The organism is Kitasatospora sp. NPDC056273, assembly GCF_042268845.1.
Taxonomy (GTDB): Bacteria; Actinomycetota; Actinomycetes; order Streptomycetales; family Streptomycetaceae; genus Kitasatospora.
The window spans coordinates 1-57,671 of sequence record NZ_JBHJSJ010000027.1; the positions used below are offsets into that span (position 1 = coordinate 1).

The following is a 57,671-nucleotide window of genomic DNA, read 5'->3' on the forward strand; positions in this document are numbered from 1 at the left end:
TTTTTTTTTTAAAAACACCCTCTAAAAAATCCCTTAACAACACTCTCGGGGGGGGCCGGGGGGGGGGGTGACCGGCGCGGGGACCGGGGCGGGCACCACCGGGGCCGCCTAGGAGTTGTCGCGGGCCAGGCGGAGCAGCTCGGCCAGATCCATGTCGTCGATCAGCTCGTCGCCGACCGCCTCGGCGGTGCCGGTCGCCCCGGCGCCGTCGCCCGCGGCCGGGCCGACGCCCGGCAGCTCGGGGTCCAGCGCGGTGCGCAGCTGCTTGGCGAGGGCGGCGGGGGTCGGGTAGTCGAAGATCAGCGTGCTGCTCAGGCGCAGACCGGTGGCGTCGGTGAGCAGCTTGCGCAGCTCGACCGCGGTCAGGGAGTCGAAGCCCTGCTCCAGGAAGCCGCACTCGGGGTCGAGGCCGCTGTGCGGGGCCTCGCCGAGCACCCCGGCGACGCACTCCTCGACCAGCTCCAGCAGCAGCTCGTCGCGCTCCGGCTCGGTGAGTCCGGCGAGCCGCTCCCGCAGCCCGGCGGACCGGTCCGGCCGCTCACCGGTGCCCGGTGCGTCGGCGTCCTGCGCGTCGGCCGGCCGCGGCGCGGGGGCGTCCGCCCTGGCGGCGCGCCGCCAGGCGGCGAGCAGCGGCAGCGCGGCCCGCAGTTCGGACGGGAGGTCCCCGCCGTCGCCCTCCAGTCGCAGGACGGCGGCCAGCGAGGCCTCGTCCTGCTGTTCGACGGCCGCCCAGAAGGAGGCGTCCAGCGGGTCGGCCGTCCCGGCCCCGGCCTTCGGCTGGACGACGTCCAGCCAGTACCGCCCGCGCTGGAAGGCGTAGGTCGGCAGGTCGACCCGCCGGCCGTCCGCGTGGAACGCCGTCCAGTCCACCGGCACGCCGCGCAGGTGCAGCGCGGCCAGCGCGGACGACAGGGCGAACTCCTCGGAGCGGTCCCGGCGTTGCGCGGCGACCAGGGCCGCCCGGCCGCCGGCCGCCGTGCCGTCCAGGAACTCCTGGCCCATGGCGGTGAGCACACCGTCGGGGCCGAGCTCCAGGAAGGTGGTGACGCCCTCCGCCAGCAGCGTCTCCACGGCGTCGTGGAAGCGGACGGTGTGGCGGGCGTGGCGGATCCAGTAGTCGGGGTCGGTGAGCTGGTCGGTGGTGGCGGGTCGGCCGGTGAGGGTGGAGACGATCGGGACGGCGGGGGCGTGGTAGGTCAGCTCGGCGAGGACGTCGCGGAACGCGTCGAGCATCGGTTCCATGAGCGGGGAGTGGAAGGCGTGGCTGACGCGCAGTTCGCGGGCCTTGTCGAACTGTGCGGCGACGGCCCGGACTTCGGTGGCGTCACCGGCGATGACCAGGGAGCGGGGGCCGTTGACGGCGGCGATCGAGACCCGCTCGGTGAGCAGGGGCAGGACCTCGTCCTCGGTGGCGCGCAGGGCCACCATGGTGCCGCCGGTGGGGAGGTGCTCCATCAGACGGGCACGGGCGGTGATGAGGCGGGCGGCGTCCGGAAGGGACAGCACCCCGGCCACGTGGAAGGCCGCGACCTCGCCGATCGAGTGACCGGCCAGGAAGTGCGGCCGGACGCCCCAGGATTCGACCAGGCGGTAGAGCGCCACCTCGACGGCGAACAGCGCGGGCTGGGTCCAGCCCGTACGGTCCAGGGGTTCGCCGCCCTCGGCGATCACCTCGCGCAGCGGGCGCTCCAGGTGGCGGTCCAGCTCGGCGCAGACCTCGTCGAACGCCGCCGCGAACGCCGGGTACGCGGCGTACAACTCGCTTCCCATGCCGGTGCGTTGGGCGCCCTGGCCGGTGAAGAGGAAGGCCGTCCGGCCGGAGGCCGCCACCGCCCTCAGTACCCCGGGCGCCTGCGGCGTCCCGGCGGCCAGGGCCCGCAGCCCGGCCAGCAGGCCGTCCCGGTCCGCGGCGACCACGGCACCCCGGTGCGGGAACTGCGAGCGCGTGGTGGCCAGGGAGAGCCCGAGGTCGGCCGGGTGCAGTTCCGGCCGCTCCTCGACCAGCTCCAGCAGTCGCCCGGCCTGGCCGCGCAGCGCCTCCTCGGACCGGCCGGAGAGCACCAACGGCCGTACGGCCGGGCCCTCGTGGCTCCGCTCGGGGGCCGTCGGCGCCGGGTCGCCCTGCTCCAGGACGAGGTGGGCGTTGGTGCCGCTGATGCCGAAGGAGGAGACGCCGGCCCGGCGCGGGCGGCCGGTCTCCGGCCAGTCCCGCGTCGCGGTGGCCAGCTCGACCGCTCCGGCCGTCCAGTCCACGTGCGGCGAGGGCTCGTCGACGTGCAGGGTGCCCGGCAGGACGCCGTTGCGCATCGCGAGCACCGTCTTGATCACCCCGGCGACGCCCGCCGCGGCCTGGGTGTGGCCGAGGTTGGACTTCACCGAGCCGAGCAGCAACGGCAGTTCGCGGTCCTGGCCGTAGGTGGCCAGCAGCGCCTGGGCCTCGATCGGGTCGCCCAGCTTGGTGCCCGTGCCGTGCGCCTCCACCACGTCCACCTCGCCCGCGGCGAGACCGGCGGCGGCCAGCGCCTGGCGGATCACCCGCTCCTGCGCGGTGCCGTTCGGGGCGGTGAGCCCGTTGGAGGCGCCGTCCTGGTTGACGGCGCTGCCGCGCAGCACCGCCAGTACCGGGTGCCCGTTGCGGCGGGCGTCCGACAGCCGCTCGACCAGCAGCATGCCGATGCCCTCGGAGAACCCGGTGCCGTCGGCGCCGGCCGCGAAGGCCTTGCAACGGCCGTCCTCGGCGAGGCCGCGCTGGCGGGCGAACTCGATCAGCAGCTTCGGCGTGGACATCACGGTCACGCCGCCGGCCAGCGCCAGGTCGCACTCGCCGCGCCGCAGGGCGGCCGCCGCGAAGTGCAGCGCCACCAGCGAGGAGGAGCAGGCGGTGTCCACGGTGACGGCCGGGCCCTCCAGGCCCAGCGCGTACGCCACCCGGCCGGTGGCCACGCTGGCCGCGCTGCCGTTGCCGAGGTAGCCGTCGACCTCCTCCGGCACGTCCTGAACCCAGGTCGCGTAGTCGTGGTAGACCATGCCCGCGTACACGCCGGTCCGGCTGCCGCGCAGGCCGAGCGGGTCGATCCCGGCCCGCTCGAAGGCCTCCCAGGAGGTCTCCAGCAGCAGGCGCTGCTGCGGGTCCATCGCCAGCGCCTCACGGCGGTTGATCCCGAAGAACGCCGGGTCGAACCCGGCCACGTCGGTCAGGAAGCCGCCGGTCCGGGTGTAGGTGCGGCCCGGGGTGCCCGGCTCGGGGTGGTAGATGCCCTCCAGGTCCCAGCCGCGGTCGGCCGGGAACTCCGAGAGCACCGAACCGCCCTCGGCGAGCACGTCCCACAGCGCCTCCGGGGTGGCGATCCCCCCGGGGAAGCGGCAGCTCATCGCGACGATCGCGATCGGCTCGTCGGGGTCGGCCGTGACCGCCACCGCCGCCGGGGCCGGGGCGGAGTCGTCCGCGTCCGCGCCGAGCAGCTCCTCGACCAGGTGCGCGGCGAGCGCGCGCGGCGTCGGGTGGTTGAACACCAGGGTCGCCGGAAGGCGCAGCCCGGTCGCGGAGTTGAGCCGGTTGCGCAGCTCCACCGCGGTCAGCGAGTCGAAGCCCAGCTCCTTGAGCGCCTTCTCCTCCTCCACGGCGTCGCCCGAGTCGTGCCCGAGCACCGCGGCGACGTGGCCGCGGACCAGGTCCAGCACGGTCCGCCGGCGGTCCTCGCCGGAGAGCCCGGCCAGGCGCCCGGCCAGACCGCCCGCCGGAGCGGCGTCCGGGGCACCGGCCGTGCGGCGGCCCGGGCCACCGGAGGCCAGGCCGCGCAGCAGCGCGGGGACGCTGGCCGCCCGGCCGCGCAGGTGGGCCCGGTCCAGCTGGATCGGCACCAGCACCGCCTCGCCCGAGGCCACGGCCGCGTCGAACAGGGCCAGTCCGGTCTCGGCGCTCATCGGCACCGCGCCGCCCCGCACGATCCGCTCCAGGTCGGCGTCGACGAGGCGCCCGGCCATGCCGGACCGCTCCTGCCACAGGCCCCAGGCCATCGAGACGGCGGGCCGGCCCTGGGCGCGGCGGCGCTGCGCCAGCGCGTCCAGGAAGCAGTTGGCGGCGGCGTAGTTGGCCTGCCCGGGGTTGCCGAGCACACCGGCCGCGGCCGAGAAGAGGACGAACCCGCCGACGTCGCCCGCGAGTTCGTGCAGGTTGAGCGCGCCGGTGACCTTGGGTGCGAGCACCCGGTCGAACTGCTCGGGGGAGAGGGAGAGGACGGTTCCGTCGTCCACCACGCCCGCAGTGTGCACCACGGCGGTGAGCGGGCGCTCGGCGGGGACGGCGGCGAGCAGCTCGGCGAGCTGCCGGCGGTCGGCGACGTCGCAGGCGGCCAGGGTGACCTCGGCGCCCGCCGCGCGCAGCTCGGCGAGGAGTTCGGCGGCGCCCTCGGCCGCCGGGCCGCGCCGGCTGGTCAGCAGCAGGTGCCGGGCGCCGTGGGCGGTGACCAGGTGGCGGGCGGTCAGCTCGCCCAGGCCGCCGATCGCGCCGGTGACCAGAACGGTCCCGGAGACGTCCAGCGGGGCCTGCGCACCAGCACCCGCCTTCCCGGCGGCGGTCGGCGCCTTGGCCAGGCGCGGGGCGAGCAGGGCGCCCCGCCGGACGGCCAGCTGCGGCTCGGTGTCCACCGGCAGTGCGGCCAGCGGCAGTTCACCGCCGTCGTGGTCGACCAGGACCAGCCGGTCCGGGTTCTCCGACTGCGCGGAGCGGACCAGGCCCCACACGGCGGCCAGGACCGGATCGGGCGCACCCTCCCCGGTGGCGACCGCGCCGCGGGTCAGCACGGCCAGCCGGGCCTCGGCGAACCGCGGGTCCACCAGCCACTCCTGGACGAGTCGCAGCACCCGTACGGTCGTCGCGCCGACCGCGGCGGCCAGCTCGTCCGTCGCCTCGGACCCCTGGTACGGGGCGAGTTCCACCGCGACCACGTCGGGCACGGCCGCGCCGGCGTCCACCGCCGAGCCCAGCTCGGCCAGGGCGGCCAGGCAGTCCGTACCGTCGGCGCCGTCCGTGCTGTTGGCGCTGTCGGTGCGGTCGGTGCGGTCGGTGCCGAGGAGCGTCCAGGAGCGGGCGGCCGGGTCGCCGGCCGGCACCGGCAGCCACTCGACCCGCAGCAGCGACTCGCGCACGGCCCGGTCGGCGGTGCGCAGCCGCTCGGCGGAGACGGGCCGCAGCAGCAGCGAGCCCACCGAGGCGACGGGCGCGCCGCCGAGGTCCGCGACGGTCAGCGACAGGGTCTCCGGAGCCGTCCGGGCCAGCCGGACGCGCAGCGCGGTCGCGCCGCTCGCGTGCAGCCGGATCCCGCCCCAGGAGAAGGCGAGCCTGCCCTGCTCGGCGTCCGGCACCAGGCCCATCGCGTGCAGGGCGGCGTCCAGCAGCGCCGGGTGCAGCCCGTAGCGGGCGGCCGCGGCCTGCTCGGTGGCGGGCAGGGCGACCTCGGCGTAGACCTGGTCGCCGTGCTGCCAGGCGGCCCGCAGGCCCTGGAAGGCCGGGCCGTAGTCCACCCCGGCGTCGGCGAGCCGCTGGTAGGCGTCGGTGACGTCCAGCGGGGTCGCGCCGGCCGGCGGCCAGGCGGTGAGGTCCGCGGCGGACTCGTCGGCTGCCGCGTCGGCCGCCGCATCGGTGGCCGCGGAGAGCGTGCCCGAGGCGTGCCGGGTCCACGGCTCGTCCTCGGCGGCGTCGGCCGGGCGGGAGTCGATCCGCAGCGGACGGAGGCCGTCCTGCTCCGCGCCGACCAGGACCTGGAGCCGGACGCCACCGCGCTCGGGCAGGACCAGCGGGGCTTCCAGGGTGAGTTCCTCGAGGCGGCCGCAGCCGACCTCGTCGCCGGCCCGGACGGCCAGCTCCAGGAACGCCGTTCCGGGCAGCAGGGTCGCGCCCATCACGGTGTGGTCGGCCAGCCACGGCGTGCTGTGCCGGGAGAGCAGCCCGGTCAGCAGGTGGCCGTGGCCGTCCGCGAGCGGGACGGCCGCGCCGAGCAGGGGGTGCTCGGGGGCGGTGAGGCCCGCCGTGGTGACGGCGGCCGCTCCGGCCACGGTGTCCAGCCAGTAGCGGTTGCGCTGGAAGGGGTAGGTGGGGAGGTCGGTGCGGTGGCCGGCGGTGAGGAGCGGGGTGAAGTCGGCGGGGGCGCCGTGGACGTGGGCTTCGGCGAGGGAGGTGAGGAAGCGGCGGGTGCCGCCGTGGTCGCGGCGCAGGGTGCCGAGGGTGTGGGCGGTGGTGTGGTGGAGGGTGTCCTGGATGGCGCCGGTGAGGACGGGGTGGGGGCTGACCTCGATGAAGAGGTCGTGGCCCTGCTCGGCCAACTGGCGGGTGGCGTCGGCGAGTCGGACGGTCTGGCGGAGGTTGCGGTACCAGTAGGCGGCGTCCATCGTCGTGGTGTCGAGCCACTGGCTGTCGACGGTGGACCAGAACGGGATGTCGGCGCCGCGCGGGGTGACGGGGGCGAGCAGGTCGAGCAACTCGGTCTGCAGGGCCTCGACATGGGCCGAGTGCGAGGCGTAGTCCACGGTGACCCGGCGGGCACGGATGCCGTCCGCCGTGAAGCGCTCGACGAGTTCGTCGAGGGCGGCGGCGTCCCCGGCGACGACCGCCGAGGAGGGGCCGTTGACGGCGGCGACGGAGATCCGGTCCTGCCAGGGGGTGAGGTCGATGTCCTCGGCCGGGAGGGCGATGGAGACCATGCCGCCGTTTCCGGCGATGGCGGTGATGGCCTGGGAGCGCAGGGCGACGACCCGGGCGCCGTCCTGGAGGGTGAGGGCGCCGGCGACGGTGGCGGCGGCGATCTCGCCCTGGGAGTGGCCGATGACGGCGTCGGGCTGGACGCCGTACGCCTGCCAGAGGGCGGCGAGGGAGACCATGACGGCCCAGAGGGCGGGCTGGACGACGTCCACCCGGTCGTAGCCGGGGGCGCCCTCGGCGCCGCGCAGGACGTCGATGAGGTTCCAGTCGGTGAACTCGGCGAGGGCGTCGGCGCATTCGGTGATCCGCGCGGCGAACACCGGCTCGCTGTCGAGGAGTTCGACGGCCATCCCGGCCCACTGCGAGCCCTGGCCGGGGAACACGAACACCGTGCGTCCGGTGGTGGAGGCGGTGCCCTCGACCACGGCGGCGCTCTCGGTGCCCTCGGCGAGTGCCCGGAGGCCTTCGGTCAGCTCGGTGCGGTCCGAACCGAGCACCACCGCACGGTGGTTGAACAGCGAGCGGGTCGTCGCCAGCGAGTGGGCGAGGTCGATCGGGGCGGCCTCGGAGTCCTGGAGCAGCGCGGCCTGGGCACGCAGGGCGTCCGCCGACTTCGCGGACAGCAGCAGCGGCAGCACGCCGTGCGCCGTCGGTTCGCCCGCCGGGGCCTCCGGGGAGGGCTGTTCGAGGATGACGTGGGCGTTGGTGCCGCTGACGCCGAAGGAGGAGACGCCGGCCCGGCGCGGACGGCCGGTCTGCGGCCACTCCCGCTCCTCGGTGAGCAGCTCCACCGCGCCCGCCGACCAGTCGACGTGCGGCGTCGGCTCGTCCACGTGCAGGGTCCGGGGCAGCACGCCGTGGCGCATCGCCAGCACCATCTTGATGATGCCCGCCGCGCCCGCCGCGCTCTGGGTGTGGCCGAGGTTGGACTTCACCGAGCCGAGCTGGAGCGGCAGTTCGCGGTCCTGGCCGTAGGTGGCGAGCAGGGCGTTGGCCTCGATCGGGTCGCCGAGCCGGGTGCCGGTGCCGTGCGCCTCGACGGCGTCCACGTCGGCGGCGGTGAGGCCGGCGGTGGCCAGGGCCTGGCGGATCACCCGCTCCTGGGCGGGGCCGTTGGGGGCGGTGAGCCCGTTGGAGGCGCCGTCCTGGTTGATCGCGGTGGCCCGGACGACCGCCAGCACCGGGTGCCCGTTGCGGCGGGCGTCCGACAGCCGCTCGACCAGCAGCACGCCCACGCCCTCGGCCATGCCGAAGCCGTCGGCGGCCGCCGCGAAGGCCTTGCAGCGCCCGTCCTCGGCGAGGCCGCGCTGGCGGCTGAACGCCACCAGCCCCTCGGGGGTGGCCATCACGGCGGCACCGGCCGCGAGCGCCATCGAGCACTCGCCGGCGCGCAGCGCCTGGACGGCGAGGTGGAGCGCCACCAGCGAGGAGGAGCAGGCGGTGTCGATGGTCACGGCCGGCCCTTCCAGGCCGAGCGCGTAGGAGATCCGGCCGGAGACCACGCTGGCCGCGTTGCCGGTGACCAGGTAGCCCTCGTTGCCGGGCGGGGCGGCGGCCAGCAGGGTGCCGTAGTCCTGGCCATGGGTGCCGACGAATACGCCGACCTGCCCGCCCCGGACGGACACCGGGTCGACGCCGGCCCGCTCGAAGGCCTCCCAGGAGGTCTCCAGCAGCAGCCGCTGCTGCGGGTCCATGGCGTGCGCCTCGCGCGGGCTGATCCCGAAGAACGCCGCGTCGAACTCGGCTACGTCGTACAGGAATCCGCCCTCGCGGGTGTACGAGGTGCCGACCCGGTCGGGGTCGGGGTCGTAGAGCCCGTCGAGGTCCCAGCCGCGGTCGGTCGGCAGGGCGCCGACCGCGTCGCGCCCGGCGAGGACCAGCTCCCACAGGTCCTCCGGGGTGCGCACGCCGCCCGGGAAGCGGCAGCCCATGCCGACGATCGCGATCGGGTCGTCGTCCCGGGCCGCCGCGGTGGTGGCCGCGGCCGGTGCGGCGGTCGGGAGCCGGTCGCCGAGCACCTGCTCGCGCAGGTGGCCGGCCAGGGCCTTCGGGGTCGGGTAGTTGAAGATCAGCGTGGCGGGCAGGCGCAGGCCCGTCGAGCCGTGCAGGCGGTTGCGGAGCTCGACCGCGGTGAGGGAGTCGAAGCCCAGCTCCTTGAAGGTCCGTTCGGGGTCCACCGCCGTGCCGGCCGGGTACCCGAGCACGGTTCCGGCGGTGGCGCGGACGAGGTCCAGCAGCTCCCGGTCGCACTCGGGCCCGGTCAGCCCGGCCAGCCGCTGGGCGAGGGCCGAGCCGCCGGCCCGGTCGGTCGGCCGCCGACGGCCCGAGCGGGTGCGGACCAGGCCGCGCAGCAGCGGGTGGACGGCGTCGGACTGGGCGCGCACGGCGGCCAGGTCGAGCCGGATCGGCATCAGCGCCGGTTCACCGGCCGCGCGGGCGGCGTCCAGCAGGGCGAGGCCCTCCTCGGCGGAGAGCGCCGCGGTGCCGACGCCGGCCATCCGGCGCAGGTCGGTGCCGGTGAGCCGGCCGCCCATGCCGTTGCGCTCCGCCCACAGGCCCCAGGCCAGCGAGACGGCCGGCCGGCCCTCGGCTCGCAGGTGCCGGGCGTAGGCGTCGAGGAAGGCGTTGGCGGCGGCGTAGTTGGCCTGCCCGCCGGCGCCGAACACGGCGGCGGCGGAGGAGTAGAGCACGAAGGCGGCCAGGTCCGCGTCGCGGGTGAGCTCGGCCAGGTTGAGCGCGCCGGAGAGCTTGGGCGCGAGCACCCGGTCGAACTGCCCGTCGGTGAGCGTCTCGATCACGCCGTCGTCGACGATGCCGGCGGTGTGCACCACGGCGGTGAGCGGGTGCTCGGCGGGGATGTCGGCGAGCAGCTCGGCGAGGGCGGAGCGGTCGGCGACGTCGCAGGCGGCCAGGGTGACCTCGGCGCCCGTCGCGCGCAGCTCGGCGAGGAGTTCGGCGGCGCCCTCGGCGGCCTCGCCGCGGCGGCTGGTCAGCAGCAGGTGCCGGACGCCGTGGGCGGCGACCAGGTGGCGGGCGGCGAGCACGCCGAGGCCGCCGGTGGCCCCGGTGACCAGGGCCGTCCCGTTCGGGTCGAGCGCCGGGGCGCCCTGCTCGGCGGGCCGGACCCGGGTGAGCCGCGCGGCCCGTACCGAGCCGTCGTGCAGCAGCAGTTGCGGCTCGTCGCCGGCCAGGGCGGCGGGCAGGGCGCGGTAGGAGGCGTCCTGCGCGTCCAGGTCGACCAGGACGATGCGGTCCGGGTGCTCGGACTGCGCCGAGCGGACCAGGCCCCAGAGCGGGGCGGTCACCAGGTCCGGCAGGCCGTCGCCCGGGCCGTCCCCGGCCACCGCGCCCCGGGTCAGCACGACCAGGCGGCTCTCGGCGAAGCGCTCCTCGGCGAGCCACTGCTGGAGCAGGCCCAGCAGCGCGTGGGTGGCCGCCCGCACGGCGGGGACCAACTCCGGTGCGGCGCCCGGTGCGAGGGGCAGCAGGACGGTGTCGGGGGCGGCGCCGTCGGCGGCGGCGAGGGCGGCCAGGTCGGGGTACGCGTCCACCGTGTTGCCCGCCGCGGTGAGCCCGGCGGCCAGGCCGAGGGCGTCCTCGCCGACCAGGGCGTAGCGGCCGGTGACCGGGGCGGCCCCGGGCAGGTCCGTCCAGTCGACGCGGAACAGCGAGTCGCCGTCGGGCCCGGCGTGGACCGCGCGCAGCTGGTCGGAGGAGACTGGCCGGACGGCCAGGCCCTCCACCGAGACCACCGGCACGCCGTGCTCGTCGGAGGCCTCCAGGGCGACCGAGTCCAGGCCGGCCGGGGAGAGCCGGACCCGCAGGGCGGTCGCGCCGGCGGCGTGCAGCGAGACCCCGCTCCAGGCGAACGCCAGGTGGCCCTCGGCGGACTCCTCGCGGTGCCGGACGGCGCCGAGGTCCATGGCGTGCAGGGCGGCGTCCAGCAGCGCGGGGTGCAGCCCGTAGCGGGCCGACCGGTCGGCGACCTCCTCGCTCAGCACGACCTCGCTGAACACCTCCTCGCCGCGCCGCCAGGCCGCGCGGACACCCTGGAACGCCGGTCCGTACCCGGCGGGCAGCCGCTCGTACAGGTCCTCGACCGGCAGCGGTTCGGCGCCGGCCGGCGGCCACTGGGTGAGGTCCGCGGGGGCGGCGGGAGCGGCGGGGGAGAGGGTGCCCGCGGCGTGCCGGGTCCACGGCCGGGAGGCCGCGGCGTCCTGCGGCCGCGAGTGCAGGCCGACCGGCCGGGCGCCGGTGGCGTCGGCCTCGCCGACCACCACCTGGACCTGGACGGCGCCCTGCTCGGGCAGCACCAGCGGGGCTTCCAGGGTGAGTTCGTCGAGGCGGCCGCAGCCGACCTCGTCGCCGGCCCGGACGGCCAGGTCCACCATGGCGGTCCCGGGCAGCAGGGTGGTGCCCATGACGGTGTGGTCGGCCAGCCACGGGTGGGTGGTGCGCGAGATCAGGCCGGTCAGCAGGTGGCCGTGCCCGTCGGCGAGCGGGACGGCCGCGCCGAGCATCGGGTGGTCGGCCGCGGCCAGGCCGACGGCGGTCACGTCCGAGGTGCCGGGGGCCGCCTCCAGCCAGTAGCGGTTGCGCTGGAAGGGGTAGGTGGGGAGGTCGGTGCGGTGGCCGGTGGTGAGGAGCGGGGTGAAGTCGGCGGGGGCGCCGTGGACGTGGGCTTCGGCGAGGGAGGTGAGGAAGCGGCGGGTGCCGCCGTGGTCGCGGCGCAGGGTGCCGAGGGTGTGGGCGGTGGTGTCGTGCAGGGTGTCCTGGATGGCGCCGGTGAGGACGGGGTGGGGGCTGACCTCGACGAAGAGGTCGTGGCCCTGGTCGGCCAACTGCCGGGTGGCGTCGGCGAGTCGGACGGTCTGGCGGAGGTTGCGGTACCAGTAGGCGGCGTCCATCGTCGTGGTGTCCAGCCAGCGGCTGTCGACGGTGGACCAGAACGGGATGTCGGCGCCGCGCGGGGTGACGGGGGCGAGCAGGTCGAGCAACTCGGTCTGCAGGGCCTCGACATGGGCCGAGTGCGAGGCGTAGTCGACGTTGATCCGGCGGGCCTGGGTGCCGTCGGCGGCGCACCGCCGCAGCAGCTCGTCCAGGGCGTCGGCGTCACCGGCGACGACGGCGGAGGAGGGGCCGTTGACGGCCGCGACGGAGACGCGGTCGGCCCACGGCGCGATGGTGGCGAGCGCGTCCTCGGCGGACTGGGAGAGCGACACCATGCCGCCGGCTCCGGCGATGGCGGTGATGGCCTGGGAGCGCAGGGCCACGACCCGGGCGCCGTCCCGGAGGGTGAGGGCGCCGGCGACGGTGGCGGCGGCGATCTCGCCCTGGGAGTGGCCGATGACGGCGTCGGGCTGGATTCCGTACGCCTGCCAGAGGGCGGCGAGGGAGACCATGACGGCCCACAGGGCGGGCTGGACGACGTCCACCCGGTCGTAGCCGGGGGCGCCCTCGGCGCCGCGCAGGACGTCGATCAGCTTCCAGTCGGTGAACTCGGCCAGGGCGTCGGCGCATTCGGCGATCCGTGCGGCGAACACCGGCTCGCTGTCGAGGAGTTCGACGGCCATCCCGACCCACTGGGAGCCCTGCCCGGGGAACACGAAGACGGTCCCGCCGGTGGCGTCCGCCGTACCGGTCAGCACGGTGGCGCTCTCGGCGCCCTCGGCGAGCGCCCGGAGGCCTTCGGTCAGCTCGGTACGGTCCGAACCCAGCACCACCGCACGGTGGTTGAACAGCGAGCGGGTCGTCGCCAGCGAGTGGGCGAGGTCGATCGGGGCGGCCTCGGAGTCCTGGAGCAGCGCGGCCTGGGCGCGCAGGGCGTCCGCCGACTTCGCGGACAGCAGCAGCGGCAGCACGCCGTGCGCGGCGGGCCCGCCGGTGGGGCCTTCCTCCACGACGGGCTGTTCGATGATGACGTGGGCGTTGGTGCCGCTGACGCCGAAGGAGGAGACGCCGGCCCGGCGCGGACGGCCGGTCTCCGGCCACTCCCGGTCCTCGGTCAGCAGCTCGACCGCGCCCGCCGTCCAGTCCACGTGCGGCGTCGGCTCGTCCACGTGCAGGGTGCGCGGCAGCACCCCGTGCCGCATCGCCAGCACCATCTTGATGATGCCGCCGACCCCGGCGGCCGCCTGGGCGTGCCCGATGTTCGACTTCAACGAGCCGAGCAGCAGCGGAAGTTCACGGCCCTGGCCGTAGGTGGCGAGGAGGGCGTTGGCCTCGATCGGGTCGCCCAGCTTCGTGCCGGTGCCGTGCGCCTCCACCGCGTCGACCTCGGCCGGGGCCAGGCCCGCGGCGGCCAGCGCCTCGCGGATCACCCGCTCCTGCGCCGGGCCGCTCGGGGCGGTCAGCCCGTTGGACGCGCCGTCCTGGTTCACCGCCGTGCCGCGGACCAGGGCCAGCACCGGGTGCCCGTTGCGGCGGGCGTCCGACAGCCGCTCGACCAGCAGCACACCCGCACCCTCGGCCCAGCCGGTGCCGTCGGCGGAGGCGGCGAAGGACTTGCAGCGCCCGTCCTCGGCGAGGCCGCGCTGGCGGCTGAACTCGACGAACACCTCGGGCGTCGCCATCAGCGCCACGCCGCCCGCCAGGGCCAGGTCGCACTCCCCGCGCCGCAGGGCCGCGACCGCCAGGTGCAGGGCCACCAGGGAGGAGGAGCAGGCGGTGTCCACGGTGATCGCCGGGCCCTCGAAGCCGAAGGTGTACGACACCCGGCCGGAGGCGACGCTGCCCGCGGTGCCGGTGCCGAGGTACCCCTCCACCTCCTCGGGCACCCGGGGCAGCCGGCTGGCGTAGTCGTGGAACATCACGCCGGTGAACACGCCGGTCCGGCTGCCGCGCAGGGCCTCCGGGTCGATCCCGGCCCGTTCCATGGCCTCCCAGGAGGTCTCCAGCAGCAGCCGCTGCTGCGGGTCCATGGCGAGGGCCTCGCGCGGGCTGATGCCGAAGAAGTCGGGGTCGAAGTCGGCGCTGTCGTAGAGGAATCCGCCCTCCCGGACCGAGGAGCTGCCGACCGAGCCGGGGGCGCCGCCGAACAGGGCGTCGGTGTCCCAGTCGCGGTCCGTCGGGAACTCCGAGACGGCGTCCCGGCCCTCGGCGACCAGCTGCCACAGGGCCTCGGGAGTGATGGCTCCGCCCGGGTAGCGGCAGCTCATCGCGACGATCGCGATCGGGTCCTCGTCCGCCACCGCCGGACGGGCCGGGGCGGCCGGGGCCGGTGCCTCGTCGAGGAGCTCGGCGAGCAGGAAGCCGGCCAGCCGGGCCGGGGTGGGGTGGTCGAAGACCACGGTCGCCGGGAGGCGCAGGCCGAGCGCGGTCCGCAGCCGGTTGCGCAGCCGGACGGCCGAGGCGGAGTCCACCCCGAGGTCCTTGAAGGCCCGCTCGGGCGCGATCGTCCGCGGCAGGCCCCGGCCGAGCACGCCGGCCGCCTCGGCCCGCACCAGGCCGAGCAGCGTCTGCCGGGCCTCCGCCCGGGGCAGCGCGCGCAGCCGGGCGGCGAACACGGTGTCCGCCGCGCCGTCGGCGGCGGCCGGGTCGCGGAAGAGGACGCCGGTGGTGTCCCGGGTGGCGACCACGGGGGTGTCGGCGCCGCCCAGCGCGGAGTCCAGCAGCGCGCCCAGCTCGGCGTCGGACACGGCGCCCGGGTCGGTGGTGTCCCAGGCCAGCGACACGGCGTGCCGGCCGGTGGCGCGGCGGTGCTGGGCCAGCGCGTCCAGGAACGCGGCGCAGCCGCCGTGGTCGCCGTCGTCCGCGCCCCGCAGGGCACCGGTGGAGGAGACCAGCAGGAAGGCCGTCAGGTCGAGCCCGGCGGTGAGCTCGTGCAGGGCCACCGCGCCGTCGACGCCGGTCCGCACCCAGCGGTCGGCCTGCCCGCCGGCGGCCGGCCCGGGGGAGCCGGCCGCGTGCACCACCGCGGTGAGCGGGTGCTCGGCCGGGACGCCCGCGAGCAGCTCGGCGACGGACGCGCGGTCGGCGGCGTCGCAGGCGGCCAGGGTGACCTCCGCGCCGGACTCGCTCAACTCCACGGCCAGCGCGGCCGAGTCGGGGGTGGTGGAGGCCAGCACCAGGTGCCGGACGCCGTGCTCGGCGACCAGCCGCCGGGCGATCGCGGCCGCGGCCGTCCCGCCGGCGCCGGTGACCAGCACGGTGCCGTCGAGGCGGCGGCCGGACGCGGCGGCGGTGACCGGCACCAGGCGGGGCGCCCGCAGCACCCCGCCGCGGACGGCGAACTGCGGCTCGCCGGTGGCCAGGGCGGCCGGCAGGGCGGCCGCGGAGGCGGACTCGCCGTCCAGGTCGGCCACGGTGAAGCGGCCGGGGTGCGCGGTCTGCGCGGCGCGCAGCAGCCCCCAGAGCGGAGCCTGCGCCAGCCCCGGGACCTCCTCGCCCGGGTGCACGGCCAGCGCGCCCCGGGTCAGCACCACCAGGCGGGTCTCCCGCAGCCGGTCGTCGGCGAGCCAGCGGGTCAGCAGCTCGGCGGCCTCGCGGGCGGTCCGCCGGGCCGCGTCCGCGACCGGCTCCGCGCCGGCGGCGGGCCAGGGCAGGTAGACGACCTCGGGCGCACCGGCCGCGGTGAGCTCCGCCAGGTCGGCGTAGCGGTCGACCGCCAGGCCGTCCGGTCCGTTCAGGCCGTCCGGTCCGTTCAGCCGGGCGGCTCCGTCCGACGGGCTCGCCAGCAGCGCGGCGCGCACCGGCTCCACGGGCCCGGCGGGCAGCGGCACCCAGTCCATCCGGTACAGCGACTCCTGCCGGACGCCCCGGGCGCCGAGCAGGGTGCCGGGCTGGTCGAACAGCCGGTGCCGGGTGACCTTGCCCGAGGCGGTGCGCGGCACGGCGGCGATCGCCCGGACCTCCTGCGGCACCTTGAACCAGGACAGCTGCTCGGCGCAGGCGGCGAAGACCAGCTCGGCGTCGACGCCCTCCGGCGCGGCGACCACGAACGCGACCGGCACCTCGCCGAGTACCTCGTCCGGCCGGCCCGCCACGGCGACGTCCAGCACGCCGGGCACCGTGCGGACGACGTCCTCGATCTCGCCCGGGTGGATGTTCTCCCCGCCCCGGATGATCAGCTCCTTGCGCCGCCCGCTGATCGTCAGCTGGCCGCCGGCCGCCCGGACCGCCAGGTCGCCGGTCCGGTACCAACCGTCCCGCAGCGCCTCGGCGGTGGCCTCCGGCCGGTTGTGGTAGCCCTGCATCAGGCTCGGCCCGCGCACCCACACCTCGCCCTCCGTCCCGGGGTCGGTGTCGATCCCGGTCTCCGGGTCGACCACCCGCACCTCCAGGCCGGGGACCGGCAGGCCGCACGAGCCGGAGACCCGCTCGGCGCCCGGCGCCTCGGTCGCGATCGCGCCGCAGGTCTCGGTGGAGCCGTAGCTGTTGAGCAGCGGGACGCCGAACGCGTCCTCGAAGTCCCGGGCCAGCGAGGCCGAGGTGACCGCGCCGGTCGACAGGCAGACCCGCAGCCGCGGCATGTCCAGCCGGCCGGCGTCGGCCTCCCGCAGCAGGTGGTGGTAGAGGGCGGGCACCCCGGCGAGGAAGGTGTACGCGTCGCCGCGCAGCTCGGCCAGCACCTCGTCCGCGGAGAAGCCCGGCATGATGTGCGCGGTCGCGCCGGTCGCGGTGACACCGACCACGCAGACGATGTGCGCCAGGCTGTGGAACAGCGGCAGCGGCCAGAGCACCAGGTCGTCGCGGGAGAGTCCGAGCAGCGGCGCGTAGCAGGACGCCACCGACCACAGGCAGCTGCGCTGGGTCGACAGCACGCCCTTGGGGGCGCCGGTGGAGCCCGAGGTGTAGAGCATGAAGGCGGTCTCGTCCAGGCCGAGGTCGTCGCGCGGCGGCACGGGGGGCTCGACGGTGGCCAGAGCCTCGAACGACGGCAGGTCCCGCGCCGCCTGCGGCCCCTGCGGCCCCTGCGGCGCCTGCGCCGTCGGACCGGAGACGACCACCAGCAGCCCGGGCCGGTCGGCCCGCAGCCGCAGCACCTGGTCCAGGTGGCGGGCGTCGGTGACGACCACGGCGGCGCCGCTGTCGTCCAGGATGTGGGCCAGCTCCTCGTCGCTGGAGTGCGGGTTGACCGGGACGGCGACACCGGCGGCCCGGACGGCGGCCAGGTAGGCCTCCACCACCTCGACACCGGCGTCCAGGTGGATCGCCACCCGCCCGCCGCGGCCCAGGCCCAGGGCCGCCAGGTGGCCGGCCAGCCGTCCGGTCCGGAGCTCCAGCTCGGCGTAGCCCACGGACCGGCGGCCGTCCCGGAAGGCCGGCTTGTCGCGCAGCGACGCGGCCTGGGAGCGCAGCAGTTCGGGCAGCGGCCTGATCAGCTCGGTACGCGGCATGTCAACGGCTCCTTGGGCACGCGGAAACAGCACGGGAGGCTGGGGGCTCCCGGAGAACAGAGAGGGGTGACGCATCATTCGGTATCCCGTGGCAGTCTCGTCCAGCCGTCCGTGGGGGCCGCACCCCTACGGTTCCCCTACGGGCCCTTGTCCCGGCCGGCTCCGCCGCGGGAGAAGGGGGGTGGTGGTGAGGGGTTGTCCGGCCGTCCGGCCTGCACCAGGCTCGGAGTGGGGAGGACCCGCCGGCGGGGCGAGGACCCCGTCCAGAAGGGACCACCGGAACACCATGACGCTCACCGACGGCGCGGCCGACAGCTGGATCCGCCGCTTCCACCCGGCCCCGGACGCCCGCGTCCGCCTGGTCTGCCTGCCCCACGCGGGAGGGTCGGCGAGCTACTGGTACCCGATGTCCGCCGCCACGGCGGCCGGGATCGAGGTCCTCGCGGTCCAGTACCCGGGGCGGCAGGACCGGCGCCACGAACCCTGCGTCGAGACCGTCGAGGCGCTGGCCGAGCAGGTCACCGAGGCGCTGCTGCCCCACCGCGACCTGCCGCTCGCCCTGTTCGGCCACAGCATGGGCGCGGTCGTCGGCTTCGAGGTCGCCCGGCGCCTGGAGGACCTCGGCACCCCGCCGGTCGCCCTGTTCGCCTCCGGCCGCCGCGCACCCTCCCGGCACCGGGACGAGGACGTCCACCTCCGGGGCGTCGACGGCATCGTCGCGGAACTCCGCAAGCTGGACGGCACCGACCCGCGGGCCCTGCAGGACCCGGAGCTGCTGCGGATGATCCTCCCCGCGGTCCGCGCCGACTACAAGGCCGTCGAGACCTACCGCTACCGGCCGGGGCCGCCGCTCTCCTGCCCGGTCGACGCCCTGGTCGGCGACAGCGACGAGAAGGCGACCGTCGACGAGGCCGGGTCCTGGCGCGACCACACCACCGGCGGCTCCGCCCTGCACGTCTTCCCCGGCGGCCACTTCTACCTGGCCCACCACCAGGGCGAGATCGTCCGCATCGTCACCGACCGCCTGCTGCCGCCGGTCTCCTGAACCCGGCGGGGACGGCGAGCGCCGCGCCCGGCCCCGGCCGGGCCGCGCCGCCGACCGGCCTCCGCTCGCGGCCTGACCGCCCGGCCGCCGCACGGCCGCCGTCGAGCAGAGCCCCCGCCCACGGCCACCCCGCCGGAGGGGTGGCCGTGGAAGCTCCGGTCGCCCTTCCCCCGCGGCCCGGTCCGGCCTGCGCGCCCCCGACCGGGCCCGCCGCCGAGCGGGCGCTCTCCCCATGTGTGCCGATCGGCCGTTGCCCGGCCGCCGTCGGGTAATGCCTTTGCCTACGGCCGCCCTTCCCCGGCGGCCCTGCCCGTCACACCCCGTCACCGCCTGCCTGCCCTCGCCTGCCGCCCTGTCGCCTTCCGCCTGCCTCCCGTCGTGCGCGGGAGGCAGCGCGCGTTTCCAGGCCCCCGGGCCCGTGGCGCCCGTCCCACACCTCCCCAGCTGCGGAGAAGCGCCCGGCGGCACCATCCGGCCGAACCGTACGAAAACGGAATCCGACATGTTGTATTCCGCTTCTGTGACTCATGTGACTGACGTGACTCTTGTGATGGATGTGGGTGCAGGGAATGGCGTGAATTGGTGGGTCAGGAAAGTGTTGCGTTTCCGTGACAGCCGCGCCTATGATCAACGGAAAGCTTCGATATTGATCGAACCCCGGGGGGGTGTTTGGACGGCGGGGGCCAGTCGGGTGTTCAACTGATGTCGCGTCGCAGTTGAACACCGGTCGGCCGCGGAGGGGTGGGCGGGGATAGGGGCGGAAGGATTGGGCTCTGAATCCCGCTTCCGGGTTCCGCGAATGAAGCAATCAATTTGCCGGTGATTCCGCGGGTGGTGTCGTACCGGCGCGATGGGGACTTGGGTCGGCGTGTTCTGAAGGGGGAGTTCAGCATGGGGGAGCGCCTGCGCACCGCTCCGACTCCGGTCGGTGCGGATGGCGGCCGGGGTCCGGGAGGTCCGGTCGGAGCATCCGAAACGGCCTCCGGGGGCGGCCGGCCGGCGGAGCGGGCCGCGCGCGCCGAGGCGGCGTTGCGGATCCTCCAGGCCCATCCCTCGCTGTCCGACCGGGCGGTCGCGGAGTCGACCGGCCTTGGCGCGCGAACCGTTGCCGAGCTGCGGCGCCTGTCGGAATCCGTGGCGGAATCCGGATTCCGGATCGGCCGGGACGGCAAGTCCCGCCCGTTGAACGGCGCGGCCGGCCGGCTGCGCGTGGCGGAGCTCCTCGGGGAGAACCCGAAGGCCTCGCTGCGCCAGTTGGCCAGGACGGCCGGGGTGTCGCCCGCGACGGCGCTCGATGTGCGGCGGCGGCTGGAGCGCGGTGAGGAGCCCGTCCCGGTGAAGCGGGCCGCCATTGCGCCGGGGGTTTCCCCGAAGGGTGCCGCGCCGGCCGGGGGGAATGGCTTCGCGGGGGGTTTCGGCCGGACCGGCTGATTTCCCTTCGGCGTTAATCGATTTCTAATCCCCGCCGTAATTCCGGTCGGATCTTGTGCCTTTGTCGGACCGCCGATAAAGTCGAAGTCGGCCTGCAGTATTCCTGCGCCTTGCCTGAAATATAATCTCGCATCCACCAGAGGAGCGGCCAATCATGACGCACCGATTCTCGCTTGTCCTGAACCGAGAAGTGAACGATCAGGAGAAGGTCACCCTGAAGGAGGCGAGCCGCGCCGACATCGCGTTCGTCGACGACACCCTCCCGACGAACGCCGACGTCCCGGTCACCCGGATCGAATTCGAGGACGGGGTCACGGCCACGCTCGCCGAGGCCATCGAGGCCGGCTTCGAGGCCGTCAAGGCCGTCCCGGACCTGTCCGTCCCGGGCCTGAGCGTGCCCGCCCAGCCGGCCGCGGCCGAGGGCGGCGAGGAGGCCGTCAACGAGGCGGCCGAGGCCGTCTCCTGACGGCACGCACGTCCCCGCCCCGCGGGGACTGAGGCCGACTCCTGCGCGGAGGCCGAGCAGCAACCGCGCGGGAGCCGGGCGCCGTTCCCGCGGCAACCGCGCGGGAGCCGGACAGTGATCCCGCGGTAGGCGCGCGGGATCCGCGCCGCAGCACCGCCGGGCACCGGGGGAGGAGCGCGGCCGCCGCGAGGAGCGGTCGGCCGCGGTCTTCCGCGTGCCCGCCCGCCCGGCGGGAGCGGTGCGGTGGCAGCACCGTGAAGAACACGTACTCCAGTGGCAGGGCCGCGCTCGTCGTGCACGCGCGCGGTCAGCACGTCGACTCGCAGTTCACTACGGGGGGAGCAGGGCCGCCATGGCCGACGAACAGCAGCTTCGCGACTACCTCAAGGTCGTGACGGCCAAACTGCGCAGCACCCGGACGGAACTGGACCGGCTCAGGCACGAGCCCATCGCCGTCGTCGGCATGGGCTGCCGCTACGCCGGCGGCGTCGACAGCCCCGAGGCGCTGTGGCGGCTGGTCGCGGACGGCGCCGACGCCGTCGCCGGCTTCCCCGCCGACCGGGGCTGGGACACCGCGGGGCTCTACGACTCGCCCGACCTGCCGGGCTCCACCACCCGTGAGGGCGCCTTCCTGTACGAGGCGGCCGAGTTCGACGCCGCCTTCTTCGGGATCAGCCCGCGCGAGGCCCTCGCCATGGACCCGCAGCAGCGGCTGCTGCTGGAGACCTCCTGGGAGGCCGTCGAGCGCGCCGGCATCGATCCGGCCACCCTGCACGGCTCCCGCACCGGCGTGTTCACGGGCGTCTACTCCTCCGCCGCGGCCTACGGGAGCGACGCCGGACTGGACTTCGCGGAGGCCACCGGCCACCTGCTGACCGGCACCGCCAACAGCGTGCTCTCCGGCCGGATCTCCTTCACCCTCGGCCTGGTCGGCCCCGCCGTGACGGTGGACACCGCCTGCTCCTCCTCCCTGGTCGCCCTGCACCTGGCGGTGCAGGCGCTGCGCGCCGAGGAGTGCGACCTGGCCCTGGCGGGCGGCGCGACCCTGATGTCCTCCCCGGTGCTGTTCCGCGAGTTCTCCCGCCAGCAGGGCCTGGCCGCCGACGGCCGCTGCAAGCCCTTCTCGGCGGACGCCGACGGCACGGGCTGGGGCGAGGGCGCCGGCATGGTCGTCCTGGAGCGGCTGTCGGACGCGCGCCGCAACGGGCACCCCGTCCTGGCGGTGATCAGCGGCAGCGCGGTCAACCAGGACGGCGCCTCCAACGGGCTGACCGCGCCCAACGGCAGCTCGCAGCGCGTCGTCATCCGGGCCGCCCTGGACAACGCCCAGCTGACGGCGGCCGACGTGGACGCCGTGGAGGCGCACGGGACGGGCACCCGGCTGGGCGACCCGATCGAGGCCCAGGCCCTGCTGGAGACCTACGGGCAGGCGGCGGGCCGCGCCGACGACCGGCCGCTGTGGCTGGGCTCGGTGAAGTCCAACATCGGCCACACCCAGGCCGCGGCCGGTGTCGCCGGTGTGATCAAGATGGTGATGGCGCTGCGGCACGGCGTGCTGCCCCGCACCCTGCACTCCGAGCGGCCCTCGGAGTACGTCGACTGGACGGCCGGCCGGATGCGGCTGCTGCAGCGGCCGGTGGACTGGCCCCGGCCCGCGGACGACACCCCCCGGCGCGCGGCCGTCTCGGCGTTCGGCATCAGCGGCACCAACGCCCACCTGGTGCTGGAGGACGCGCCCGAGCCGCAGGCCCCGGCCGCGGAGCCGGTGCGGGCCGCCGCCCCGGCCGTCCTGCCCGGGTCGAGCGCCTGGGTGCTGTCCGGGCGCACCCCGCAGGCGCTGGCCGCGCAGGCCCGCAAGCTCTCCGCCCACCTCGCCACCCGCCCCGGGGCGCGGGCCGCCGAGGTGGCCTGGTCGCTCGCCACCACCCGGACCGCCTTCGAGCACCGCGCCGTGCTGCTGGACCCGGAGTCGGCCGGGGGCCTGGCCGCGCTCGCCGCCGGGGAGCCCGCCGCGGACGTCGTGACCGGGCAGACCCGCGCCGAGGGCACCGGCCGGACGGTCTTCGTCCTGCCGGGCCAGGGCAGCCAGTGGGTCGGCATGGGCCGCGAGCTGGCCGGGGCCTCGCCGGTGTTCGCGTCCCGGTTGGCCGAGTGCGCCGAGGCCCTCGCGCCGTACGTGGACTGGCAGTTGGACGATGTGCTGGCGGGCCTTCACGGCTTCGAGGCCGCCGACGTCGTGCAGCCCGCGCTGTGGGCCGTGATGGTCTCGCTGGCCGCGGTCTGGGAGGCGTCCGGCGTCGTCCCCGACGCGGTGGTGGGCCACTCCCAGGGCGAGATCGCCGCCGCCGTCGTCGCCGGGAGCCTGTCCCTGGCGGACGCCGCCAAGGTCGTCGCCCTGCGCAGCCGGACCCTGACCGCCCTCGCCGGGCGCGGCGGGATGATGGCCGTCGACGGCGCGGCCGACACCGTCCGCGGCTGGCTGGAGCCGTTCGGGGAGCGCCTGTCGGTCGCGGCCGTCAACGGCCCGTCCGCCACGGTGGTCGCCGGGGACCCGGACGCGCTGCACGAGCTGGCCGCGCTCCACCCCGACGTGCGCACCCGCGTCCTGCCGGTGGACTACGCCTCGCACAGCGCCCATGTCGAGGAGCTGCGCGAGGACGTCACCGTCGCGCTGGAGGGGATCGAGCCCCGTACGGCCCGGATCCCGATGGTCTCCGCGATGGACGGCCGCCGGCTCGTCGGGCCGGAGCTCGACCCCGCCTACTGGTACGCCAGCCTGCGCGAGACCGTCGAGTTCGCCCGCGCCGTGCGCACGCTCGGCGACGACGGCTACGACACCTTCGTCGAGGTGTCCCCGCACCCCGTGCTGGCCATGGCCGTCGGCGAGGAACTGGCGGACCGCGACCCCGTGGTCGTCGGCACGCTGCGCCGCGACGACGGCGGCGCCGCGCGGCTGCTCGCTTCCCTCGGCGAGGCGTACGCCCACGGCGCGCCCGTGGACTGGACCGCCGTCCTGCCCCGCGCCGAGCGGGCCGACCTGCCCACCTACGCCTTCCAGCGCGGCCGCTACTGGCCCCGCCGGGTCGAGGCCGCGCCGCAGGCGGCGGTCACCGCCGCCGAGGACGGCTGGCGCTACCGCACGGCCTGGGAGCCGCTCGGCCCCACCGCCCCCGCCCTGGCCGGGACCTGGCTGGTCGTCGCCCGCGAGGACGGCGACCCGGCCCGGCACGTCGAGGCCCTGACCGCGCACGGCGCCGAGGCCGTCGTACTGCGCACCGACGCGGTGCTGCGCGAGGCGCTCGCCGCCGAGCTCACGGCCGCGCTCGCCGCCCTCCCCGGGGCGTCCGGGCGGCCGGCCGGCGTGCTGTCGCTGCTCGCGCTGGACCCCCGGCCGCTGCCCGGCGCACCCGCCGTCCCGCACGGCACCGCCGCGACCCTGGCCCTGGTGCAGGCCCTCGGCGACGCCGCGGTCGACGCCCCGCTCTGGGCGCTCACCCGCGGCGCCGTCCGGGTCGCCGCCGACGACGCCCCGCCCGCCCCCGTCCAGGCCCAGGTCTGGGGGCTCGGCCGGGTCGCCGCGCTGGAGCACCCCGACCGCTGGGGCGGACTGGTCGACCTGCCCGAGCAGTGGGACGAGCGGGCCGCCGCCCGGCTGGCCGCCGTGCTCGCCGACGGCGCCGAGGACCAGGTGGCGCTGCGCCGCGCCGGGGCCTTCGCCCGGCGGCTCGTCCACGCGCCCCGCACCGCCCCCGGTCCGGCCGGGCCGGACGGCGGCTGGTCCCCGCGCGGCACGGTGCTCGTCACCGGCGCCACCGGCTCCATCGGCCCGCACCTGACCGCCTGGCTGGCCGGCCGCGGCGCCGCGCGCCTCGTGCTGCCCACCCGCTCCGGGCCGGGCCCGCGGCTCGCGGCCCACGCCGCCGCCCTCGCCGCGGCCGGCACCGCCGTCGACGTGCTCGCCTGCGACCTCGCCGACCGCTCCGCGCTCGCCGCCCTGCTCGACCGCGTCGCCGCCACCGGCCCGCGGCTGTCCACCGTGCTGCACGCGGCCAACGCCTTCCACCTCACCCGCCTCGACGACACCGACCCCGAGGGCCTGGCCGCCTCCCTGGCCGGCAAGGCGGCCGGCGCCGACCACCTCGACGAACTGGTCACCGACGCCGACGAGTTCGTCCTCTTCTCGTCGATCGCCGCCGCCTGGGGCAGCGCCGAGCACGGCGCCTACGCCGCCGCCAACGCCCACCTCGACGCGCTCGCCGAACGGCGCGCGGCACGCGGCGCCGGCGCGCTCTCGCTCGGCTGGGGCGTGTGGGACACCCGCGACTGGACCGCGCCGGACGCCTTCGGCCCGCACGGGCCCGCCACCATCACCGGCGACGTGCTGCGCCGCCAGGGCACCCGGTTCCTGGACCCGGACCGCGCGCTGGACGTGCTCGGCCGCGTCCTCGCCGACGGAGCCGGCGCCACCGGCCCCTACCTCGCCCTCGCCGACATGGCCTGGGACGACTTCGCGCCGGTGTTCACCGCGGCCCGCCGCAGCGCCCTGCTGGACCGCATCCCCGCCGCCCGCCGGGCCCTCGACGGCGGCGCGGCCGCCACCGGGGCGCCCACGGCCGCCGCCGACGGCGCGGACACCAGCGGGAACGACTTCGCCCGCGCCCTGGCCGGCGCCGCCGGCACCCCCGAGCAGGAGCGCCTGGCCACCGACCTGGTCCGCTCCCACGCGGCGGCCGTCCTCGGCCACCGCGACGCGGGTGACATCGCCGGCCAGCGCGCCTTCCGCGACCTGGGCTTCGACTCGCTGACCGCCGTCGAACTGCGCAAGCGGCTGGCCACGGCCACCGGCCTGCGGCTGCCGTCCACGATCGTCTTCGACCACCCCACCCCGGCCTCGCTCGGCGCCCACCTCGCCGCGACGGCCCTCGGCACCGGCACCGGCGCCGGCACCGACGCCGCCGCGCCCGCCCGGGACGGCGCCGCCGCCGACCCCGACGAGCCGCTCGCCATCGTCGGCATCGGCTGCCGGTTCCCCGGCGGCGTCACCACCCCCGACCAGTACTGGGACCTGCTGGCCTCCGGCGCCGACGTGATCGGCGGCCTGCCCACCGACCGCGGCTGGGACCCGGACCTCTACGACCCCGACCCCGCCCGCCAGGGCAAGTCCGTCACCCACCGCGGCGGCTTCCTGCACGACGCCCCCGACTTCGACGCCGCCTTCTTCGGCATCAACCCGCGCGAGGCCCTCGCCATGGACCCCCAGCAGCGCCTGCTGCTGGAGACCTCCTGGGAAGCCCTCGAACGCGCCGGCATCGCCCCCGAATCGCTGCGCGGCACCCCCGTCGGCGTCTTCGCCGGCGCCACCCTGACCGGCTACGGCGACGGCCTGGCCGACGGCGACCCGGCCGCCGAGGGGTACCTCGTCACCGGCCACTCCAGCAGCATCATCTCCGGCCGCGTCGCCTACGCCCTCGGCCTGGAGGGCCCCGCCCTCACCATCGACACCGCCTGCTCCTCCGGCCTGGTCGCCCTGCACCTGGCCGGCCGGGCGCTGCGCGCGGGCGAGTGCGAACTCGCCCTGGTCGGCGGCGTGATGGTGATGTCCACCCCCAGCCAGCTGGTCGGCTTCTCCCGGCAGCGCGGCCTCGCCCCCGACGGCCGCTGCAAGCCCTTCGCCGCCGGAGCCGACGGCATGGGCCTGTCCGAGGGCGCCGCGACCATCGCCGTCGAACGGCTCTCCGACGCGCGGCGCCTCGGCCACCCCGTGCTGGCCGTCGTACGGGGCACCGCCATCAACCAGGACGGCGCCTCCAACGGCCTCACCGCCCCCAGCGGACTCTCCCAGCAGCGCGTGATCCGCGCCGCCCTGGACGCCTCGGGCCTCACCCCCGACCAGATCGACGCGGTCGAGGCGCACGGCACCGGCACCCCCCTCGGCGACCCCGTCGAGGCCCACGCCCTGCTGGCCACCTACGGCCGGGACCGCCCCGCCGACCGGCCGCTGTGGCTCGGCTCCGCCAAGTCCAACATCGGCCACACCCAGACCGCCGCCGGCCTCGCGGGCCTCGTCAAGATGGTCCTCGGCATGCGGCACGGCACGCTGCCGCGCACCCTGCACGCGGACGAGCCGTCCCGGGAGATCGACTGGGAGTCCGGCGCCGTACGGCTGCTGACCGAGCAGCGGCCCTGGACGACCCCGCAGGACGCGCCGCGCCGCGCCGGCGTCTCCGCGTTCGGCATGAGCGGCACCAACGTGCACGTCCTCATCGAACAGGCCCCCGAACACCTCCCCGCCCCCGCCGGCCCGCCGCAGGACGCCCCGGCCGCCCCGGCCGGACCGCCGCTGCTCGCCGCCGGCACGGACGTCACCGCCTGGTCGGTCAGCGCCCGCGGCCGGGACGCCCTGGCCGCGCAGGCCGGCCGCCTGCACGCGTACGCCCTCGCCGCCGACACCCCGCCGCCCGCTGCCGTGGCCCGGGCGCTCGCCACCACCCGCAGCCCCTTCGAGCACCGCGCCGTCGTCGTCGGCGCCGACCCCGCCGGACTCGGCCGGGGCCTGGCCGCCCTGATGACCGGCCAGGACACCGAGCACGCCCTCACCGGCGAGAGCGCCGCCCGCGAGGACCGGACGGTGTTCGTCTTCCCCGGCCAGGGCAGCCAGTGGGAGGGCATGGGCCGACGGCTGTCCGCGCAGTCACCGGTGTTCGCCGCCCGGTTCGCCGCGTGCGCGCGGGCCCTGCGCCCGTACGTCGACTGGGACCCGCACGCCGTGCTCGCGGGCGAGCCCGACGCCCCCGCGCCCGACGGCGCCGCCGTCATGCAGCCGCTGCTGTGGGCCGTGATGGTCTCGCTCGCCGCCGTCTGGGAGGCCGCCGGCGTCGTCCCCGACGCGGTGGTGGGCCACTCCCAGGGCGAGATCGCCGCCGCCACCGTCGCCGGCGCGCTCACCCTGGAGGACGCCGCCCGGATCGTCGCCGTCCGCGCCGCCGCGCTGACCGGCCTCGGCGTCGAGGGCGGCATGCTCTCCGTGGTGCTGCCCGTCGAGCTGGTGCGCGAACTCCTGGAACCCTTCGGCGACCGGCTCGCCGTCGCGGCCGTCAACGCCCCCGCCACGACCGTCGTCTCCGGCGAACCCGACGCGCTCGTCGAGTTCGAACGCGTGCTGCGCAAGCGCAAGGCGATGCGCTGGCGCGTGCCCGTCACCGACTTCGTGGCGCACTCCCGGCTGTGCGAGCCGCTGGCGGAGACCCTGCCGCGACTGCTGGCCGACATCCGGCCGCGCCCCGCCGCCGTCCCGCTGTTCTCCACCGTCCACGGACGGCTGGTGGACGGCGAGGAGCTGGGGCCGCGGTACTGGTACGCCAACGTCCGGCAGACCGTCCGCTTCGCCGAGGCCGTCGAAGCCCTCGCCGCCACCGGCCACCGCACCTTCGTCGAGGTCTCCGCCCACCCGGTGCTGCTGCCCGCCGTCCAGGAGACGCTGGCCGCCCGCACCGACCTGCCCGACCCGCTGGTGATCGACACGCTGCGCCGCGACGACGACGGCGCCGACCGGCTGCTGCGCTCGATCGGCACCGCCCACGTCCACGGCCTGCCCGTCGACTGGACCGCCGTGCTGCCCGCCCCCGCCGACGTCCGGGACGCCGCGCGGCGCGTCGAACTGCCGACCTACGCCTTCCAGCACCGCCGCTTCTGGCCGCCGGCCCGCCCGGCCGCGGCCGCCCCCGCCGCCCACGGCCCGGCCGCCGACCCCACCGACGACTGGCGCTTCCTCGCCGAGTGGGCCCACGCCCCCGAGCCCGCCCCCGCGCTGCTCACCGGCACCTGGCTGGTGCTCACCCCCGCCGGACAGCCCGTCCACCCCTGCGCCGCGGCCCTCGCCGAGCGCGGCGCCCGGACCGTCACCGTCGAGCTGGACACCGCCGAGGCCGACCGCGCCGACTACGCGCGCCGGCTCACCGCCGCACTGGACGGCGCCCGGCCCGCCGGCGTGCTCTCCCTGCTCGCCCTCGACACCGCCCCGCTCGCCGCCCACCCCGCCGTGGCCCGCGGCCTCGCCGCCACCCTGGCCCTGGTCCAGGCCCTCGGCGACGCCGCCGTCCCCGCCCCGCTGTGGCTGCTGACCGCCGGCGCCGTCACCACCGACCCCGGCACCGGCGCCGCCGACCCGCAGCAGGCCCCCGTCTGGGCCCTGGGCCGCACCGTCGCCGCCGAACACCCCGACCGCTGGGGCGGGTTGGTCGACCTGCCCGGGCAGTGGGACGAGCGGGCCGCCGCCCGCCTGGCCGCCGTCCTCGCCGCCCGCGACGAGAACGAGGTCGCGCTGCGCGCCGACGGCCTGCGGCCCCGCCGCCTCGCCCACGCCCCCAGGCCGCCCCGCCCCGCCGACCGACGGCCGCTCGCCCCCCGCGGCACCGTCCTCGTCACCGGCGGCACCGGCCACATCGGCGGCCACGCCGCCCGCTGGCTCGCCCGCGAGCGCGGCGCCCGCCGCCTCGTCCTCACCAGCCGCTCCGGCCCCGCCGCCGCCGGCACCGCCGCGCTCGCCGCCGAACTCGCCGCCGCCGGCGCCGCCGTGGACGTCCTCGCCTGCGACACCGCCGAACGCCCCGCGCTCGCCGCCGTGCTCGACCGCGTCGCCGCCACCGGACCGGCCCTGTCCACCGTGCTGCACGCCGCCGGCGCCCTGGACGACGGCGTCCTGGACCGCCTGGACGCCGCCCGCCTGGCCCGCACCTTCGACGGCAAGGCCGGCGGCGCCGCCCACCTCGACGAGCTGACCGCCCACCTGGACCTCGACGCCTTCGTCCTCTGCTCCTCCATCTCCGCCACCTTCGGCAACGGCGGCCAGGGCAACTACGCCGCCGCCAACGCCTACCTGGACGCCCTCGCCGAGCAGCGCCGCGCCCGCGGCCTGCCCGCCACCTCGCTGGCCTGGGGCCCGTGGGCGGGCGGCGGCGTCGGCCAGGCCAGCGAAGGCGCCCGCCGACGGCTCGCCCGCAACAAGTGGGAGGTCCTGATGGAGCCCGAGGACGCGGTCCGCGCCCTCGCCGCCGCCGTCGAGGACCCCGACCCCCGGCTGGCCGTACTGTCGCTGATGGCCGTCGACTTCGCCGCGATGGCCACCGCCCGCGGCCCCGAACAGCTGCGCCGCGCCCCGCTGATGCGCGACCTGCCCGAGATCCGGGCCGCCGACGCGGCCGACGCCGCGGACCCGGCGCCGCGCGCCGCCGAGGCGGAGCACCCGCTGGCCGTCCGGCTGTCGGCGCTGACCTCCGCCGAGGCGCAGGACCGGCTGCTCTGCGACCTGGTCCGGGACGAGGCCGCCACCGTGATGGGGTACGCCTCGGCCGCCGACGTCGAGCCCGGCCGCGCCTTCAGCGAACTCGGCCTGGACTCCCTCACCTCCGTCGAACTGCGCAACCGGCTCAGCACCGCCGCCGGCCTGCCGCTGCCCGCCACCCTGCTGTACGACTACCCGGACCCGCAGGTGCTCGCCGCGCACCTGCGCACCCGGCTGGTCGGCGGCGGACCGGACACCGCCGCCCCGGCCGCACCGCGCGCCACCGGCGCGGACCCGCTCGCCGACCCGGTCGCGATCGTCGCCATGGGCTGCCGCCTGCCCGGCGGCATCCACACCCCCGAGCAGCTGTGGCAGCTGCTCGACGCCGGACAGGACGCCGTCACCGGCCTGCCCACCGACCGGGGCTGGGACCTCGCCGCCCTCTACGACCCCTCCGCCGAACGGCCCGGCACCTTCTACGCCCGCGAGGGCGGGTTCCTGCACGAGGCCGCCGAGTTCGACGCCGCCTTCTTCGGCGTCAGCCCGCGCGAGGCGGTCACCATGGACCCGCAGCAGCGGCTGCTGCTGGAGGTCGTCTGGGAGACCCTGGAACGCGGCGGCATCGACCCCACCGGCCTGCGCGGCAGCCGTACCGGTGTGTTCGTCGGCGGCTTCGGCTCCGGCTACGACCACCTCACCGCCCGCGCCGCCGGCCACGCCGACCACCGCCTGGAGGGCCAGGCCATGATCGGCACCGCCACCAGCGTGCTGTCCGGCCGGGTCTCCTACCTCCTCGGCCTGGAGGGCCCGGCGTTCACCGTCGACACGGCCTGCTCCTCCTCGCTGGTCGCCCTGCACTCCGCCGCCCAGGCGCTGCGGGCCGGCGAGTGCGACCTCGCCCTGGTCGGCGGCGTCACCGTGATGCCCACCCCGCGCGACCTGGTCGGCTTCTCCCAGCAGCGCGGCCTGGCCGCCGACGGCCGGTGCAAGGCCTTCGGTGAGGGCGCCGACGGCATGGGCATGGCCGAGGGCGTCGGCGTCCTCGCGGTCGAACGGCTCTCCGACGCCCACCGCAACGGCCACCAGGTGCTCGGCGTGGTCCGCGGCAGCGCCGTCAACCAGGACGGCGCCTCCAACGGGCTCACCGCCCCCAGCGGCCCCTCCCAGCAGCGGGTGATCCGCGCCGCGCTGGCCGGCGCCGGCCTCACCGCCGCCGACGTGGACGCCGTCGAGGCGCACGGCACCGGCACCGAACTCGGCGACCCGATCGAGGCCCAGGCCCTGCTCGCCACCTACGGCCAGGACCGGCCCGCCGACCGGCCGCTGTGGCTGGGCTCGGTGAAGTCCAACATCGGCCACACCCAGGCCGCCGCCGGCGTCGCCGGGATCATGAAGATCGTCCTGGCCCTGCGGCACGGACAGCTGCCGCGCACCCTGCACGCCGACACCCCGACCCCGCACGTCGACTGGACCGCCGGGCACGTCGCCCTGCTGCAGCGGCCCGTCGCCTGGGCGCCGGACGGCGAGCGGCCCCGCCGGGCCGGCGTCTCCAGCTTCGGCGTCAGCGGCACCAACGCCCACGTCATCATCGAGGAGGCCCCCGCCCGGCCCGCGCCCGCGACGACGGACGCCGGCCCCGCCCCGGTGCTGACCGGCGGACCGGTCGCCTGGCCGGTCGGCGCCCGCGACCCGCGCGCCCTCGCCGCCCAGGCGGGCCGGCTGCGCGAGTCCGCGCTGGCCCGCCCCGACCTGCCGGTCGGCGACGTGGCCTGGTCGCTCGCCACCACCCGCCCGCCGCACGACCACCGCGCCGTGCTGCTGGGCGCCGACCACGCCGAACTGCTGCCCGCCGCCGCGGCGGTGGCCACCGGACAGGCCTCGCCCGACGCCGTCACCGGCTCCGTCGCGCCCGGCGGCACCGGCCGCACCGTGTTCGTCTTCCCCGGCCACGGCAGCCAGTGGATCGGCATGGGCCGCGAACTCGCCGAGGTCTCACCGGTCTTCCGCGACCGGCTGGACGAGTGCGCGCGGGCCCTGAGCCCGTACGTCGACTGGGACCTCGCGGACGTGCTGGCCGGCGAGCACGACTTCCTCGCCGCCGACGTGCTCCAACCCGCCGTCTGGGCGGTCTCGGTGGCGCTGGCGGCCGTCTGGCAGGCCGCCGGGGTCTCCCCGGACGCGGTCGTCGGCCACTCCCTGGGCGAGATCGCCGCGGCGACCGTCGCCGGCGCCCTCACCCTGGAGGACGGCGCGAAGGTCGCCGCCCTGCGCAGCCGGGCCCTGCGCACCCTGGACGGACGCGGCGGCCTGCTCTCCGTCGCCGAGCCCGCCGACACGGTGCGCGAACGGCTCGCCGGCTTCGAGGGACGGCTCGCGCTCGCCACCGTCAACGGCCCCCGCTCCTGCGTGGTCTCCGGCGACCCCGACGCGCTCGACGAGTTCGCCGCCGCCTGCCCGCCCACCTGCCGCACCACCCGCGTCCCGATCGCCTACGCCTCGCACAGCCCCCAGGTGGAGGAGTTGCGCGAGGAGATCCTCGCCGCCCTCGCCGGCATCGAGCCCCGCGCGGCCGACGTCCCGCTGGTCTCCGCGTACACCGGGCAGTGGCAGGACGGCCGGGAGCTGGACGCCCACTACTGGTACGCGAGCCTGCGCGGCACCGTCGAGTTCGAACGGGCCGTACGGACCCTCGGCGACAGCGGGCACCGGGTGTTCGTCGAGGTGTCCGGGCACCCCGCGCTGACCGGCGCCGTCCGGGACACCCTCGGCGAGGCGGCGGTCGTCACCGGCACGCTGCGGCGCCAGGACGGCGGCGCCCGCCGCCTGCTCACCTCGCTCGCCACCGCCTACGTGGCCGGCGCACCCGTCGACTGGGCGGCCGTGCACGGCCCCGGCACCCTCGTCGACCTGCCCACCTACGCCTTCCAGCGCAGCCGCTACTGGCCCGAACCGGCCCGGCCCGCCGCCCCCGAGCCCGACGACGCGCTGACCGGCCTGCGCTACCGGATCACCTGGACCCGGACCGCCGAGAACCCCGCACCCCCGCAACTGACCGGCAGCTGGTTGCTGGTCGGCGCGGCCGCCGACCCGGAGACCGCCCGGAAGGTCGCCCGCGCCCTGGCCGAGCACGGCGCCACCGACGTCCGCACCCTGCCGGACGCCGACCGCACCGCCCTCGCCGCCCACCCGGCGCCCGCCGGCGTGGTCTCCCTGCTCGCCCTGGACGAGTCCCCGGACCAGGGGCACCCGACCATGACCCGGGGCGTGGCCGCCACCCTCGACCTCATCCAGCAGCTCGGCGCCGGCGCCCCCGGCACCCCGCTGTGGGTGCTCACCTCCGGCGCCGTGGCCACCGGCCCCGGCGAGAGCGGCAGCCCCGCCCAGGCCCAGGTCTGGGGACTGGGCCGGGTCGCCGGCCTCGAACACCCCGGGCACTGGGGCGGACTGGTCGACCTGCCGCCCGCCGGCGCCTGGGACGACCGCACCGGCAGCCGGCTCGCCGCCCTGCTGTCCGGCGCCGTCGCCGAGGACCAGACGGCCCTGCGCCCGCAGGGCATCCTGGCCCGCCGCCTGGTCCGCGCCGCCGCGGCCGCCGCCACCCCCCGGCCCGGGCGCGGCACCGTCCTGGTCACCGGCGGCACCGGCGCCATCGGCGCCGAGGTCGGCCGCTGGCTCGCCGGGCGCGGCGCCGAACGCGTCGTCCTCGCCGCCGGCGAACCGCTGACCGCCGACGTCGCCCGGCTCGCCGCCGACGTCGCCGCCTCCGGCGCCGCCCTGTCCATCGCCGCCTGCGACACCACCCGGCGCGCCGAACTCGGCGGCCTGCTACGGCAGATCACCGCCGACGGCGGCCCCGCCCTGCGCGGCGTCGTGCACGCCGTCGGCGCCGGACAGGCCACCGCCGTCGCCGACACCACGGCGCGGGAACTCGCCGACGTCGCCGGAGCCCGGTCCGCCGGCGCCCGCTGGCTCGACGAACTGACCGCCGACCTCGACCTGGACGACTTCGTCCTGTTCTCCTCCGTCGCCGCGACCTGGGGCAGCGCCCTGGTGCCCGGCTACGCCACGGGCAGCGCCTTCGTCGACGCCCTCGCCGAGCAGCGCCGGGCCCGCGGACAGGTCGCCACCTCGGTCGCCTGGGGCCCCTGGGCCGACGGCGGCGCCGGCGCCCGGTCCTCCGTCCGGCACGGCCTGGGCGTCCTGGACCCGGGCACCGCCGTCCGGGCGCTCGGCCAGGCCATGGACGGGCGCGACGCGCTCGTCACCATCGCCGACGTGGACTGGCGGACCTTCGCGCCCGCCTTCACCCTGCACCGCCCGAGCCCGCTCCTCGCCGACCTGCCGGAAGCGGCCGCCCCGGCGGCCGAACCGGCCGGCCCGGCCGACGGCGGCACGGCACCCGAGTTCGCCCGCACCGTCCTCGCCCTGCCCGCCGCCCGCCGGCCGGCCGCGGTGACGGACCTGGTGCGCGCCCAGGCGGCCCTGGTGCTGTCGCACGGGAGCACCGCCGACATCGACGCCGAACGCGCCTTCCGGGACCTCGGCTTCGACTCCCTGACCGCCATCGAACTGCGCGACCGGCTCGCCGCCGCCACCGGCGTCACCCTGCCCTCCACCGTCGTCTTCGAGTACCCGACGTCCGCCGCCCTCGCCGCGCACCTGCTGCGCGAGCTCGGCGCCGGCCCGGACTCCGTACGCACCCAGCTCGACCGGCTGGACGCCTCGTTGTCGGGCCTGCTGGACCGGCTCGGCGAGGACGGCGACGGGACGGACGGGGACGAGGAGGCCGTCGCGGCGCAGCTCGCCGCACTGAGCGCCAAGTGGCAACGACTCCAGCGCCGCGCCGGCGGCCCCGCCACCGGCGGCGGCAACGGCGCCGGCACCGCCGCCGGCCAGGACGTCTCCGAGCGCCTCGCCGCCGCGGACGACGACGAGGTCTTCGACCTCCTGGGCAAGGAGTTCGGCATCGAATGACCGTACCGCCGACCCTCCCGCGGGCCGCCCGAGCGCTGCCCAGACCGAGTACCCACAGCCCGAGCACCCCGAGGTGGAACGCGTGAGCGAGGACAAGCTCCGGTACTTCCTGAAGCGCGTCACGGCCGAGCTGCACGAGAGCCGCGAGCGCGTCCGCGAGTTGGAGACCGTGACCGGCGAGCCCATCGCCGTCGTCGGCATGGGCTGCCGCTACCCGGGCGGCGTGCGCACGCCGGACGAGCTCTGGAACCTGGTCGCCACCGGCACCGACGCGGTCGGCGACTTCCCCGCCGACCGCGGCTGGGACCCGGGCGAGGCGGCCGCCCACGGCTACGAGACCCGCGGCGGCTTCCTCCCCGACGCGGCCGAGTTCGACCCCGGCTTCTTCGGCATCAGCCCGCGCGAGGCCCTCGCGATGGACCCCCAGCAGCGCCTCGTGATGGAGGTCGCCTGGGAGACCCTGGAGCACGCCGGACTCGACCCGCGCGCCCTGCGCGGCTCGCACACCGGCGTGTTCGTCGGCGCCAGCGCGTCCGGCTACGACTGGTACGCGCGCGAACACGGCCACGACGAGGGCCACCTGGTCACCGGCAGCGCGATCAGCGTGCTCTCCGGCCGGGTCTCCTACACCCTGGGCCTGAACGGGCCCGCCGTGACCGTCGACACGGCCTGCTCCTCCTCGCTGGCCGCCGTCCACCTGGCGGCCCGCTCGCTGCGCACGGGCGAGTGCTCGCTCGCCCTCGCCGGCGGCGTGATGGTGATGTCCACCCCGGTGATGTTCGCCGACTTCGCCCGCCAGCAGGGCCTCGCCTCCGACGGGCGCTGCAAGCCGTTCTCGGAGGACGCCGACGGCACCGGCTGGGGCGAGGGCGCCGGACTCGTCCTGCTGGAGCGCCTGTCCGACGCCCGCCGCAACGGCCACCGCGTCCTGGCGGTCATCCGCGGCAGCGCGATGAACCAGGACGGCGCGTCGAACGGCCTGACGGCGCCCAGCGCGCCCGCACAGCGCCGGGTCATCCGGGCCGCCCTCGCCGACGCCCGCCTGACGGCCTCCGAGGTCGACGCGGTCGAGGCGCACGGGACGGGCACGGAGCTGGGCGACCCGATCGAGGCCGGCGCCCTGCTGGCCACCTACGGACAGGGCCGCGACGAGGACCGGCCGCTGTGGCTCGGCTCGCTCAAGTCCAACATCGGCCACGCCCAGCAGGCCGCCGGCGTCGGCGGCGTGATGAAGATGGTGCTCGCCCTGCGGCACGGCACCCTGCCCAGGACCCTGCACGCCGGGGAGCCGACCTCGCACGTCGACTGGGCCTCGGGGAACGTCCGGCTGCTCCAGGAACCGGTGGAGTGGCCGGCGGGCGAGCGGGTGCGCCGAGCAGGTGTGTCGGCGTTTGGCGCGAGCGGGACGAACGTCCACGTGATCCTGGAGGAGGCGCCCGCGCCGACGGCCGGGGAGCCGGCGGTGAACGAGGAGCCGACGCCGGAGGAGGAGCGCCCGGCGCCCGTCCTGCCGACGGCGGCGTCGGCCTGGGTGGTGTCGGGCCGCAACGCGACCGCGCTGGCCGGTCAGGCGGGCCGGCTGCGCGAGCACGTGCTGGCGCGGCCGGAGTTGTCGGTCGGCGACGTCGCGTGGTCGCTGGCCACGACGCGGTCGGCTTTCGAGCGGCGCGCGGTGGTCCTGGGCGGCGAGCGCGGTGAGCTCGCGGCGGGTCTCGCGGCGGTGGCCACGGGACAGCCCGCGGCGGGTGTGGTGACCGGGTCGGTGGCTGCTGCCGGGGTGGGGCGGACGGTGTTCGTCTTCCCAGGGCAGGGCAGTCAGTGGGTCGGGATGGGGCGTGAGCTGGCGGAGGTTTCGCCGGTGTTCGCGGCGCGGCTGGCGGAGTGTGCTGCGGCTCTGGCGCCTTATGTGGACTGGCAGTTGGACGATGTGCTGGCGGGCCTGCACGGTTTCGAGGCCGCCGATGTGGTGCAGCCGGCGCTGTGGGCGGTGATGGTCTCGCTGGCTGCGGTGTGGGAGGCGGCCGGTGTCGCACCGGACGCTGTGGTGGGTCACTCGCAGGGTGAGATTGCCGCTGCGGCCGTCGCGGGGATCCTGTCCCTCGATGACGCCGCCAAGGTGGTGGCTCTGCGGAGCAAGACCCTGAAGGTGCTGGCTGGTCGTGGCGGGATGCTGTCGATCGCCGAGCCGGTGGACGGCGTCCGGGCGCGGATCGCCCCGTACGGCACCCGCCTTTCCATCGCGGCCGTGAACGGCCCGTCGGCGACGGTGGTTTCCGGTGACGCCGACGCGCTGCGCGAACTCGCCGACTCCTGCGGGGAGTTCCCGCGTGCCCGGATGATCCCGGTCGACTACGCCTCGCACAGCGCGCACGTGGACGAGCTGCGCGAGGAGATCCTCGCCGTGCTCCAGGGCATCGCCCCCCGCGAGGTGCAGGTCCCGATGATCTCCGCGCTGACCGGCGCGTGGCTCTCGGGCCCGGAGCTGGACCCGGCGTACTGGTACGCCTCCCTGCGCGAGACGGTCGAGTTCGACCGCGCCGTGCGCATCCTCGGCGAGGCCGGGCACGGCGTGTTCCTGGAGGTCTCCCCGCACCCGGTGCTGACCCCGGCGATCGCCGACAGCCTGGAGGACCGCTCCCCGACCGTGGTGGGCACCCTGCGCCGCGAGGAGGGCGGCGCCGAGCGCCTGCTGACCTCGCTCGCCGAGGCGTACACGGGCGGCGCCCCTGTCGACTGGGCGGCGGTGCTCGGCGGCGGGACGGCGGTCGAGCTGCCGACCTACGCCTTCCAGCGCCAGCGGTACTGGCCGGCGGCCCCGGCCCGGCCGGCGGGCGCGGCGGGCGTCGACGACTGGCGCTACCGGATCCGCTGGCAGCCCGCGGACGCGGACCCGGCCGCCGTACCGGCCCTGTCCGGCACCTGGCTGCTCGTCGGCGAGGGGGACGTGGCCGACGCGTGCGCCCGCGCCCTGGCCGACCACGGCGCGCAGGTCGTCCGGACCGGCGTCGAGACCCTCGACCAGGCCGTCACCGGCACCGTGTCCGGCGTGGTGTCCCTGCTGGCGCTGGAGGAGGGCCACGACCCGGCGTACCCGTGGATCCCGCGCGGCACCGCCGCGACGGTCGACCTCGTCCAGGCGCTGCGCCGGACCGGCGTCGACGCCCCGCTGTGGCTGCTGACCCGGGGCGCGGTGCAGACCGGACCGGAGGAGGTGACGACCGCCCCCGTGCAGACCCAGCTGTGGGGCATGGGCCGCGTCATCGGTATGGAACTCCCGGACAGCTGGGGCGGGTTGGTCGACCTCCCGCCGGAGTTCGACGCGCGGACCGGAGCCCGGCTGGTCGCGGTCCTCGCGGACCGCACGGAGGACCAGGTCGCCCTGCGCCCCTCCGGCACGCTCGCCCGCCGCCTGGTGCGGGCCGAGCCGCGGCCGGTCGGCCGCGCCCCCTGGCGGGCGCGCGGCACCGTGCTGCTGACCGGCGGCACCGGCTCGATCGGGGCCTGCGTCGCGCGCTGGCTCGCCGAGCGGGACACCCCGCGCGTCGTGCTGACGAGCCGTTCCGGCCCGTCCGCGGAGGGGGCGGTGGAACTCGCGGCCGCGATGGCGACCGCCGGGACGGCCGTCGACATCGTCAGCTGCGACACCGGCGTCCGCCGGGACGTCACCGACCTCGTCGCCCGGATCGAGGCCACCGGACCGGGCCTGTCCACGGTCCTGCACTCGGCCAACACCGGCTACCTGGCCCGGGTCGAGGACACCACCAGGGAGGGCCTGGCGGCGGCGCTCAGCGCCAAGGCCGCCGGGGCCACCTACCTGGACGAGGCGACGGCCGCGCTGGACGTGGACGAGTTCGTGCTGTTCTCGTCGATCTCGGCGACCTGGGGGAGCAACGACCACGGCCCGTACGCGGCGGGGAACGCCTTCCTCGACGGCCTGGCCGAGGACCGCCGGGCCCGGGGCCTGCCGGGCACCTCGATCGCCTGGGGCGTCTGGGACTCCCGGGACTGGGACGCGGTCGACGACCTGATGGACCACAGCCCCGGCCGGGTGACGCCCCGACGGCTCCGCCGGCAGGGGATGAACTTCCTCGAGACCGAACGGGCGCTGACGGCGCTGGACCAGACCCTCGCGGACGACGAGACCTTCATCGCGCTCGCCGACGTGACGTGGGAGAAGTTCGCGCCGGTGTTCCGCGCGGCGCGCCCGCGCCCGCTGCTGGACGCCATCCCCGAGGCCCGGGAGCAGGAGGACCGGGGCCCGGACGCCGCCGGGTCGGACCGGCCGGCCGAGGCCACCGGCGAACTGTTCCGCGCCCTCGTCGGCCTGACCGCCGCCGAGCGCCGCCGCGCGGTGGTCGAGCTGGTCCGCGCGCACGCCGCCGCCGTCCTCGGCCACGGCTCCGCGGCCGAGGTCCCGACCACGCGTGCCTTCCGGGAGCTCGGCTTCGACTCGCTGACCGCCGTCGAACTGCGCAACCGGCTGGGCGGCGCCGCGGGTGTCCGGCTGCCGGCCACGGTCGTGTTCGACCACCCCAACCCGGACGCCCTGGCCGAGGAGATCCTCTCCCGGCTCTTCGGGGCCGAGGCGGCGGCCGGCGCCGGGCCGGTGCCCGCCGTGGTCGCGGCCCCCGCCGAACCGGTCGCGATCGTCGGCATGGCCTGCCGCTACCCCGGCGGGATCCGGACCCCCGAGGCGCTCTGGGCCCTCCTGGCCGAGCACGGGGACGCGATCGGCGGCTTCCCGACCGACCGCGGCTGGAACACCGAGGGCCTCCTCGACCCGGACCCGGACGCCGAGGGCAAGACCTACGTCGCCGAGGGCGGCTTCCTGACCGGGGCCGCCGAGTTCGACGCCGCCTTCTTCGGGATCAGCCCGCGCGAGGCCCTGTCGATGGACCCGCAGCAGCGCCTCCTGCTGGAGACCTCCTGGGAGGCCGTCGAGCGCGCGGGCATCGACCCGAAGTCGCTGCACGGCTCCGCGACCGGCGTGTTCGTCGGCGCGGCCCGGTCGACCTACCTCGGCGTGGTGGAGGAGACCGCCGGGTCCGAAGGACACCGCATGACCGGCACGGCGATGAGCGTGCTGTCCGGCCGGATCGCCTACGCGCTGGGCCTGGTGGGCCCGGCGATGACGGTGGACACCGCCTGCTCCTCCTCGCTGGTCGCGCTGCACCAGGCCGTGCAGTCGCTGCGGTCGGGCGAGTGCTCGGTCGCCCTGGCGGGCGGCGTGACGGTGATGGCCGACCCGGGCGAGTTCGTCGGCTTCTCGCGGCTGCGGGCCCTGTCGCCGAACGGCCGCTGCCAGGCCTTCGGCGAGGGCGCCGACGGCATGGGCATGGGCGAGGGCGTCGGCATCGTGGTGCTCGAACGCCTCTCCGACGCCCGCCGCAACGGGCACCGGGTGCTCGGCGTGGTGCGCGGCAGCGCCATCAACCAGGACGGCGCCTCCAACGGCCTCACCGCCCCCAACGGCCCCTCGCAGCAGCGCGTCATCCGCGCGGCGCTGGCCAACGCCCGGATCTCGGCGGCGGACGTGGACGCGGTCGAGGCGCACGGGACGGGTACGGAGCTGGGCGACCCGATCGAGGCCGGTGCGCTGCTGGCGACGTACGGCCAGGAGCGGTTCGAGGACCGGCCGTTGTGGCTGGGGTCGGTGAAGTCCAACATCGGTCATGCCCAGCAGGCCGCCGGTGTGGCCGGTGTGATCAAGATGGTGCTGGCCCTGCAAGCCGGTGTGCTGCCGAAGACGCTGCACGCGGACGAGCCTTCCTCGCACGTCGATTGGGAGACGGGCAACGTCCGTCTGCTCCAGGACGAGGTGGCGTGGCGGGCGGGCGAGCGGCCGCGCCGGGCGGGTGTCTCGGCGTTCGGCATCAGCGGCACCAACGCCCACGTGATCATCGAAGAGGCCCCGGTCGAGGCGGAGACCGTCCCCGAGGACGCCGCCGAGGACCTCGCGCCGGTCCTGTCGCGCCCCCTCCCGGCGTGGGTGCTGTCCGGCCGTGACGGGCAGACGCTCGCCGGTCAGGCGGGCCGGCTGCGCGAGCACGTCGCGGAGCGGCCGGAGCTGCCGGTCGGTGACGTCGCGTGGTCGCTGGCCACGACGCGGTCGGCCTTCGAGCAGCGCGCGGTGGTGCTGGGTACGGACCGGGAGGAACTGGAGGCGGGGCTTTCGGCCGTCGCCACCGGACAGCCCGCGCCCGGCGTGGTCACCGGCGAGGTCGCCCCGGACGGGGTCGGGCGGACGGTGTTCGTCTTCCCCGGCCAGGGCAGCCAGTGGGTCGGCATGGGTCGCGAGCTGGCCGCTTCGTCGCCGGTGTTCGCGGCGCGGCTGGCCGAGTGTGCCGAGGCTCTCGCTCCGTACGTGGACTGGCAGTTGGACGACGTCCTGGCGGGCCTTCACGGCTTCGAGGCCGCCGATGTCGTGCAGCCGGCGCTGTGGGCCGTGATGGTCTCGCTCGCCGCCGTCTGGGAGGCAGCCGGTGTCGCTCCCGATGCCGTGGTCGGTCACTCGCAGGGCGAGATCGCGGCGGCTGCCGTCGCCGGGATTCTCTCCCTGGACGACGCTGCCAAGGTCGTGGCTCTGCGGAGCAAGACCCTGAAGGCGCTGGCGGGTCGTGGCGGGATGCTGTCGATCGCGGAGCCGGTGGCGGGTGTCCGGGCGCGGATCGCCCCGTACGGTTCCCGTCTGTCGGTCGCGGCCGTGAACGGTCCGTCGGCGACGGTCGTCTCCGGTGACGCCGACGCGCTGCGCGAACTCGCCGACTCCTGCGGGGAGTTCCCGCGCACCCGGATGATCCCGGTGGACTACGCCTCGCACAGCGCCCACGTGGACGAGCTGCGCGAGGAGATCCTCGCCGTCCTCCAAGGCATCGCGCCGACCGAGGCCCGCATCCCCATGGTCTCCGCCATGACCGGCGCGTGGCTGTCCGGCCCCGAACTGGACCCCGACTACTGGTACGCGTCCCTCCGCGAGACCGTCGAGTTCGACCGCGCCGTGCGGATCCTCGCCGACGCGGGCCACGGGGCGTACGTCGAGGTGTCCCCGCACCCGGTGCTCACCCCGGCGATCAGCGACGCCTTCGCGGACCGGACCCCGGCCGTGGTCGGCACGCTGCGCCGCGAGGACGGCGGCGCCGGGCGTCTCCTGGCCTCGCTCGCCGAGGCGTACGTCCGGGGCCTGCCCGTCGCCTGGACCGCGCTCCTGGGCGGCGGCACGGTTGTGGACCTCCCCACCTACGCCTTCCGGCGGGACCGGTTCTGGCCGGAGCCCACCGAGGCCCCGACCGTACCGGTCACCGCGGGCACGCCCGCCGAGGCGGGCTTCTGGAACGCCGTCGAGCGCGGTGACGCCGATGCTCTCGCCGACCTGCTCGGCGTCGACCCGGCCGACCCGGCCCTCGGCGCGCTCACCGGCTGGCGCCACCGCGAACGCGCCGAGTCGGCCGTCGCCGGCTGGCGCTACCGCATCGCCTGGTCGGCCCTGCCCGAGCACGGCACCGCGCTGACCGGCACCTGGCTGCTCGTCGGCTCCGCGCCGGACGTCGCCGACGCCCTGACGGCCGCCGGCGCCCGCGTCCTCACGGTGCCCGGGGACGGTATCGACACCACCGACCGCGAGGCGCTCGCCGCCGCGCTGCCCACCGGTGTCGCCGACCTCTCCGGCATCGTCTCCGCCCTCGCCCTCGACGAGGAGGCGGCCGCGCCGCTCGACGCCCACCCCGGCGTCCCGCGCGGCCTGGCCGCCACCCTGGCCCTGGCCCAGGCCGTCGCCGACCGGCGCGGGGACGGGGACGACACGCCCGCCGCCCCGCTGTGGGTGCTGACCCGGGGCGCGGCCGCCGCCACCGACGGCGAGCCGGCCGGCCCGCCCGTCCACGCCCAGATCTGGGCCCTCGGCCGGACGGCCGCCCTCGCCCACCCCGACCTGTGGGGCGGCCTGATCGACCTGCCGCGGCGTCCCGAGGACACCGGCCCCGCCCTGCGGCGCCTGGCCGCCGTCCTCACGGGCGGCGACGGCGAGGACCAGGTGGCGCTGCGCCCGTCCGGCGCGTACGGACGACGGCTGGTGCGCGCCGCGCAGCCGCAGGCCCCGGCGAACGGCGCCGCGTGGACCCCGCGCGGCACCGTCCTGGTCACCGGCGGGACCGGCGCCATCGGCGAGCACGTCGCGCGCTGGCTCGCCGACCGCGGCACGCGGCGCGTCGTGCTGACCGGCCGTCGCGGCCCGGCCACCGAGGGCGTCGCCGCCCGCGCCGCCGAACTCGCCGCCCGCGGCACCGGCGTCGACGTCGTCGCCTGCGACGTCGCCGAGCGCGCCGAGGTCGCCGCCCTGCTGGCCCGGATCGACGCCACCGGCGGCCCGGCCCTGTCCACGGTGCTGCACACCGCGGGCGTCGGCCAGGGCGGCACCGTCGGCGAGACCACCGCGGCCGGGCTGGCCGAGGTCTGCGCCCCCAAGGCGGGCGGCGCCCGCTGGCTCGACGAGCTGACCGCCGACCGCGGCCTCGACGACTTCGTGCTGTTCTCCTCCGGCGCCGCCGTCTGGGGCGGCAGCGACCAGGCCGGCTACGCCGCCGCCAACGGCTACCTCGACGGCCTCGCCGCCGAACGCCGCGCCGCCGGCCGCCCCGCCACCACGCTCTCCTGGGGCCTGTGGGACGGCGGCGGCATGGGCGGCGGCAGCGTGACCACCCGGCTGACCCGCTACGGCGTCCGGGCCATGGCGCCCGAACTCGCCGTCCGCGCCCTCGGCCAGGCCCTGGACGGGGGAGAGGACGCCGTCACCGTCGCCGACATCGACTGGTCGGTGTTCGGCCCGACGTTCACCCTGCGCCGTCCCAGCCGCCTCCTCGCCGACCTGCCCGACGCCGGGACCCGACCGGAGCCCGCGGACTCCGGCCCCGGCACCGGGAGCGGCGCACCGGACGGCACCGGCCTGGCCGACCGACTCGCCGGCCTGCCCCACGCGGAGCAGCTGCGCCGACTCGTGGAGATCGTCTGCGACCAGGCCGCCGCCGTCCTCGGCCACACCGCCGGAGCACTGCCCAAGGGCCGGCCGTTCCGCCACCTCGGCTTCGACTCCGTGATGGCCGTCGACCTGCGCAACCGGATCACCGACACCACCGGGCGGCGGCTGCCCGCCACCCTCGTCTTCGACCACCCGACCCCCGCCGAACTCGCCGAGTACCTGCACGGCGAACTCGGCCTGCGAGCCGCGCCCGCCGACGACACCCGGGCCGCCCCCGGCACCGACCCGGTGCTCGACGGGCTCGACCGCCTGGAGGCCGCGCTCGCGGCGGTGCCCGGCGGCAGCGGCGCCCGGCGCGACGTGACCCTGCGGCTGAGGAACGTGCTCTCCCGCTGGCTGGGCGACACCGAGCAACCACGGCAGGACGAGCAGGAGCAGCAGACGCTGGCCGGGCGACTGGACGACGCCGACGCCGGCGAGGTCCTGGACTTCATCAACAAGGAATTGGGGCTTTCGTGATGACCGGTGGTGCGCAGGCGGCGGGCGGCGACAAGCAGCTGCTCGACACTCTGAAGAAGCTCGCCGCCGACCTGTATCGGACCCGCGAGCGCGTCAAGGAACTGGAAGCCGGCGAGCGCGAGCCGATCGCCGTCGTCGGCCTCGGCTGCCGCTACGCCGGGGGCATCACCGGCCCCGACCGGTTCTGGGACCTGCTCTCCGCCGGGACGGACGCCATGGGCGGCTTCCCCACCGACCGCGGCTGGGCGGAGTGGGAGCGCGCCTACGGCAACCCGGACGCGCGCGCCGGCGAGGAGTACGCCCGGGTCGGCGGATTCCTCTACGACGTGGCCGACTTCGACCCCGGGTTCTTCGGGATCAGCCCGCGCGAGGCCCTGGCGATGGACCCGCAGCAGCGGATCCTGCTGGAGACCGCCTGGGAGGCGGTCGAGCGGGCCGGCATCGACCCGATGTCCCTGAAGGGCTCCGACACCGGCGTGTTCGTCGGCGCCAGCGGCACCGCGTACGGCTCGGGCGTGGGCGGCAACGGCAGCGGTGCCGAGGGCTACAAGATGACCGGCGGCCTGACCGCCGTCGTCTCCGGACGCATCTCCTACACGCTGGGCCTGACCGGCCCCGCCGTGACGATCGACACCGCCTGCTCCTCCTCGCTCGTGGCGCTCCACCTCGCGGTGCGCTCGCTGCGCTCGGGCGAGTGCTCCCTCGCCCTGGCGGGCGGCGTCGAGGTGCTGGTCATGCCCGACGCGTACATCGAGTTCTCCCAGCAGGGCGGCATGGCCGCCGACGGCCGGTGCAAGTCCTTCGCCGCCGAGGCCGACGGCATCGGCTGGGGCGAGGGCGCCGGCATCATCGCGCTGGAGCGCCTCTCCGACGCCCGCCGCAACGGCCACCAGGTGCTCGGCGTGATCCGCGGCAGCGCCGTCAACCAGGACGGCGCCTCCAACGGCATCACCGCCCCCAACGGGCCCTCGCAGTACCGCGTCATCCACTCGGCGCTGGCCGACGCCGGCCTGACCGCGGCCGACGTGGACGTGGTCGAGGCACACGGGACGGGCACCACGCTGGGCGACCCGATCGAGGCGCAGGCGCTGCTCGCCACCTACGGGCAGGCCGAGGACCGCGCCGCCGACCGGCCGCTCTGGCTGGGGTCGGTGAAGTCCAACATCGGCCACTCCGGCTGCGCGAGCGGTGTCGCCGGTGTGATCAAGATGGTGCTGGCATTGCAGCACGGCGTGCTGCCGAAGACCCTCTTCGCCGGGAACCCGTCGCCGCACGTGGACTGGGCCTCGGGCAACGTCCGGCTGCTGAGCGAAGCGGTGGCGTGGCCGGCGGGCGAGCAGCCGCGCCGCGCGGGCGTGTCCGCGTTCGGCGTCAGCGGCACCAACGCGCACCTGATCCTGGAGGAGGCGCCGGCGGGCTCGGGACGCCCGGAGGTCGTGGCGGGCGCCGCGCCGCGCGTCCTGTCCGGCGAGGGCCTTCCCGCGTGGGTGGTGTCGGGGCAGAGCGCCGCGGCGCTGGCCGGTCAGGCGGGTCGGCTGCGTGAACACGTGGCGGAGCGGCCGGAGTTGTCGGTCGGCGACGTCGCGTGGTCGCTGGCCACGACGCGGTCGGCGCTGGAGCACCGGGCCGTCGTGCTCGGCCCGGACCGGGACGGACTCGCCGCGGGGCTGACGGCCGTCGCCGCGGGGCAGCCCGCGCCCGGCGTGGTCACGGGCTCGGTGGACGCCGCGGGTGTGGGGCGGACGGTGTTCGTCTTCCCGGGGCAGGGGAGTCAGTGGGTCGGGATGGGGCGTGAGCTGGCGGAGGTCTCGCCGGTGTTCGCTGCCCGGCTGGCGGAGTGTGCCGAGGCTCTGGCGCCTTATGTGGACTGGCAGTTGGACGATGTCATGGCTGGGCGTCATGGCTTTGAGGCTGCTGACGTGGTGCAGCCGGCGCTGTGGGCGGTGATGGTCTCGCTGGCTGCGGTCTGGGAGGCGGCCGGTGTCGCTCCCGATGCCGTGGTCGGTCACTCGCAGGGTGAGATCGCCGCCGCCGCTGTGGCGGGGATTCTCTCCCTCGATGACGCTGCCAAGGTCGTTGCTCTGCGGAGCAAGACCCTGAAGGCGCTGGCGGGTCGTGGCGGGATGCTGTCGATCGCCGAGCCGGTGGCGGGTGTCCGGGGACGGATCGCTTCGTACGGTTCCCGGCTGTCGGTCGCGGCGGTGAACGGCCCGTCGGCGACGGTCGTCTCCGGTGACGCCGACGCGCTGCGTGAACTCGCGGACTCCTGTGGGGAGTCCCCGCGCGCCCGGATGATCCCGGTGGACTACGCCTCGCACAGCGCCCACGTGGACGAGCTGCGCGAGGAGATCCTCTCGGTCCTCCAGGGCATCACGCCGACCGAGGCCCGCATCCCCATGGTCTCCGCGCTGTCCGGCGCGTGGCTGTCCGGTCCGGAGCTGGACCCCGCCTACTGGTACGCCTCGCTCCGCGAGACCGTCGAGTTCGAGCGGGCGGTCCGCGTCCTCGCCGAGTCCGGGCACGGGGCGTTCGTGGAGGTCTCCCCGCACGCGGTGCTGACCGGCGCGGTGGGCGACGTCGTCGAGGACGTCGAGGGCTCGGCCGTGGTCGGTACCCTGCGGCGCGAGGAGGGCGGCGCCGGGCGTCTTCTGACCTCGCTCGCCGAGGCCTACGTGCGGGGCCTCCCCGTCGACTGGGCCGCGCTCCTGGGCGGCGGCACGGTCGTGGACCTGCCCACCTACGCCTTCCAGCGCCGGCGCTACTGGCTCGGCGCCGTGGCCTCCGTCCAGGCCGCCGGCCCGGACACCTCGGTGGACGACTGGCGCTACCGGATCGTCTGGCAGGCGGCCGACGCGAAGCGGGCCGCCACGCCGTCGGGGACCTGGCTGCTGGTCGGCGACGGCCCCGACCGGGAGGCGGTCGCGAACGCGCTGACGGCCCGCGGTGCGAGCGTCGTCGCCGTCGCGGGACCGGAGGACGTCGACGCGGCACTGGCCGAGGGCGTGGCCGGTGTGGTGTCGCTGCTGGCCCTGGACGAGACGCCGCTGGCGGAGCACCCGTCGGTTCCGGGCGGTCTGGCCGGGACGGTCGACCTGGTCCGGGTGCTGGTCGAGACCGGGGTCACGGCCCCGCTGTGGGTGCTGACCCGTGGCGCGGTGGCGGTCGGCGCCGACGAGGTGACGACCAGTCCGGTGCAGGCCCAGGTCTGGGGTCTGGGCCGGGCCGTGGGCCTGGAGCACGCGGACTGGTGGGGCGGTCTGGTCGACCTGCCGCCGGTGCTGGACGCCGAGGCCGCCGCTCGTCTGGTCGGCGTGTTCGCCGATGGCAGTGAGGACCAGGTCGCGGTGCGGCCGTCGGGTGTGTTCCTGCGCCGTCTGGTGCGGGCCGAGGCCCGGCGCGTCGAGTCGGAGGGCTGGTCGCCGCGCGGCACCGTCCTGCTGACCGGCGGCACGGGGTCGATCGGCGTCTGCATCGGCCCCTGGCTTGCCGAGCACGGCGCGCCGAGGGTGGTTCTGACCTCCCGCTCCGGCCCGTCGGCGCCCGGCGTGGCGGCACTGGCCGCCGCCGTGGCGAACGGCGGATCGGCCGTCGAGGTCGTCAGCTGCGACCTGGCGGACCGGGGCCAGGCGACCGGCCTGGTGGCCTGGATCGAGGCCTCCGGCCCCGGCCTGTCCACCGTCCTGCACTCCGCCAACGCGCCCTACCTGGCCCGGGTGGAGGACACCAGCCGCGAAGGCCTGGTCGCCGCGCTCGGCGCGAAGGCGGCCGGCGCCGTCCACCTGGACGAGGCCACGGCCGACCTGGGCATCGACGAGTTCGTCCTCTTCTCGTCGATCTCGGCGACCTGGGGCAGCAACGACCACGGCGCCTACGCCGCCGGCAACGCCTTCCTCGACGCGCTGGCGGAGGACCGCCGGGCCCGCGGCCTGCCCGGGACCTCGATCGCCTGGGGCGTCTGGAACACCCGCGACTGGGACGCCGTCGACGCGGTGATGGACCAGGCTCCCGGCCGGGTGACGCCCCAGCGCCTGCTGCGGCAGGGCATGAACTTCCTCGACACCCAGCGGGCGCTGACCGCGCTCGGCGAGGTGCTCGCCGACGACGAGACCTTCATCGCCCTCGCGGACGTCGAGTGGCAGAAGTTCGCGCCGGTCTTCACGGCCGCGCGCCCGCGCCCGCTGCTGGACACCATCCCCGAGGCCCGGGCCGAGACGGCCGCCACGACGGCCGCCGACGAGCGCGGCGAGTTCGCCTCGCGGCTGGCCGGCCTGTCGGCGGCCGAGCGGCGCCGGAGCGTCGTGGAGCTGGTGCGCTCCCACGCCGCCGCGGTCCTCGGCCACGACTCGGCGGACGAGATCGTCGCGACGCGGGCCTTCCGCGAGCTGGGCTTCGACTCGCTGACCGCCGTCGAACTGCGCAACCGCCTGAACACCGCCTGCGGCCTGCGTCTGCCGTCCACCGTCGTCTTCGACCACCCGAGCGCGTCCGTACTGGCCGAGGAGATCCTCACCGCGCTGTTCGGGGCGGAGGGCCCGGGCCAGGTGGTCGCGGTGGCCGCCGCGCCCTCGGAGCCGATCGCGATCGTCGGCATGGCCTGCCGATACCCGGGCGGCGTGCGCTCGCCCGAGGAGCTGTGGGACCTGATCGCCGCCGGCGGGGACGCGATCAGCGGCTTCCCGGCCGACCGCGGCTGGGACGCCGAGGCGCTGTTCGACGCGGACGCCGACGCCGAGGGCTCGACCTACGTCGTGGAGGGCGGATTCCTCAGCGGCGCCGGGGAGTTCGACGCCGGGTTCTTCGGCATCAGCCCGCGCGAGGCCCTCGCCATGGACCCGCAGCAGCGCCTGCTGCTGGAGACCTCCTGGGAGGCCGTCGAGCGCGCGGGCATCGACCCGCAGACGCTGCACGGCTCGGCGACCGGCGTCTTCATCGGCGCGGCCCCGTCCGGCTACTTCGGCGCGGTCGGGGACGAGGCCGGCGTACAGGCCCACCTGATCACCGGGAACGCGCTGAGCGTGCTCTCCGGCCGGATCGCCTACTCCCTGGGCCTGGTCGGCCCGGCGATGACCGTGGACACCGCGTGCTCCTCCTCGCTGGTCGCGCTGCACCAGGCGACCCAGGCACTGCGGTCGGGCGAGTGCACGGTGGCACTGGCCGGCGGCGTGACCGTGATGGCCGACCCCGGCGAGTTCGTCGGCTTCTCGCGGCTGCGCGCGCTGTCCTCCGACGGCCGCTGCAAGGCCTTCGGCGACGGCGCGGACGGCATGGGCATCGGCGAAGGCGTCGGCATGCTGGTGCTGGAACGGCTGTCGGACGCCCGCCGCAACGGGCACCAGGTGCTCGGCGTGCTCCGCGGGAGCGCCGTCAACCAGGACGGCGCCTCCAACGGCCTGTCCGCGCCCAACGGCCCCTCGCAGCAGCGCGTGATCCTCTCCGCGCTGGCCAACGCCCAGCTGTCGGCGTCCGACGTCGACGCGGTCGAGGCGCACGGCACCGGCACCACGCTCGGCGACCCGATCGAGGCCGGCGCGCTGCTGGCCACCTACGGCCAGGGACGCGCCGGGGACCGGCCGCTGTGGCTGGGGTCGGTGAAGTCCAACATCGGGCACGCCCAGCAGGCCGCCGGTGTGGCCGGTGTGATCAAGATGGTGATGGCGCTGCGGCACGGCGTGCTGCCGAAGACCCTGCACGCCGAGCAGCCGTCCTCGCACGTGGACTGGGATCTGGGCAACGTCCGGCTGCTCCAGGAGCAGGTGGAGTGGCCGGCGGGCGAGCGGCCGCGCCGGGCGGGCGTGTCGGCCTTCGGGATCAGCGGCACCAACGTCCACGTGATCGTGGAGGAGGCCCCGGCGGCCGTCGAGACGGCGTCCGAGCCCGGGCCGGCGCTCCCGGCGCTCCCGGAGCTTCCGGTGCTGACCGGCGGGACGTCGGTGTGGCGGGTCTCCGGTCGTAGTGCGGTGGCGCTGGCCGGTCAGGCCGGTCGACTGCGTGAACACGTGCTGGCGCGGCCGGAGTTGTCGGTCGGAGATGTGGCGTGGTCGCTCGCGACGACGCGTTCGGTGTTCGAGCAGCGTGCGGTGGTGCTGGGCGGCGAGCGGAGTGAGCTCGCGGCGGGTCTCGCGGCGGTGGCCACGGGGCAGCCCGCGCCCGGTGTCGTGACCGGCGGACTCGCTCCTGGCGGGGTGGGGCGGACGGTGTTCGTCTTCCCCGGTCAGGGGAGCCAGTGGGTCGGGATGGGGCGTGAGCTGGCCGCTTCGTCGCCGGTGTTCGCGGCGCGGCTGGCGGAGTGCGCCGAGGCTCTCGCGCCTTATGTGGACTGGCAGTTGGACGATGTGCTGGCCGGGCTTCATGGGTTCGAGGCCGCCGATGTGGTGCAGCCGGCGCTGTGGGCCGTGATGGTCTCGCTCGCGGCGGTCTGGGAGGCGGCCGGCGTCGCTCCGGACGCCGTGGTCGGTCACTCGCAGGGTGAGATCGCGGCGGCTGCTGTCGCGGGGATTCTTTCGCTGGAGGATGCGGCGAAGGTTGTTGCTCTTCGCAGCCGGACCCTGAAGGCCCTGGCCGGTCGCGGTGGGATGCTGTCGATCGCGGAGCCGGTGGCGGGTGTCCGCGCGCGGATCGCCCCGTATGGTGCCCGGTTGTCGGTGGCGGCGGTGAACGGTCCGTCGGCGACGGTGGTTTCCGGTGACGCCGATGCGCTGCGCGAACTCGCCGAGGCGTGCGGGGATTCGCCGCGCGCCCGGATGATTCCGGTGGACTACGCCTCGCACAGCGCCCATGTGGACGAGCTGCGCGAGGAGATCCTCTCCGTCCTTGAGGGGATCCGGCCTCGTGAGGCGCAGGTCCCGATGATCTCCGCGCTGACGGGCGAGTGGCTGGCGGGTTCCGAGCTGGACCCGGCGTACTGGTACGCGTCGCTGCGGGAGACCGTCGAGTTCGAGCGGGCGGTTCGTCTGCTGGGTGAGTCCGGGCACGGTGTGTTCCTGGAGGTGTCGCCGCATCCGGTGCTGACGCCGGCGATCGGTGACGCCCTGGAGGCGCTGTCCCCGGTCGTGGTGGGCACGTTGCGGCGCGACGAGGGCAGTGCGGACCGCCTGCTGACGTCGTTCGCCGAGGCTTACGTCCAGGGCGCCACGGTGGACTGGGTGTCGGTCCTCGCCGGTGGTTCGACGGTGGACCTGCCGACGTACGCGTTCCAGCACCGTCACTACTGGCCCGAGGCGGTGGCCGAGGCCTCCGAGGGCTCCGTCATCGATGCCGAGTTCTGGGCGGCGGTCGAGGGCGGGGACGCCGACGGTCTTGCGGCGGCGTTGAACATCGACGGCGACCGGCTGGGCGAGGTGTTGCCGGCGCTGGCCGACTACCGGCGCCGTGGCCAGGCCGATGCGGCGGTCGCGGACTGGCGGTACCGGGTGTCGTGGGCGCCGGTGAGCGAGTCCGGCGGGGTGTTGACCGGGACGTGGCTGCTGGTGGGGGAGTCCCCGGATGCCGCTGCGGTCGCGGAGGCGCTGGAGTCCCACGGGGCAACCGTGGTCCGTACTGCGGTGGATGCCGTGGGTGAGGCGGTGGCCGCGTGCTCCGACCTGAGCGGAGTGCTGTCGCTGCTGGCGCTGGACGAGTCGCCGCAGGCGGCGTTCCCGTGGGTGTCGCGTGGTGGTGCTGACACGCTCGCGCTGATCCGGACGCTCGACCGTGCCGGGGTTGTGGCCCCGCTGTGGGTGGTCACGCGGGGTGCGGTGGGTGCGGTCGCGGGTGATGCGGTGCGGCCGGTCCAGGCGCAGGTCTGGGGTCTGGGTGCCGTGGCGGGGCTGGAGTTGGCGGGCCGCTGGGGCGGGCTGATCGACCTTCCGGCTTCCGTGGACGCACGTACGGGTGCGCGGCTGGTGTCGGTTCTCGCGGGTGTCGAGGACCAGGTCGCGGTGCGTGCGGGCGGTGTGCTGGCGCGGCGGTTGGTGCGTGCAGGCCGTCCGAACGTGCGCGAGGCGTGGTCGCCGCGCGGTTCGGTCCTGGTGACGGGCGGTACGAGCGGCGTGGGTGCGATCACCGCCCAGTGGGTGGCGGATCGTGGTGCCTCGCGGGTCGTGCTGACGTCCCGTTCGGGTCCTGGTGCCGCCGGTGTGGCGGAGCTGGCGGCCTCGATCGCGGCTCGCGGGACGGCAGTGGAGGTGGTGGCGTGCGACGTCGCCGACCGCGCCTCCGTGGCAAGCCTGCTCGACTCGATCGACGCGACCGGTCCGGTGCTGTCGTCGGTGGTCCACTCGGCGGGTGTCGGTGACCGTAGGCCGGTCGAGGAGATCGAGCCTTCGGACCTGTCCTGGCTGCTGTCGGCGAAGGTCGGCGGTGCCATGGTGCTGGACGAGTTGACGGTGGGTCGGGATCTCGACGCGTTCGTGCTGTTCTCGTCGGGCGCGGGTGTGTGGGGCAGCGGTGGCCTGGGTGGTTACGCGGCGGCGAACGCGCACCTGGACGCGTTGGTCGAAGACCGCCGCTCCCGGGGCCTGGTGGCCTCCTCGGTCGCGTGGGGCCTGTGGGCCGGCGTCGGCATGGCCGCGAGCTCCGGTGGCGAGCGGTTGCGCGAGTTCGGCATGGAGGGCATCGACGGACGTCGGGGCATGCTGGCGCTGGGCCAGGTCCTGGACGCGGGCGAGGGCGCGATGGTGGTGGCCGGCTTCGACTGGCCGCAGTTCGTGCCGACCTACACCCTGCACCGGCCGAGCCGGCTGCTGACGGACCTGCCCGAGGTCCGTGCGGTCCTGGCCGCCGAGGCCGCCGTCACCACGACGACCGAGGAAGTCGGCGAGTGGGCGGGCCGGTTGGCCGGGATGCCGGTCGCGGAGCAGCGCCAGGTCCTGACCGACCTGGTGCGCGGTCACGCGGCGGCCGTCCTCGGCCACGAGTCGGCGGACGACGTGCTGCCGCAACGCGCCTTCAAGGAGCTGGGCTTCGACTCCGTCGGAGCGGTCGAGCTGCGGAACCGCCTCTCGAAGGCGCTCGGCGTCCGGCTCGTCTCCACGATGGTCTTCGACCACCCGAACGCCGCCGCCGTCGCGGACTACGTCCGCGGCGAACTCGTCGGCGCGGACGAGCAGACGGTCCAGCGGGACGGCGCGGTCCAGGTCGTGGCCGCGGCGATCGGCGAGCCGATCGCGATCGTCGGCATGGGATGCCGGTACCCGGGCGGGGCGGTCGGCCCCGAGCAGTTCTGGAGCATGGTGGCCTCCGGCACCGACACCATCGGCGGCTTCCCGACCGACCGCGGGTGGGACGCCTACGAGGAGGAGTTCGGCAAGGGCCAGGAGTACCGGCGACAGGGCGGATTCGTCCATGACGCGGCCGAGTTCGACGCCGGGTTCTTCGGGATCAGCCCGCGCGAGGCCCTGTCGATGGACCCGCAGCAGCGGCTGCTGCTGGAGACCTCCTGGGAGGCCATCGAGCACGGCGGGATCGACCCCAAGTCGCTGCACGGCTCGGCGACCGGCGTCTTCGTCGGCGCCAACTTCTCGGGGTACAGCTCGGTCCTGCCCGTCGAGGACACCAGCCTGGACGGCTACCGGCTGATCGGGAACGTGACCGCTGTCCACTCCGGCCGGATCTCGTACTGCCTGGGCCTGACCGGTCCTGCTCTGACGGTGGACACGGCGTGCTCGTCCTCGCTGGTGGCGATGCACCAGGCGGTGCAGGCGCTGCGGGCCGGCGAGTGCTCGATGGCGCTGGCCGGCGGCGTGGCGGTGATGGTCTCCCCGGCCGCCTTCATGGAGTTCGCCCAGCAGGGCGGCATGGCCTCCAGCGGCCGGTCGAAGGCGTTCTCGGACGAGGCCGACGGCATCGGCTGGGGCGAGGGCGCCGGCATGGTGCTGCTGGAGCGCCTGTCCGATGCCCGGCGCAACGGCCACCAGGTGCTGGCGGTGATCCGTGGCAGTGCGGCGAACCAGGACGGCGCGTCGAACGGTCTGGCGGCGCCGAACGGTCCGTCGCAGCGGCGGGTGATCCGTGCGGCGCTGGCCAACGCGCAGCTGTCGGCGGCGGACGTGGACGTGGTCGAGGCGCACGGCACCGGCACGACGCTCGGTGACCCGATCGAGGCGCAGGCGCTGCTGGCCACCTACGGGCAGGCCGAGGACCGCGCCGCCGACCGGCCGCTCTGGCTGGGGTCGGTGAAGTCCAACATCGGACACTCGCAGTGCGCCGCCGGCGTGGCCGGGGTGATCAAGATGGTGATGGCGCTGCGGCACGAGGTGCTGCCGAAGACGCTGCACGCGGACGAGCCGTCCTCGCACGTGGACTGGGAGACGGGCAACGTCCGTCTGCTCCAGGAGGCGGTGGAGTGGCCGGCGGGTGGGCGCCCGCGCCGGGCGGGTGTGTCGGCGTTCGGCGTGAGCGGCACCAACGTCCACCTGATCGTCGAGGAAGCGCCGGTCGCGGCGGTCGAGGCCGAGCGCCCGGCGGAGCAGCTGGCGCCGGAGGTCCTCGGGACCGCGCCTGCCGTGTGGACGGTGTCGGGCCAGAGTGTCGCGGCGCTGGCCGGTCAGGCCGGTCGGCTGCGTGAACACGTGCTGGCGCGGCCGGAGTTGTCGGTCGGCGATGTGGCGTGGTCGCTGGCGACGGCGCGTGCGGCGCTGGAGCACCGGGCGGTCGTGCTCGGTGGCGAGCGGAGTGAGCTCGCGGCGGGTCTCGTGGCGGTGGCCACGGGGCAGCCGGCGGCGGGTGTGGTGACCGGGTCGGTGGCTCCTGGTGGGGTGGGGCGGACGGTGTTCGTCTTCCCCGGTCAGGGCAGCCAGTGGGTCGGCATGGGGCGCGAGTTGGCGGAGGCCTCGCCGGTCTTCGCCGCGAAGTTGGCGGAGTGCGCCGAGGCTCTCGCGCCGTACGTGGACTGGCAGTTGGACGACGTTCTGGCGGGCCGGCACGGCTTCGAGGCCGCCGATGTGGTGCAGCCGGCGCTCTGGGCCGTGATGGTCTCGCTCGCCGCCGTCTGGGAGGCGGCGGGCGTCGCTCCTGACGCCGTGGTCGGCCACTCGCAGGGTGAGATTGCCGCCGCCGCTGTGGCCGGGATTCTCTCCCTCGACGATGCCGCGAAGGTCGTCGCTCTGCGGAGCAAGACCCTGAAGGCCCTTGCTGGTCGTGGTGGGATGCTGTCGATTGCCGAGCCAGTGGCGGGTGTCCGCGCGCGGATCGCTTCGTACGGTTCCCGGTTGTCGGTCGCGGCCGTGAACGGCCCGTCGGCGACGGTCGTCTCCGGTGACGCCGACGCGCTGCGTGAACTCGCGGACTCCTGTGGGGATTCGCCGCGTGCCCGGATGATTCCGGTGGACTACGCGTCCCACAGCGCCCACGTGGACGAGCTGCGCGAGGAGATCCTTGCTGTTCTCCAGGGCATCACGCCGACCGACGCCCGCATCCCCATGGTGTCCGCGCTGACGGGCGCATGGCTGTCGGGCCCGGAGCTGGACCCCGACTACTGGTACGCCTCGCTCCGCGAGACCGTCGAGTTCGAGCGGGCGGTCCGGATCCTGGGCGCCTCCGGGCACGGGGTGTTCGTGGAGGTGTCCCCGCACGCGGTACTGACCGGTGCGGTGGGCGACGTGGTCGAGGACGTCGACGGTTCGGTGGTGGTCGGCACCCTGCGCCGCGAGGACGGCGGGGCCGAGCGCCTGCTGTCGTCCTTCGCCGAGGCCTACGTCCAGGGCGCTCCGGTGGACTGGGCGACGGTGCTCGGTGGTGGCGAGAGCGTCGGCCTGCCGACGTACGCCTTCCAGCGCCAGCGGTTCTGGCCGGAGCCGCGCACCCCGCAGCGGGCCAGGGCGTCGGTGGACGACTGGCGCTACCGGATCACCTGGCAGCCGGCGACAGGGAGCGGCCCGGCGGTCCTGTCCGGTACCTGGCTGCTGGTCGGGGACGCGGCGGACGCCGGTGTGATGGCCGAGGCGCTGGCGAGTTGTGGCGCCGAGGTCGTGCGGACGACGTTGGCGGGCCTCGACGAGGCCGTCGCCGGTGCGGATGTCCAGGGCGTGGTATCGCTGCTGGCGCTGGACGAGTCGCTGGACGCCGAGTTCGGGTGGGTCCCGCGCGGCAGCGCCGACACCCTCGACCTGGTGCAGGCGCTGGGCCGGGCCGGGGTCACCGCTCCGCTGTGGGTGCTGACCCGCGGCGCGGTGCAGGCCGCGGCCGGCGAGGTGACGACCAGCCCCACCCAGACACAGGTCTGGGGTCTGGGCCGGGCCGTCGGCCTGGAGCACGCGGACCGCTGGGGCGGTCTGGTCGATCTGCCGCCGGTGGTGGACGCCGATGCCGCGGCTCGTCTGGTCGGCGTGTTCGCCGATGGCAGTGAGGACCAGGTCGCGGTGCGGCCGTCGGGTGTGTTCCTGCGCCGTCTGGTGCGGGCGGAGGCCCGCCGTGTGGAGTCGGCGGGCTGGTCGCCGCGCGGTACCGTCCTGCTGACCGGCGGCACCGGCTCGATCGGCGTCTGCATCGGTCCGTGGCTTGCCGAGCACCGCGCGCCGAGGGTGGTTCTGACCTCCCGGTCCGGCCCGTCGGCGCACGGTGTGGCGGCGCTGGCCGCCGCCGTGGCGACCGGCGGTTCGGCCGTCGAGGTCGTCAGCTGCGACCTGACGGAGCGTGCGCAGGTTGCGGCGATGGTGGCGTGGATCGAGAACACCGGTCCCGGCCTGTCGACCGTCCTGCACTCGGCGAACACCCCGTACCTCTCGCGGGTCGAGCACACGGATCACGAAGGCCTGGCGGCGGCACTGGGCGCGAAGGCGGCCGGCGCCGTCCACCTGGACGAGGCGACGGCGCACCTGGGCATCGACGAGTTCGTGATGTTCTCGTCGATCTCGGCGACCTGGGGCAGCAACGACCACGCCGCGTACGCCGCCGGGAACTCCTTCCTGGACGGGCTCGCGGAGGACCGTCGCGGCCGGGGCCTGCCGGGGACCTCGATCGCCTGGGGTGTGTGGAACACCCGTGACTGGGACGCCGTGGACGCGGTGATGGACCAGGCACCGGGCCGGGTGACCCCGCACCGGCTGCTGCGGCAGGGCATGAACTTCCTGGACACCCAGCGGGCATTGACCGCGCTGGGTGAGGTCCTCGCCGACGACGAGACGTTCATCGCGGTCGCGGACGTCGAGTGGGAGAAGTTCGCGCCGGTCTTCACGGCCGCCCGGCCGCGCCCGCTGCTGGACACCATTCCCGAGGCCCAGGAGGACACCGCCCCTCGTACGGTCGACGACCAGCGCGGCGAGTTCGCCGCGCGCCTGGCGGGTCTGTCGGTGGCCGAGCGGCGCCGGACCGTCGTGGAACTGGTCCGGGCCCAGGCGGCCGCGGTGCTGGGCCACGAGTCGGCGGACGAGATCGTGGCCAGCCGGGCGTTCCGTGAGCTGGGCTTCGACTCGCTGACCGCCGTGGACCTGCGCAACCGCCTGAACGCGGCCGTGGGCGTCCGGCTGCCGTCCACGGTGATCTTCGACCACCCGAGCGCGTCCGCGCTGGCGGACGAGATCCTGGCCGCGCTGTTCGGGAGCGTCTCGGAGGAGACCGCCCCGGTGGTGGTGCAACCGGCCTCGACCGATCCGATCGCGATCGTCGGCATGGCCTGCCGCTACCCCGGAGGCGTCCGGACGCCCGAGGAGCTGTGGGACCTCCTGGCCGCGGGCGGCGACGCGATCAGCGGCTTCCCGGCCGACCGCGGCTGGGACGTCGACGGCCTGTTCGACCCGGACCCGGACGCCGAGGGCTCGACCTATGTGATCGAGGGCGGATTCCTCGGCGGCGCCGGGGAGTTCGACGCCGGCTTCTTCGGCATCAGCCCGCGTGAGGCGATGGCGATGGACCCGCAGCAGCGCCTGCTGCTGGAGACCTCCTGGGAGGCCGTCGAGCGGGCCGGCATCGACCCGAAGTCGCTGCACGGCTCCGCGACCGGCGTGTTCATCGGTGCGGCCGCCTCCGGCTACATCGG

The 57,671-nt window shown here is 76.2% G+C and carries 7 protein-coding genes (1 of these 7 running past the window's edge); 6 read left to right on the forward strand and 1 reads right to left on the reverse strand.

Going from position 1 to position 57,671, the window contains the following annotated elements; all coding sequences use genetic code 11:
• Positions 1 to 108: 108 nt before the first annotated feature.
• Complete coding sequence (locus tag ACFCY1_RS23550; protein WP_375875956.1) at positions 109 to 17,034, reverse strand: SDR family NAD(P)-dependent oxidoreductase; 16,926 nt, start codon at positions 17,032 to 17,034, stop codon at positions 109 to 111.
• Between the two features lie 286 nt (positions 17,035 to 17,320).
• Between ACFCY1_RS23550 and ACFCY1_RS23555 the strand changes: the two genes are divergently transcribed.
• From ACFCY1_RS23555 to ACFCY1_RS23580, 6 genes are all read left to right on the forward strand, one after another.
• Entirely contained in the window at positions 17,321 to 18,079 is a 759-nt protein-coding gene (locus ACFCY1_RS23555; RefSeq protein WP_049660158.1) for a thioesterase II family protein, read from the forward strand.
• Positions 18,080 to 18,970: 891 nt separating this feature from the next.
• On the forward strand, positions 18,971 to 19,510 hold the full coding sequence (locus ACFCY1_RS23560; protein ID WP_143204652.1) for a hypothetical protein: 540 nt from the start codon (positions 18,971 to 18,973) through the stop codon (positions 19,508 to 19,510).
• Between the two features lie 190 nt (positions 19,511 to 19,700).
• A complete protein-coding gene (locus ACFCY1_RS23565) occupies positions 19,701 to 19,976 on the forward strand; it encodes a hypothetical protein (protein WP_198959456.1) in 276 nt (91 codons plus the stop codon).
• Between the two features lie 352 nt (positions 19,977 to 20,328).
• Positions 20,329 to 34,230, forward strand: a complete 13,902-nt coding sequence (locus ACFCY1_RS23570) for an SDR family NAD(P)-dependent oxidoreductase (RefSeq protein WP_375875957.1) — start codon at positions 20,329 to 20,331, stop codon at positions 34,228 to 34,230.
• Positions 34,231 to 34,312: 82 nt separating this feature from the next.
• Positions 34,313 to 43,720 carry a type I polyketide synthase gene (locus tag ACFCY1_RS23575; RefSeq protein ID WP_375875958.1) on the forward strand — a complete coding sequence of 3,136 codons (9,408 nt, stop codon included), beginning with the start codon at positions 34,313 to 34,315 and terminating at the stop codon, positions 43,718 to 43,720.
• Positions 43,720 to 57,671, forward strand: partial view of a type I polyketide synthase gene (locus ACFCY1_RS23580; protein WP_375875970.1) — the 5' portion only. Its footprint extends 4,330 nt past the window's final position; 13,952 of the gene's 18,282 nt are visible here — the first part of the coding sequence; its start codon is at positions 43,720 to 43,722; the stop codon falls past the right edge of the window. The genes ACFCY1_RS23575 and ACFCY1_RS23580 overlap by 1 nt, the downstream gene beginning before the upstream one ends.

Bases quoted from the DNA above. Each gene is read 5' to 3' on its own strand.
- ACFCY1_RS23555 (WP_049660158.1), top strand. From the start codon at position 17,321: ATGACGCTCACCGACGGCGCGGCCGACAGCTGGATCCGCCGCTTCCAC.
- ACFCY1_RS23560 (WP_143204652.1), top strand. From the start codon at position 18,971: ATGGGGGAGCGCCTGCGCACCGCTCCGACTCCGGTCGGTGCGGATGGC.
- ACFCY1_RS23570 (WP_375875957.1), top strand. From the start codon at position 20,329: ATGGCCGACGAACAGCAGCTTCGCGACTACCTCAAGGTCGTGACGGCC.
- ACFCY1_RS23550 (WP_375875956.1), bottom strand. From the start codon at position 17,034: ATGCCGCGTACCGAGCTGATCAGGCCGCTGCCCGAACTGCTGCGCTCC.